Source organism: Paenibacillus sp. LC231 (assembly GCF_001860525.1).
Classification (GTDB): domain Bacteria; phylum Bacillota; class Bacilli; order Paenibacillales; family Paenibacillaceae; genus Paenibacillus_AQ.
On sequence record NZ_JFOM01000053.1, the window covers coordinates 346,029 to 387,356 of the forward strand.

Consider the following 41,328-nt stretch of genomic DNA (forward strand, 5'->3'; position numbering starts at 1 on the left):
TTTTAACGAAAATATGTATAGGCTGACTCTGGAGATATCCATAGGCAGCCCGCTAGTATTTATCATTCTCTTGTGGTTTGGTCTATGTTTAAATTACGTAACAAAATCCATCGGTTTGTTTCTCTCTCACCCCGAGTTCAAACGTATCTTGACGAAGACCCCGGCGCATCGTTTCAAGGGAAAGCACTTCGGTGGGTTGGATATTTCCCAAATGTACGTGAGATCCAAATTTGCGGAGAAGCATCGCTTGCTGCTGCTTAAGAGGTGCCTCCCAAATCAGCTTTCTTGCATCCGACACGTTGTCGATGATATTATTTATCATTTCTTCCTGACACTCGCCATGCTTATCGTAAATACCGATGCCTAGTCCAGACTCGCGCGCTTCAACAATGATAAACTCGGCGCCTACGTCTAAATCCGCTTCCATTGTATACGCTAGCATTTCGGCGTCGATGTGGGAACCGGATTGTTTTTTACCATACTCCGTATAAACCCGAAGTCCGCGTTGTTTACCTTCCCGGATGAGTTCCGTTCGTTTTTTTCGAGACATCTCAATCGTGCCGTCAGATACTTCTATAGCGTTAAATCCAAGACGGCAAACGGTATTAAAAAATGCGGGGACGACATCTTGCTGCACGGCTGTCTCAAGCAAGGTCCCGCCGGGCATGACCGTGATTCCATGTTGTTTGGCTAGATTGATCTTGTATAGCAGCATTTCCGTTTTATACAGCGGAGCCGTCCCAAAACCGAATTTGACACAATCGATGTAATCCGAGGCTGTTTCGATCACATCTGAGAACATGTTTCTACCCAGGCCTTTATCAATTACCATCGTCATCCCGCGTTCCATGACCCCGTAGGTGTCGTGGTCTTTTTTGCCGTGTTCGGGATTTTCGCGCAGCCCGCTCGGATCACATATCTCCATGGGCCAAACTGTTCGCAGGGAACTGTTCATTCTAGGATCTCCTCAATTCTTTTTGATTTAGTCGTTTAATCCAATGACATTGGCATAATATGCTCATACCCATTGACAGGTGCCCATCTTTTGTCATAGGGATTTGTCCGGTCATCCGATCTGCCGCGGCGGCTTAATCAAAAAGAACACCAAACCTAGAGTAACCAAAGATAGTGAAGACACGGTTATAAAAACAACCTGATCCGATTTATCCATCATCCATCCGAACAAGGGCGGCCCTGCTGCAACTCCCAAAAATCGCAAGCTATTATAAAGGGACGTAATCATCCCTCGCTCACTTTTCTCAACTGCACCGGTGATCATCGTATTCAAGCAAGGAAGAAGCATTCCGGTTCCGATACAGCTGACTGTCAGCAGCCCGATAAACACGTAAATGTTCTTAAAAAAGAAAAGTGTAGCTGCCAGAGACAGGGTCATGGCAATCAGCCCGATATTCATCAGCCAACGAATCAACAGGCCATTCTTCTTGATCAAGCTTCCCGTCGTATAGGAAGTGATAACCATCCCAAGCAATGGAATGGCCAAAATCAAGCCCTTCACAACCCCGTCAATGTTATAAGGCTTGTCTTCAAGAATGTTGGATAGATAAAACAGTATGCCAAACAAAATGAATAGCCCCAGCGAACCGGCAAAAAAAGCAGTGATGAGCCAGCGGCCTTTTTCTTTAAAGATGTCTCCGATTTTTCCGAGGTACTTCCTTAGTTCTTGCTTTGAATGTTGTTTTGATTCTTTGATCATAAAAATGACGGCCAGCAACGATAGTGCACAGAACACGGGAAATGCAAAGAAGGAAGCATACCATACGATCAGCATAAGCAAGGAGCCGATGATCGGGCTGAGTACCTTGCCGGCGCCATTGGAGGCTTCGATTAAGCCCAGTGCCTTGCTCTCTGTCCCGCCATCGTATAAATCGCCGACGAGCGCCATGGCAATCGGTGCTGTTCCGGCGGCCGCTAGCCCCTGAATCGCCCTCGCGGTAATAATCACCCCAAAAGAGTTCCAAATGGCACCGAATCCTGCCAGAATACCGGCACCTCCATATATGATCAGGGCGGGTATAATAATAACTTTGCGTCCAAATCGATCGGACAAATAACCAATAATCGGAATAAACAAGCCGGCTGCCAAGGAGAAAATCGTGATGATCAAGCTGCTTTGGAATTTACTGATACCCAGTTCCCTTTGCATTTCAGGAAGCCCCGGAACTAGCATGGAATTGCCAAAAACGAGCACGATCGGGATCGTTGCCAGTGCGATAAATTCCCACACTTGACCCTTTGAGCCGGTAGAAGTTTTTGATTTTCCGGTGGATTCGCTGTCTTGTGTCTCCTCGGAGTCGGTCTGCAGGTCGATATCGCTATGAAAGCTGATATTCAGTTTTCGCTTTTTGGTCTTCTCCATGGTATCGCTCCTCGGACTTGAAGTTCGTGTAGAACAGAACATTTTCTTTATTTCCACGCTTCCTAATTATCACCACATCCGGATTTAATATTCCATCACTGCTGCTGAATCCATTAGAGGATTTGAGCACTCCTTGGGTTTGGGCAAATATACTGTTACTAAAATAGCCCATTATGCCGGGTAAAAGGGGATACGACATGCCGATACAGATTATTCAAGGACACCATCACACCTTGGACGCATCACACATCAATATTGTAATTGATGTTATAAGGGCTTTTACCGTAGCGCACTACGCCTTTATCCATGGGGTTCAGGGTATCATTCTGGCAGGAACTCTGGACGATGCCTTGCGTCTAAAGAAAATCTATCCTGACTTTTTATTGGCGGGAGAGATACAGGGTCTGCCGATTCCGGGGTTTGAGCTGGATAATTCGCCTGCGCGTTTACATGACTTCGATCTTCGGGAGAAATTTCTGATCCAAAAGACAACCAATGGAGTTACAGCCACCCTAAACGCATTGAGCACCGAGCATCTATTCGTTACCGGGTTCACAAATGCAAGAACAACCGCAGAGTTTATAAAGAGGAACCTATTAAAAGACGATGACATGACGATTAATGTAATTGCTTCGCATCCGTCAGGGGATGATGATCTGGCCTGCGCACAATATGTATCGGAAATTCTCCAAGGCACTAATCGTATATCTGCCGAACAAACCATTGAGCGAATTCGAAAGTCAGAAGCGGCCGGGAAATTTTACGATATTGAAAGACCGGAATTTTTACAGGAGGATATTTCGTTTTGCATCCAAGAGATCCCTTCCGACTTTGTAATGAAAGTGAATCTGAACAAAAACCATCCGTTGATTGAAAGGTTCCAGGTGGGGGCTTCAATCACTGATTATGATGGGTACCGCCTGTGAGTTTCTGATTCGTCATCATAAGGGTATAATTTACATTGATAAAAGAACGAATGTTCGCATATAATACAAACAAACGTTCCCGTCAATGAGGTGGTTAATGATGTTGAGTATTGGGTTGAAACCAGATGAGACCCAACTGGTGAAGGATTATATTTTATTACCCCTTTTACTTGATGTGTTAGAGCATGACCGTTCGATTCTATGCAGAGCAGATTTAAAGACCCCGGAGCTAACGAATGCGATGATCGACCATTTGCAGGCAGCCGCATTATCCGATTTAGCCCAGGCTCGCAGAAAAATGCGCGAATACGCCATTAAGGTGTACGAGGATCGAAAAACAAAGCTTGGCATTGAGGTTGAATTCATCTGCAGAGGGTATCATCACAAGCTGTCCATACTGTGGGGGCTAATTGAGGCAGAGATCGAGCAGAGATCGTACACCTACCTGGGGCTAAAAATCGCAGATAAGGGGAGTACGCTGTGAAATCATCTAACCGAGTGATCATGTTAGGGGATTGCCAGTCCTTTTATGCATCTGTTGAGAAAGCAGACCACCCCGAGTATCAAAACCGCCCGTTGGTCGTTGCAGGGGATCCGGAAAGACGTTCAGGCATCGTGTTGGCTGCTTGTCCGCTCGCTAAAGCAAAAGGAATAACGACAGCAGAGCGATTAGGAGAGGCACTATCCAAGTGTCCCGACCTTGTCGTCATCAAACCCAGAATGCAGAAGTATATTGACGTCTCGATGCAAATCACGGAGATATACAAGAGTTATACCGATTTAGTTGAGCCTTACAGTATCGACGAGCAATTTTTAGACGTTACCGGTTCGCTGCATCTGTTCGGCACACCGGATGAGTTAGCCAGAACCATTCAGCGTCATATCATGGATGCCACGGGTGTGTACGCTCGCTTCGGCATCGGCGAAACCAAAATCCTGGCTAAAACCGCCTGTGATAACTACGCCAAGAAAAATCCGTCCGGCATCTACACGTTGTCCAAGGACTCGCTTCCGGATACCCTCTGGAAACTGCCCGTCAGCTGCATGTTTATGGCCGGCAGCAAGATGACCCGCCACTTTAACGTCATGGGGCTGCCCACGATCGGCAGCGTGGCTCAGACGCCTCTTGCTAAATTGAAGCAGATGATGCGCCGTAAATTCGGTAAAAATTCCGATATTTCAGCCGAGATGTACTGGCGAATTGCCAACGGAATCGATGATAGCCCGGTAAGGCCAGGCACGCACCAGGTTGACCCTAAATCGGTTGGACACATGATGACCCTCCCTCGCGATTATACCAAGCTGGAAGAAATCAAGGTCGTACTGCTGGAGCTGACGGAGTTGGTTTGCCAGCGATGCCGCGGTCTTGGTTTTATGGGGCATGTGGTGTCGGTCGGTTGTATGGGGGCAGACTTTGACCGCCCTACGGGATTTAGCCGACAGATGAAGATGGAGGATCCATCGAATATTACGAATCAGGTTTACCGCTGGGCATGCCGGCTGCTTGAAACGTATTGGGACGGCCTGCCGATTCGGCGGGTCGGTATTAGCTTGTCACAGTTTTCCCCGGATACGGAATACCAATTGTCATTGTTTGATACCGAACGGGAGCGGTCGATGGCACTGGAACGGGTGACCGATGCCCTGAAAAATAAATACGGGAATTCGATTGTGATCCGAGCCGTATCCAAAACGGACGCAGGCCAAGCGCTGGATCGATCAGCCAAGATAGGAGGACACTATAAATGACAACACGAAAAAAGCTTGAGGGCAATGGTCTGTGGGAATCCAGTCGGATGATGCTGCCGGAACACAAAGAAACCATCATTCGCAGGCAGCTGGAAGAAGGCCGGAAAGGCCGGCCGACGCTGGATCCGCAAGAAATGGAATTAATCGAGGGGGCGCTCGCCGAGTCATTTCATGAACACCGTATGATTACCGTAAGGCTATTCGATGAATATGAGGACACGGAATTGACAGGAATTGTCGTGCTGATCCATACGTTTAGACGGGAGATCAAACTGTCCGTTCCCGAAGGTGCATGGCATTGGATAAAAGTAGATAATATTACTTCCGCAATCACATTTTGAAAAAGAAACGCTTATCGGCATATAGAGCTGATAAGCGTTTTTTTTTTAATTCAAATATTTTCTGATTTTTTTAGGATTGTACCAACGGACTATTAGGCTTCGAGAAGTAATCGCTAAACCAATCACATCTGAGGGCTTACGTATATTTTCGATAAAATGTTGGTGAACCCCCTAAAGCCTTAAATAAATAATACTATAGTTTATGTTCGAAATTAAAACTCCATGAAGATCCTATGCCGTCATATATAGTGCATTTTAGATCAGCACCAAAGAATCTGTAAACAAGGCTGCTGACGTATATTGGTTTCCAAGAAGATGGCACTGCTTCTCCATTAGGTGTAGATACTGATCTGTCAGTAATTCCGTTTTTTGCTCGATCAAACAAAGCTTCTAATTCAGTAATTTCCGACTGGGTGCTTAGAGTGATTGGACCGTCATTAGCATGCACTAAGGAAGCGAATGAAGACATTAGGAAAATCATTAACACAACGAAAATCGATTTCCCTCTCATTTTCCCCACAATAATCCTCCTCAATTGGAATAATATACCTTCTATGTAAATACACATTTCCTAAAAGTGGTTATCAATTAGTAGGACAAATTTCTCTTAGGAGGGATCGTATGTGGTACAAAAAAAGGGCTGTTCATTTATTTATCAAATTTTTACTTCTTATCATAATATTATGTTTATTTAGAGGAATGACGGATGCAAGTGTATTAAAGGCTTCTGGAGAGTTTAAATTGTTTAACTGGTATGGACCACCCTGGTTCTTTTGGGCTTTGGGACTAGGTGTTGTATTAAGAGCACTTCATGTTGGAACAGGATTATTTAGGTCCAATAATTGGAAGTTGGATAAAAATCGATTGTTGTTTCTCTGTTTGCCGATGATCCTGGTTACAGTCTATTTATATATCCCCAACATTAAAAAGATTCCTCTACCTTCTGATTTCTATCTTCTAGCTTTTGATATTCATCATGGGCAGCTATTTCTAAATTTATTAGGTTATTTCTTATTGGCTTCATTTGTAAGAGAAAGGAACAAAGAAGACTAGAACACCACTTTTTTGGGGTTAAGCAAAGGCTTGGTACAACGAGCATCACTGTGTCCGTTCTGATATATGGATTAGAAAAATAAATCCTCTGTTTTGGGACAAGAGCTTACTTTAAGTGGCTCCTCTGCCGGAAGCAACGTAGCGAGGAAAGTGATTCAGGCCTGAAATCAATAATATTCTTGTTGAAGGTAAAGAATGGTCGTCACTTAAATAAATAAAACAAAAGGTATCTTCTAACCGAAGATGCCTTTTGTTTTTAGAATGTAGGAAAGAGACAAATTTGAAGTTGGAGAGCAGCCCCTTTGGTCGCAACGGATTTACTGATTTCATCTTTTTGCGAGCTATATGGGAGCGCCTTAAATTCTTGTTGTTCAGTTAAGCGAATCAATCCGATTATTATTCAAATCGCATTCCACCATCAATTATCAAATAGCTCAGGATACATTTTTACAATATCAGCATTTAAGGCTCGATCCTCTGTTTTTTTATTTTTAGTGATGGATATGGATTTTTTCTAGTCCTTCTTCATCCTGGAAGGTTTTATAAGTGCTTTTAACAGCAACTTCAAAGTACTGTTTTCTGAGTAATTTAATTTCGTTCTCAAGCATTTTAATCTGGTCTTCCTTTAAAGATAAGTTAGCGGCTAAGTCTTGATTTTGCAAAAGGATTTTATCTGACTCCTTCACTTTTTGATGCAAAGCATTTAGCATCTCATTGAAATGAGATAACGCGCTAATCAAGCCTGATTTATTATTCCAGTAGGTTTCCACAAGTTCCACAAATTTGGTAAGGGTAGTGGAGTTTCAGTTTCTGTATTTTCCTGCTGTACGGGCTCGTTAACCATTTGCGATTTGTTCGGACATTCTTCTTTTCCATATAAAACGGTTTACCCCAGTCTCTCTTTCCAGAATGGAGGGGGTTGATCTTCTTCCCTGGATTCTTTGATATATATTTTAACAAGATGTCTTTTAATTGCTTATCCGTATATTTTGGTGGTGCACCTCTTTTCATAATTCGTCCTCTAGTAAATAAGAATCAACTATCGCCTTTTGGTCCATTAATCTTTGCAGTTCATTACTCGCCGAGGATAGCCTTGCTTGGCAGTTTGTTGATATGTCAACGTTGCATAATCGTAATTCATAGATTTTGTGACATATCGTATGAGTTCTAATTGTTCCTTTAATCTGCTTTCTAGGGCATCAGAACAATCTTTCAACCAGGCTAATCCCTTTTGTTTGTCTTCTGGTGAGAAAAAAATAAAATTCACAAAACCGACAATCCCCGACCTGACAGCGAGTTGGGTGATCCGTACAATAGCTATGTTCCAGGGGAGTAAGCCGGCATCTCATGAGGAAGTAACGGTCAACAACAACGCCTCGAATATATCGGACAGAACTTTTGTTCTTCCACATAATCTCCCTCCCTCGTATTAGCTTGTCACAGTTTTCCCCGGGTACGTAATACCAAATGTCATTGTTTGATACAGGACGGGAACGGTCAATACTCTGTCAATCGAATCTTTCAAATCTAACGTTTGTTGACTATAGTATCAAGTTTGTTATCTGGAAGCACCGAATCCTTCTCTTATACAATGAAATTAACAAAAGCACGACAAGCGAGATTACACCGTAAGGAGTGACAGACATGAGCTCTCAAGCCGAACCCAAAGATAAACGAAAGCGCTTACGAATTCGCTGGCACAAGCAGGATACGGAACTAACCCTCTTGGCGCTGCCGACCACGATCTGGTACATCCTGTTTAGTTTCTTACCGATGTTCGGGATCATTATCGCCTTCAAAAATTTCAGGATTAGCGGCGGCTTCCTGAGCAATGTGTTTAACAGTCCATGGATTGGCCTCAAAAACTTCGAGTTCCTGTTCAAATCGAATGACGCCTGGATCATTATTCGAAACACGATTGGATACAACATGATCTTCATCGTGCTGGGCATCGTGCTGCCCGTTCTATTCGCCATTATGATCGGACTCCTTCACAGCCGCAAAGCCAGCAAAGTCTATCAGACGATGATGTTCCTGCCCTATTTCCTGTCCTGGGTTGTCGTATCCGCCGTAGGCTGGGCGTTCCTGAGCTTTGATAAAGGGATTGTTAATCAAATGCTCGTCACGATGGGCAGCGATCCTATCAACTGGTATATGGAGCCGAAATATTGGCCGTACTTTCTCATTCTCTTGAATGTTTGGAAAGGCTTGGGTTACGGCATGGTCATCTATTTGGCAACCATCACAAGCATTGACAGCACTTATTATGAGGCAGCTGTAATTGATGGCGCTTCCATTTGGCAGCAGACGAGATTCATTACATTGCCCATGCTCAAGCTGGTGATCGTCATGATGTTCATTCTGGCGGTCGGACGCATATTTTACACCGATTTTGGCTTGTTCTATCAGGTCACACGAGATTCCAATTCACTCTTCAACGTGGCGACCACCATCGATGTCATGGTGTATAAGCAACTGAAAACCGCCACGGTAGGCATGGCATCCGCAGCCGCTTTCGTTCAGTCTGTTCTGGGGTGCGCAACTATTCTGGCCGCTAACTGGATTGTTCGCCGAATCGATCCGGATAGCGCGATGATGTAAGGAGGCAACACGATGACATCGAAATCCACTTACGAGACAGGCCTAGAGAAGTTTAACCGTACAAACAAAGCCGTCAACGTTTTTTTTAACCTGATCTTTATCATCTTGGCTCTGCTCTGCGTCATGCCCGTAGTCGTTGTTCTATCCATTTCCTTCTCCAGCGAGGAGTCCATCCGCGAGACCGGATATCATCTGCTGCCGGCTGCTTTGTCGGCCGAGGCTTACGTCTATATCATCAAGCAGGGAACGATGATTCTGCGGGCGCTCGGCGTATCCGCTCTCGTTACGGTGGTCGGCACCGTGCTTGGGGTATTGCTGACCGCCTCCATGGGTTATGTTCTCTCTCGCCCAAACTACAAGCTGAGGGGCTTTCTGACCTGGGTAGTATTCATCCCTATGGTATTCAATGGCGGCCTGGTATCCAGCTACTTCATCAACACGAATTTGCTGGGGCTGAAAGACAGCATCTGGGCACTTATTCTGCCGCTCGCCGTTTCATCGTTCAACGTGATCATATGTAAAACCTTTTTCAAAAGCACGATTCCCGATGGGCTGATCGAATCTGCCGAAATCGATGGTGCGAGCCAGCTGCGAATCTTCTTCTCCATCATCATGCCGATCTCGCTGCCGGTCATCGCCACCATCGGACTGTTTCTCTGCTTTGCTTACTGGAACGACTGGTTCCAATCGATGCTGTATATCGACAACCAGAACCTGTATTCCCTGCAAGCGCTGCTCAACAGCTTAATGAGCAATGTGGATGCACTCGCGAAGAATGCAGCGAGTATGGGCGTAAGCTACGCTATGCTCGTCGCTACCATGCCGAAGGAATCCGCCCGCATGGCGGTCGCCATTCTCATCGTACTGCCTGTAGCATTCGCCTATCCTTTCTTCCAGAAGTATTTTATTTCCGGACTGACGGTCGGCGCCGTGAAAGGCTGACGACGAAATAAGCCAAGTAAACCTTGGTTTATGATAGATATCACTATACAACGCTCAGGTAATTTAACTACAAAAAAGGGGGAATTGAAATGAAACGAGCATTAAAGTTCATCTCTACACTATGCGTGCTGACGCTCATGTTGACCGCTTTGGCAGCTTGCGGCGGCTCGAAGCCTGCATCAACGACAGACGGATCCCAAGCGACACCGGGCACATCCAATGACACCGCAACAACAGATAAGGATATCCCGACGTTGACCTGGTGGACCATCGGCGGCCAAGTGCCTAATAATTTCAGCAAAGCGGTGGATGCCATGAATGCCTACACGGCCGAGAAGATTGGCGTGAAGGTCGACATCAAGGTAGCCAGCTGGGGGGAATGGGACACCAAAATGAACACCATCGTGAATACCGGCGAGCCGTTCGACATCATGTTCACGAACAGCGGTAAATACAGCAAGCAAGTGGCCATGGGCGCATTTGCCGACATTACGGATCTGGTTCAGAGCGAAACGCCCGACTTATACAAATCGATTCCCGGGAAGGTATGGGAAGGCACAAAAATCGGCGGCAAATATTATTCCGTTCCGACTTACAAGGATTCCGCGCTGACGCAGTACTGGGTATTCGACGATAAATATGTGCAAAAGTACAATATTGATATCAACAACATCAAAACATTGCAGGACCTGGATAAGCCCCTTCATGACATGAAGGCCGGCGAAGGCAAAAGCTTCTATCCGCTGCCCATGACGCAAGGCGAAGGCTTGAACGGATTCTTTAACCACTATGACGATTTAACCCTGGGCTTCCCTCCCATCGGCGTCAAAGCGGACGACGCATCGCGCACGGTTGTCTCCGTGCTGGAGCAGCCTGACGTTATGGCCAATCTGAAGCTGCTGCATCAATGGTACCAGGATGGCATCATCAACCCGGATGCGCCGACGAAGACGGAGAACGACAAAGGCAGACCGTTCTTTGCAGCCCAGGCATTCCCGGGAGCCGAGGTCAGCTGGCAGATCAATGACGCCATCGAGAAGTACGATATGGTTCAGCATTACGGGCCGATCTATACAACCAGTACGATTCAAGGCTCGCTGAACGCGATTTCGGCGAATTCCAAATATAAGAAGGAAGCATTGAAATACCTTGAGTTGGTGAATACGGATCCTAAACTTCGTAATATGCTGGCATTCGGCGAGTTGGGCGTTGATTACAACAACGTGGATGGCGAAAAGGTGATTGAGCGTACATCCGATACTTGGCCGCTGGCGGCTTACACGCAAGGCACGTTCTTTAATCTGGCGGTTACGAAAGGCGCTCCTGAAGATCAGTGGGAGCAGGTTAAAAAGCTGAACGATGCTGCGACCTCCTCCACCGTCCTCGGTTTTGCGCTGGACATCACCGATCTTCAGACCGAAGTGGCGAACTGCCAGGCCGTGTGGGATAAATACAAATATGAGCTCATTACGGGCGCTTCCGATCCGGAGAAAATGGTGCCGAAGATTACGGCCGAATTAAAGTCGGCCGGTATGGACACGATCATGCAAGCCGCCCAAGAGCAGATCAATAATTACTTCAAGTAAATTCCTGCGCATCCCTTATTAGGACACTCTTAAGGGATGCTTTTTCCATCCTATCTATGAAGCTTGGCGTGAATCGTGTTACATTGAGATAAAGCTGCGCATATTTAAAGCGACCTGCTGCAATTGAGGTGTCGTATGGGCTCTTTTTTACAAATCAAAATTTATCGCCACAAGTTTATTGCCTATGTCATCTTCGTCGTGGCCATCGGTCTCACGCTTGGCACGCTGACCAGTGCCATGCTGCTGAATCAATGGGTGGGCAATGCCCGGATCGAGGCGGCTAATGCCTTCTCGCGTGTTGAGAATGAGCTGCAGTATGATGCCGACCGAATTGAAGCTTACATGCAGCGTATTTACTCCAATCCCGGTCTTATGGACGATGCCCGCAGCTTTTTAAGCAGCAGTGCGGAAGGCTATTTAACCAGCAGGCTGCAGAACAGCCATTTCTCGCAGCCGCTCGTTTCCTTTCCCGAGGATGTGAAGACCTATCTGTACAGCTGGGCGCAAGGCGAAATCACGCAGATTAGTCTGCATACCGGCAAGTACGGCAATGTCGTACGTTTTAATGAGCACGGAATTGCAAGCTTTACCTTCGGGCTTCCGAATACGGACGAGGCGTTCCGCGATACCATCATGAAGGGCTTCGTCTATCGCAAGAAACTGTCGAATCCGACGCCGGGCGCTCAAGAATTCGGGGAAATGCGCTTCTTGGTCAGCAGCGATCAAATCTTTAAATCGATACGAAACTTTCGATTTGGTAATGCTGCCGCCGTTAGTGCTACTGGCGATACCTACCTCATCGGCAATGGACAGGACCAGGACTTGGAGGAAATATCCCGTCTGGCCGAGGCGGATGGCCGCAGCCATGGTTTTATTTCGAGAGGTGTATGGAAACATATAATGTTCGTCTCCTTTCCATCCACCAAATTTAATTTCAAATTCATTAGCATCATTGATTTATCCATGCTGATTCGGCAGCATGCCGGGATGTTGGTCACCATCTTTCTGATCGTATTGACGGCCATGGTCAGCGTCCTTCTTCTCATTGCATACAATATGCGGGACGACGCCCTCTTCCTGCGCCGCATCATTCAATCGATCGGACGGGTGAAAATGGCCAATTTCACCCCCAACCGCCCTGCCCGCTATCGTCGGAACGAATACGGCATGATCGCCCGGGAATTAGACGATATGATTCAGCAGCTGGACAAGCATATCCGCAATGAATATCTGCTCAAGATCAAACAGCAGGAAACCGAAATGAAAGCGCTTCAGCATCAAATCAACCCTCATTTTTTATACAATACGTTAGAGGTTATCCGCTCCACTGCCCTTGTGAATCAGGACCGGGACACCGCCGACGCCATTGCTACGTTAGGTACGCTCTATCGTGAAATCGTCAAAAAGGAAAATATTATTTCTATTGCGAGCGAGCTGGAATTGCTGCAGAAGTACTTGGAGATTATGGAGTTTAAGTATCCCGAGCGTTTTTATTATCAAGTGAATGTAGAGCCGGCGCTGCTGCACATCCCTACCGTAAAGTTCTGGATGCAGCCTTTGGCTGAAAATTTTTTTATCCACGGTTTTAACGCGAATCATGAGTTTAATTTGTATGTCGTTAACGGCTATGAAGCCGAAGATTGTTACGTACTGGAATTCGTGGACAATGGACGCGGGATTCCTCCGGAGCGTTTACGTAACGTCCGAAGCACAATGTCTAATCTTGATGAACCTTCTTCCCATAGTATCGGGCTGCGCAACGTATATACGCGCCTTCACTTTTTCTACGGGAGCGGCTTTTCGATCGAGATCGAGAATAACGAGGAAGCTGGAGTCAAGATTTCCGTGCGGATTTCAAAAGAGGTGATTGAACATGTACAAACTGATGATTGTGGATGACGAACCTCAGATTTTGGAGGGAATGAAGCGAATCCTGGATTGGAAGCAATACGGATTTGGCCGGATCGAAACCTGCGAATCCACGGAGGAAGCCATGTCCAAGGTGGTCGACCTGCTGCCGGATGTCGCCATATTCGATGTTTGCATTGGCAAGGAGCTTGGATATGAAGCGATCCGCAGGCTGAACGAATTTCAAATTCCTACGAAATATATCATTATGAGCGGCTATAGTGAATTTACATATGCCCAGGAAGCCATTCGGTGTGGCGTCAAAGACTATATGCTCAAGCCTGTGGAACGCACCAAGCTGCAGCAAGTGATTGAGAAGATCATCGTCGAGGATCTGGGCGGTTCGATAGGTAGCAGGAACGGTGAAAGCTTGAACCAGGATCCGGTGCTTGGTGTAAGCTATGACAGCTTATCCAAGCTGGTCAACCGCATCCTGCTGATGATCAGAACAGAGTATGCTCAGAATATCACGTTGAAATCCGTAGCGGAGCGTTTCCAGATGAACAGCACCTACCTTGGACAATTGTTTCTTAAAGAAACCAACATGAAGTTTTCCGAATACCTCATGGCTTACCGAATGCTTCTTGCACAAGAACGAATTCAATCAACAGATGAGAAGATTTCCTACATCGCCTTTTCCGTCGGCTACAACAATCTCAACTATTTCTATACGCATTTTCACAGCTTTTTCCGAAAATCTCCTTCAGAACTGCGAGGAAAAGGGTAACAGCGAACGCGGCGAAAAAAGGAGGATATCGATGATGTTAAAGCACCCAAGGCCCAAGCGCATCTTCATGATCATCAGTCTCATAATGCTGCTGACATCATTTACAACCGGCTGCTTCCGACAGCCCGGATACAATAGCGAAACCTATGATGGGGACACGGTAAATCTGGTCTATTATACGATCGGAGAGCCTGACAAGGATCTGCAGCTCGTCAATGATAAAATCAATGAAATCATGGCTCGTAAAATCGGTGTGACGATCACCTATGTCAAGGTAAGCTGGCAGGAGTATGAGGATCGGCTGAACACACTCATATCCGCCGGCAGCCCGTTTGATATTGCCTTTGCACCTGAGTATGCAACTACCGCTATGCGCGGCGCCTGGCTGAAGCTGGATGACTACCTTGCCGGCCTGGGCAAGGAAATGTACGATGCCATTGACCCAACCTTTTGGCAGGGGGTACGGATGAACGATGGCAGCATTTACGGTGTGCCGACCAATAAAGAGTTAGCCGTGCTTGATCACTGGATGTACCCCGCTTCCATCGTGAATAAATATAATATCGACATTACCAAATACAATACGCTGGAATCGCTTGAGCCGCTGCTTCGGATGATTCATCGGGAAGAGCCGGCCTACATCCCCATGGAACTGGATCGGGATTCCCACAATTTCTTCACTCTCCATGGATACGAATATATTATGAACCATAAATTGCCCTTGATGATCAAATCACTGGACCCGAGCGCTCAGGTGGTGAATATCTTCGAAACCAGGGAAGCGCGGCAGGTGCTGGATACGTTGCGGCGTTACTACAAGGAGGGCTTCATTAATGAGGATGCCGCGCTGCGAGAGCCCGGAGGACTTAAACGCGGGGCCAAAGTGTTCTGGAAGTCTTCAGGCGGCGGTCCGCTCTCGGAGACGACTTGGAGTAAGGATCGCGGCTACAAGATTGTAGCCCATCCCGTAACCCCAAGCACCGTCACGACGGAATCCGTTCGGGGAGGCATCATGGCCGTGAATGCCAACACCAAACATCCCGTAGAGTGTATTAAATTTTTGAATTTACTCAATACGGACCCCGAAATACGAAACTTATTCAACTATGGAATTGAAGGCGTGCACTACACGCTGGACGAACAGGGGCAAGTCGTTCCAAATACGGACAAGGACAGCCATGGCGACCCGCTCCCGGATGCGCCTGCAAGCCGCTATTCAGGTGTACAATACACGCAGGGAAATTGGTTTATCCTGAAAACCATGGGCGGCGATAACCCGGATCCCCTCGACAAGTGGGATCAATTCCGCAAGTACAACGCTGGCGTCGTCAAGTCCACCGTGCTCGGCTTTACGCCCGATCTATCCAAGCTGACCGCCCAAACCGATAACATCGAGATGGTCTGGCATAAATATTATCCGAGCCTCATGACAGGCTCCGTCGATGTGGATGCGATCCTCCCCAAGTTTAACGCGGAGCTGAAGCAGGCAGGCATAGACGACGTGCGGCAGGAAGTGCAGAAGCAGCTGGATGCTTGGCGGGAAATGAGATGAGTGCTGGCAGCTTTTGCTTCACTGAACGGAGGGAGAACAGCCATTGATATTCTGGACTACGGATTTGGAGGTGTGGGCACAGCGGGTTCTCTCTCGCGGCCAAGCCGCCGGCTTGCCGTTTCCCTGCGCCCCGTCGCGGGGACGTGGGCTCTGGCTTTGGCCAAACCGAACCTCGGCATGTTGTTGTACAGGCATTCATGCTGCCCTTCCTGGACAAGATAGGTTTCGTGGAAAATCCCTACGTCCCCTCCCGTTCCAACTTTGCGGTTGAAATCCCGCCATGCCTTCAGGTGATTGGCTCCGTGACGGGCATAATGCTCCAGGTGTTCAAAGCTTCTCCAATATTGAATAAGTGTAAGTCCCCGCCCTGAAAAATGGTAGGTACCGTCCATGAACCCGAGCTCCTCCTTGTTCCGGTACAGCTCCTGAAGCATCGGGGACATGGCGTTCATGACAGGCAGCCACTTATGCACCGCCCACCATTTGTTAATCCGAAACCCGATCACGAATACAACGAAGGAACCGTCCATGTGTGCGGTATATCGACCTGGAATCACTTTACCCATGCTTGCTCACTCCCCTTCCTTTACTTCAAGCAGACCCAGATGCGTTTCATAAAAGCGGCCAATATCCGTTGAATTGTACAATTGAGCCGTCAGAAACGCGCCATAAAAAATGGTGAAACAGATCTGCACGGCTTGCTCCAAGGTAATATCTTTGTTGAGCCTTCCGACTTGCTCTTCTTCCTTCATCAACTGCTGGAACAACGCATACATGTTAGGCGATTGGCTTCCCGCTTCCTCGTGACGGGGAAAAAGCAGCGATACTTCCGCAGGGCTAAGCTCCGGCATGCAGGGCTGCATGTTTTGCTCCGCAAGAAAGGAGATCAGGCTCGGCATCATGCCCGGTCTTACGTGATGCTCCTGGGCTACTTGGGACAACAGATGCCGAAAAGCCTGAAACCCTTTCTTCCCTTCTGCGTCGATCTCGATGATCCGCTCGGTCAGCCATACCCGCATAAAATAAATCAGCAGATCCTCTTTGCGTTGATAGAACTTAAAAAAAGTAACCTTGGATATTTCTGCGCGCTTGCAAATGTCCTCCACCATGACCTGGCTGAACATCCGGTCCCTCATCAGGGATATTCCCGCTTCATACAATGCGATTTTGTTCTTGGCTTTCTTTAACTCCCGTAATGAGATATCCGAATCCATCGTGATTGTACCTCCGTTAAATTAACTCATGTAAATAAATTAACACAAGTTAATTTATTTTGTCAATACCGCCAAACAGACAGACAAAACACCCCTAACATCAGCGACACTGATGCAGGGGTACGGCATACTTTCAAGGCCCGGATAAAATATCAACGGTGACAGGGAGGAAATACATTTGAGGTAACTAGCTACTCCCATTTATCGTAGGCTGCGTGCAAATTGACTTCGGACAGGAGCCCTTTTTGCAGCTGTGGATTCGGAACCATTCGGTTGTACTTTATAATTTTTTGATTAATGGCCTCTAACTCTGTCTCTGGAATCGCAGTCGACTCCGGACGCTCCAAAAGCCGCTTGATGTCGGCAGCGATTTCTTTTCTCAGCTCGACCCATGCGGGCTGGTAATTCGCGTTCTTCATAATCCCGGTTAGAACATCCCCGTCTTCGATCTTAATCGGCTTTCCCTTCAACGGCGAATCGTCAAAGCCGCCTTCCCTGGCAAATTTGTCGATGGCCGATTCCAGAAGCCCGCTGCTGGTCGACATGGGGCGTCGTTCCTTTTCTTCGCTATGATCTTCTTCAGAAGCAAGAGCTGAATTTTTTGGATCATCATTCCGTTCCATTTTGGTCACCTCCGTCTTACATATCAGGGAAATACATTCTCTCCTTCGATGAAATGTCGAAGATCCCCCCTTGAATTATCCAAAATATAACATACCATTTCTAAAATTAACAGTTCGTTTCAGCGTATACCGCAGATCATTTTGGATTGTCATGGTTCTTCATGATATCAACCTGTCCGCTCGTTATGCGGATCATATTGCGCTTCATAGCGGATTGCTTGTGGCTGAGGGGGCTCCCTCGCAAGTCATTACGAGCACCATGATCAAAGACATATTCGGGCTTGATTGCTCGGTAATCGAAGACCCCGTGTCAGGCTCACCCCATGTGATACCCAAAGGACGATATCATGTTCTATGATGTAGTGGATTCATTTTCTAGAAACTAGGTCTTTTACTGCACCTATGAAAGCAGCCGGGAGTAATGTAACGGTAAAAATGGCAGTGAATAAGTTATGTTCTTGGGTTTTATAAGGTGTGAACCATTCCGTAAATAACTTCGATTCAGAAAAATCGGCAAATAATGACTCTTCTTTAACTTTAAATGGGGTCCACAAGGCATTATCAAACGCGATAAACAGTATTTGTAATACAATGAGTCCCCCTAAGAAATACATCCAGCTTTTTATCCGGGAAGAACCAGCTTTATGTTGTGTATCTTTCAATGGATGCGCTCTCCTTTTTTATCATTTATTACTTCATCATGCATCCGCGGGGACTCTTATAAGTCTTTCCTCTTAAACAGGCTTATCGTTAAGAAATAGGAAGCAATGAATACAACGACGATACCGATTAGAATCAGAAGTAATGTTTGATCGTTTATGAGGCCTTTCTCGCTCACCCTATTCATCAGCACCGCTGCAGGTTGTGCCAGGATAATTAAGGAGATCATAAATACGGCATTGATAATTCCGGCTCCTTTTTTGCTAAGTGCGTAAAAAAGAGGCATATAGATAGAGATGAGAACAAGCAGCATTCCTACGGAAACCAATAAGGACATCACCGTATAGTCCGGCTTGTCAAGCTGTGGGAATGAAAGATCAATGACCCAGTGAATCCCGTATGAAGCAATGACTCCAAACAGTGTATACACGATGGCTGTTATGTATTTGGCCAGCACGATATGTTTGCGACTAATCGGCAGCGTGACCAGAAATTTATGGTTATGGTTCTTGATATCGATCATCGTAGCTAGAATAATGGAGCCGAAAGCCGTATAGATTCCTACAAAATAGATAGACATTTCACTTTTTGGTATAAAAGCGATGCTGAATACAGCGAGATAGAGAAGAATCGTCCACAGTGAGCTTTTTAAAGCGATGAAATCTTTACGAAGCAAATTAAGCATGGACTCTTCCTCCCTTGGCAGTGAAATACATGATGTCTTCTAAGGTTGGTTTTTCTAAAATAGCATTATTGCTAAACAGCTGCGCGGCCTTGCGTCGATTATCTACCAAGCCTTCAAAACCAAGCGTCGTCTCACGAATCCCGATAAATTCCTTTCGAATATCCGAATCAATCAGTTGCATATCGCCCTTCACGATCGCGTATCTCTCAAGCACATCATCTTTCGCTTCATTGAATACAAGTTTTCCGTCATTGACGAAAGTAATGTAGTCAGCAATACGGTCCAAATCCGTCGTAATATGTGTCGAGAAGATAATCGTGTTTTTTTCGTCCTGCATCATATCCGCAAGCAGATCGAGCATTTCCCTTCTGAACACAGGATCAAGTCCCGAAGTCGGCTCATCCATGACCAGGAGCTCAGCCTCATGGGATAAGGCAACGGCAAGGGCGAGTTTAATCTTCATTCCCTTGGATAAATCTTCAACCTTCTTCTTAGGGGACAATTCGAATTGTTCGAGGTAGCGGTTAAATTTCTTTTCATTCCAATGGCTGTAAAAAGGTGCGATCATTCTCTTCGTATCACGAATCGTAAGATGCTCATAATAGAAGCAATCATCCGAGACGATGCCGATGCGCTGTTTAATGTCGACTTCATGTTGAGGCATATCCAGACCGAGTATTTTTACACTGCCGGAATCGGGACGTACCATACCGAGCATCATCTTGATCAAGGTGCTTTTACCAACACCATTCGGACCAATGAGTCCGGTAATGTAGCCTTGTTTCACATCCAGAGATACATGATCGACTTTGAAAAGAGGGTATGTTTTCGTTAAATTTCGTAATTCGATTGCATTCATGGTGTTTGTTCCTCCTCGAACAGTAAAGTCAGATGATCGATTACATCTTGTTGACTCATGTTTAATTCCTTGCTTTCTCGAATGATATGGATCATTTTCTCTTCTAATCGCTTCATGCGCTGCTCCCTGATAAAATCTTTATTTGCCCCTGATACGAAGCAACCCTTGCCTACGACCGAGTCGATTAGCTTTTCGTTCTCCAATTCTTCATAGGCACGCTTAGTCGTAATAACACTAACCTGCAAATCCTTAGCGAGCTGCCTTATAGAAGGGAGACTGTCGCCTGCGCGCAATTCTCCACTCAGGATACTCTGTCTAATCTGGTTCATAATCTGTATGTAAATCGGATCGTTCGATGCGTTGGATAATATGATTTTTATGCCGTTCACCTCACTGCTGTTAATTAAGTGCATACCGTATATATATAATATATACACTATACCCTCTTGTGTCAATTCATCCATCTGGGCAGTGATTCTCGTCCTCTACGATTGTTAACATAAAAAAGCCGCGGGTTACGCGACTTCATATGGGGATATATGCTTGTCTTCGACAGGGCCATTATTGGATATGACTAAAGCAGCCGCCCCTTGTGTCAGGAGCGGCTGCTTTAAGTTTAAACTGTATTAACACTAGGGATGATATTGGGGTCTCGGCGTTACGATCAAATTTTGATCGGTTATTTTTGTTTTCGGTCCTCATTCATTTTTACTGTAACTCTTGTAACATCTTCTGCATTTATTTTTCCGTCCTGGTTCACGTCCAGCTTCTGCAAATCGCCTACCGGTTCTTTTCCTATATGCCTTGCCACCAGCCTGATATCATGATGATCTACGGTTCCGTTTCCGTCCACGTCTTCGGGGATCGTTACTTTCGTTCCAATATGGATTCGGGACAAGTAGGTGCGGTCCGTGCCGTCCGAATAATACAGATATCCGTCATCGCCTATCGTAAAGCTGTAAGCACTTGTTACCTCTCGATACTCCAGGGTAACCGGATCAATCGCAATGAGCTTGGAGCCGAAGAGCGCATACAGTATACCGTCGGCATCCCATTTCAGCGGAACGGAAGACCATGCACCGTAATTGAACGATCCCGTGTGAACCTGCTTGCTCTTTACAATTTCCTTACCATCCGGGTCCATCGCGAAAATGGTACCGTTAACGGCTCCCCAAATCAGCCCATCATGGGGTCCTACTGTCAGTCGGCCGATAAATTCAGGTTTATCTATGCCTTCGATCTGTGGTGACCATTCCGCTAATTTCTCTCCAGTCAAGGCATTCATGGTAAACATTTTGGCTTCCTCTGCCGTCGGGTTGCTTCCGAGGCCGTTGTTAATATTCGTTGAACCGAAGATTATACCGTCTTTATAAGCAAGACCTACCACACTTTGATCTTGAACAACGTTTCGTATAACCTTCACGCCTGTCTTGTTCTCGGCATATGCGCTTGGATCAATGATCGTAACGGCTCCTCCATTAACCCCATATGCGGATACACTCCCAAAATAGATACGTCCGCCGCCGGATGTCGCTTCAATTAAACGATCCTGATGGGCCTCAGGGTCCACCTGCAGGAATTGGGAGGGATTGCCGTTACCCGGCACTCTGGTTTGGTCATATTTATGAATATAGGCTTTGGGATACACTCCCATATACATGGCATTGTCATGATACACCATGCTGTCGGCCTGACCCAGGGAAATCGAAGTCACCTGATTCCGGTCCGGATCATAAACAGCCCCTGTACCTGCGCCCAATGTGCTCATAAACAACTGGTTATCCGAGCCTTTTTCAATGACGTGAATATTCAGCGGCGTCCCTTCAACGACCGGACGCGTAGCCGTCATCCTGTTCTGCGTAACGTTGAAATAAACGATTCCCCCGCCAAATTGCATGGTAACCAGATTCATGCCGATCAGATCCGGATTCTCATGCTGATCGATTTCGACCCAATCGGCGCCTCTAAGCCCGCTGCCATAGGCCATGCCGGTGGAGCCGATCTCACCCGTTGCCAAGTTGAAATATTTTAACGTGTTATCCGCAATGAAGTAGACTTTGTTTTCATAAGAGTCCGTAACATGCAGACCGGTCACATTGGATAACACAACGTCCAGCCAGCTGGAAGACTGGAGATCATAGACATACATATTTTTGGATTCGGAATATCGGGCGAATATATAGCGGTTGTCAACCAGATTCATATCGTACACAAAGCCGGTTTCCTGTTGATCCATCAGCGGCTGCGCTATATTCGTTTTGCTTCCGGTCGCTAAATCCAGTTTGATGATTTGACCGTGCGCCGTACCGGCATATATATGTCCTCCTGCTTCATCCAGTGCGATTGATCTTACGTATTCTTGCGGCTGGTTTCCTAGCATTCTGCCGTAATCTTCCGTAACGGTTCCCAGAACGAGATCGTATTTAAATACCTTTCCGCCGGGATAAGTACCGATATAGGCATTCCCCTTGCTATCGGTAACAAGTGACCACGGGCCTTCGTCAACAAAGTCGTGAACCAGGTTGATCTCTTTGGTCTCGGTTGAATACAGCCAGAGCGTTCTATGTGATGTCACATACACATGCTTTCCGTCCGGTGTGACTTCATGGTGCCAGGCATCTCCGCCGCCGCCCTGCAAGATCGATCTATAGATCACCTTATTCGTGGTCATGTCTACGACATTGAATTGGGCAGGAGAGCCTTTTACCGTTGTAAACATAACCCTTCTGCCATCCTGTTCCCCGACGGCCCCGTCATAGATGCTGATTCCCCGAATGGGTTGGGCCAATCGTTCCGGCTCCCCATACACTTTATCCTCCAACCGTACGGGATTCGATAAACCTGCATCCATCCATGCTTGTGCATTTATCGGTTTAGCCGGGAGGATGGTTGTCATGCAAGCACACGATAGCATCATCAATAAACCCATCTTCACTTGGATACGCTTCAAATTTCCGCACCTTCCTTTTCAATAGAAGATATTTCAACCGTATAACCCTAACTTGATAGATGTTACTGAAGTGCCGATGCATCCCGAATCAAATAGGCTGCAGCTTCAGATGAAATATGCTTCCCCGTTTGGGCGTGGACTTGATTGATAAATGCTGCGATGTTCCCTTTGGTGGCCTTCGCAGCAAGGCTGTTCGCAATACCAGGATTATCGATCCATCCCTGTTCAGCGAATCGATACACAAGCTTTTCCAGACTCTCGAAACTAGTGACGATATGGAAATTCATCTCTTGAACGGATTCGTTTCCTGCCAAATCGGCTGCCCGTATCGTAAGCGTGTGCTCGCCCAGAGGGAGTCTGAATAACGGGAGGGCTGATTGATGATCTACCCGCTCTCCGTCCAGAGTGATGACGGTTCCGTCCGTATCCATACCCGACCATTCGTCCTGAAGTTCGAAATCCAGCTTCAAATCATCCGCAGTGCTGATTTCTTCGGGTATGTCCGATTTCCAGCGGATTACGGGTCCCTCGCGGTCCACATGCAGCTGAAGCTTACCCGGTGCCTCCTCGTTGCCAGCTTTGTCAATGGACCGATAAGTAAGCACGTGACGTCCATCCTCCTGCACATGCAATGGCGAACCATCGTAGCTGGTCCAGCTTTCTCCTTCATCCCAGGAGTATAAAGTGGATTCAATCCCGGCTCCTTCATCATAAGCCGACAGCGTAACCGTTACAGGGCTAACGAACCATCCATCCTTTCCATCAGGCTTCTCCGGATTGGTCGCAGGTTCTGTCGTTGGGGCCTGGGTATCCTCTTCTTCAGCATCGGAGACGGGAATCATGTACATTCGTGTTTCTTGCGCATAATAGATGTTTCCGTCATCTCCCAAGGTAAAGAGTGCCGATTTGATTCCCAGTTCTTTATGCTCCAGCGTGTCGGGATTCAATATGGTCAGCTGACCGTAGAGGTCAGTATAGAGCAGGCCATCGTTCCCCCATCTGAGATGGATCGGCCTCCACATCCCGTAGTCCGTGACACCCGGATAAATGACCTTGCTTTTAACGACCTCCTGCGTAGCAGGGTCCACCGCAAACAAAATGCCGTCTGCTGCTGCCCAGAGGAGTCCGTCTTGATCGAAGGTCAGCCCGCTGATCATGATCGGGGATTTAACGGCGCCCGGAATATCAGGCGTGAATTCGCTAAGCTTTTCGCCGCTAACAGCATCCCACACAAACATTTTTGCTTCCGACTCGGTTGGATCGATGCCCAGACCGCCTCTTATGCTGGTCGAGCCGTAAATTTTGCCGTCCCGATAAGTCAGCCCTACGATGCTCTGGTTGTGCACGACATGGCGATGAACATCAAACGTTTCGGAGGCCGGGTCGTATGCCACAAGAGCTCCGCCCAATTCTCCGTAATACGGGATCGTCCCGAAGTAGATTTTGCCTCCGCCCGTAGTCTGGACATAAGGACGATCTTGGTCTTCCTCCATGTAGAATAAGGATTCCGGATTGAGGTTCGGCTTGTTCGGATCCGTTTGAACGGGAAGCGTTGTATCCAGCTTGCGAATCTCCGCTTTGGGATAAATGCCAAAGTATACGTCATTCCCAAGCGAGCCGATGCTTTCGGCTTGGCCCATCGGATACGTCGAATGAGTGCGCGTAACGGGATCGAACACGCCTCCCAATGCGGAGGTCATGCCGCTTGTATAGATTTTGCCGCCCGGTCCTTTCTCCAGAGCCTGAATAAGTGTGGGTTGCCCTTCGGCAACTGCAGGCAGCGTCTTATGAATGCCGGACTCGAAGTTGAACAGTGCCGTCTTCCCTCCGAATTGGATCGTCACTAAAGTCTCACCGGGAAGCTCCGAATCATCCGGAAAACGGACCCAGCCGGTAGAGCGGAAACCCGTTCCATAAGCAATCCCCGTATCCGTGACCTGCCGCGTCGTCATGTCAAAAGCTTGAACCTTCCGATTTTGGACGAAATACACTTTTCCTTCGCGTTCGGGCGACACATCAAGGCCGCCGTATCCGCTGTATACCTCATCCAGCCAGACGCCCCTCGCCATATCGTATATAATCAATGCGGTTGTTCCATTGCCGTTTAAGTAAGCGAAAAGGTAATCCCCCCTGGCATCCAGGCCATACACAAACGGGAGACTACTTACGCCCGGTACGTCCCGAATCGGCAGTTCTGTCTTGTCCCCGGTAACCGGATCGAGCTTGACGATATGGCCTACCGTGCCGATACCTGCATATACAATACCATCCGCATAGGCAATAGAACGAACATACCCTTGGCCTTCTACCATGGTTCCGTAATTCGTGAACGAATTCGTTTTGGGATCGAATTTAAACACCTTGGCGTTGGGATACGTCCCGCCGTATACATTCCCTTGCTCATCCGTGACTAATCCCCAGATAGAGGTTTCGCCTGGTATCGCGGGTCCCAAATCATCAAGTTCTTTGGTCTGGGGCGAATATCGGTAAACTTTGGATTGACCTGCTATATATAGCGTTCCGTCTGGAGCAATGGTCTTAGCCCAGGAGCTGTCGGCATCCGGAAGCGGGATCGTCCGGAGCAGTTTGTTGTCCACGAGGTCAATAACGTTTAACATGGCCGGCTTTCCATTCACCGTGGTATACATGACGTCACGACCATCCTCTTGACCATAAGCGCTTTCAAAAATGGCAATCTGCTGAATAGGAGCTCCCACGGAAACAGGGTCCCCGAATTGTTTGTTGATTGACGATTGAGCTTCTACAGGCACTGGTTGCAGCGAAGACAATCCTAATAGGGTTATCGTAAGTATGATCAACTGGGTTTTGAACGGCACGATATTTAATTTCATCAAACTTCCCCTTTCGAATATGATTTAGCCTAGCGTTTGGAACAAACGATTGCCCCTCCCCTCAATTAACCTACAGGACGAAACAAGTATGGACTCCATTTCGTACTTGCTCATCATTGTAAAAATACTCAAGGGTTCCGTAAATGTCTCATTTTCAGAGATTTTGATTTTCTCCAAGTAGATTTGATGAATCCTTAAACATCCCTCAGGCACGGAGGATTCAAAAGTGGTGGAAAATACAAATGAAGTGGAGAAATCAAAAAAACCGAAACCCTTAAATAAGGATTTCGGCAATATTGTGGCAACGGTTATCGAAGCTCACATTAAGCTCTGCGAATCGTAAATTCAAAGGACATGTCCATCGAAGGATCGATTTGATACTCCTCATGAACCGGAGCCCCCCAGCTGTCGTCACCCCCAACCCCCATTTGCCGGCCGGCGATGGTAACAACGGTATGGTGAACGTTCGGCAGCTCATAATGATGCGTCGCGTTCTCCAGCTCAAATGCGGTATACGGCGATATATTGGCTTCTACCGGTGCTACCGATGGTGCCTCAATCGTGATGCCATGACCTTGATCGCTGGTTATGGATACCTCCCGCACGCCTGTACGATTGCCCGATTCCTGCGGTACCAAGTATGCTGAAACTTGATCCGCCGCACGATTCCGGAAGCGACACAATTTAGCTCCAAATGCACGGTCGATATAATTCTCTTCCGGCCCGTTCGCATACCAATCCAGGTTGTTGTAGTCCGCCGGAACTTTGAAGGTAAGAGCAAAGATCGGCAGCTTCGGCAATTCCGGTGCACCTTGGTACCCCGACTTTACTTGAATGCTTCCATCGGTGAACACCGTATAAGATACGCGGACCCTTACTTCCTCGGACACGCTCAGTTTATACATATAGGTCACGGTCGCGTGATCCGAGTCTTCCGTAAGCTCGCAGCTTAACATTCTCCGAGTCAGGCTAGCAGCATACCAAAGCGCAGAATCAAACGGCAGTCCGGCCCCTTTATCGTTATCCGTCATCGCTCTCCAGAAGAGCGGAGCGGGCGGCGAAGAGATCATCTCCCGTCCCGCATACTTGATGGATATGAGGGTCCCTGCCTGCTTCGAGAACATGACGGAGAAATCACGCCCATGAACGCCGATGTTTACATCCCCTTCAACTACACGGAAATCATTCGCAGCCTTATCAGGCGAAACATCTGAACCTGGTTGCAGGCGTTCCCTCACTTGAGTAGTGCTAGACTTATCAACAGCCAACGGATTCTCCTCTCGGAAAACAAACTGTCCAAAAGCCATTTCATAACCGGCTTTCGCCCACAACGAATCCTTCTTGAGCACGAGTGAAACGTCTAACGCATACTCACCAATCGGAAGCCCTACCTCAGGCAATTCCAGCTTTACATATCTCTCTTCACCGGGTCCAACCTGGGTGCATACCGCTCCGCTGTAGATTTTCCTGCCTTCATTATTCAGGCAATATATAACATCATAAGCATCCAACGAAGCGAACAAGTTCTCATTTCTGATCGTGACGCCATAACGATCCGGGGTCAGCTTGACGTTCTGATACAGGAACTTCACTTCCTGCATTTTGGGGGTCCATGTCCGATTCGCATAAACGATGCCGTTGCCGGAGAAGTTGTAATCGGTTGAACGATCATCAAAGTCCCCTCCATAAGCCATAAAAGGCTTGCCGTAACGATCATGTTTCACGATGACCTGATCCATGAAGTCCCAGATGAAGCCGCCTTGATACATCGGATATTTCTGCTCGAGCTCCGTGTATTTATGCAATCCGCCGACGGAATTGCCCATGGCATGCATGTACTCGCAGCTAATATAGGGCTTGGAAGGATCGTTTTGCAGATACTGCTCAATATCCGCCGGTTTTGCATACATGCGGCTCTCCATATCGCTCGCATCGTCATATTTCCGATTATGGAACACTCCTTCGTAATGGACCAGCCGGCTAGGGTCCCTCTCCCGGAACAAGTTCGCAACGTTCCGAATGACTTCTCCGGCGTAAGACTCATTGCCGCAAGACCAGATCAAAATCGATGGGTGATTCTTGTCCCTCTCGATCATGGAAATGGCACGGTCCAACACGATATCCTGCCATTCCGGCCTGCTGCCCGGTATGTTCCAGGATGGCTCAACGGCCCCCATTTTCTGCCATGAACCATGCGTCTCCAGATTCATCTCGTCGATGACGTACACGCCGTACTCATCACACAGCTCGTACCACATCGTCTGATTCGGATAATGCGACGTCCGTACGGCGTTGATATTCGCCTGCTTCAATGTCTTGATATCCCACAGCATATCCTCTTTCGTAATGCTGCGTCCGCGGCGGGAATTGAATTCGTGCCGGTTGACGCCTTTGAACACAATTCGCTTGCCGTTTAAATGCATCACCTTATCAATCATCTCGAATTTGCGAAAACCTATCTTTTGCGGCACGACCTCCACAAGGTTTCCGGATGCGTCATAGACGGATACGTACAATGTATATAAATTAGGCTCTTCTGCGCTCCACCGCTTGACCTTACCTGCAGCTAACGCAATCGATGCCGTTTCCCCGGAAGCATCGGTCTCCCCCCGGACCACTGAATTTCCTGCTGCATCCTTGAGCTCTAGGGCTAATCTCGAAGCCGGCTTTCCCCTCAACTGCATGGTAACCCTCAGCGTTCCACGTTCATACGTTTCATCCAAATCGGTTTGAACATGCAGATCCTGCACATGAACGTCAGGTACCGTGTACAGATACACATCGCGAAAAATACCGGAAAAGCGCCAAAAATCCTGATCCTCCAGCCAGCTTCCGGTGCTGCGTTGATAGACCTCGACAGCCAGCTTATTCTCGCCTTCCGTCAAGTACGGCGTGAGGTCGAAATCGCTCGGCGTAAAGCTGTCTTCGCTGTAACCGACAAACTCCCCGTTCAACCATACATAGAAAGCCGATTCAACTCCCTGAAAAGAGATATACAGCGGACGCTGCTGCCAGCCGGCAGGAACGTTGAAAACCTTCACATAGCTGCCCACGGGATTGTGGTCCTCTGAGATCATCGGGGGTCTAAGAAACTCCTGACCGTCCCATGGATACATCGTGTTCACGTACTGCGGCTGCCCATAACCTTGAAGCTGGATATGTCCGGGAACCTCAATATCATCCCATCCTCTGCAGGATTCTTCCGTTTTATAAAAATCCGCTTGGCGTTCCTTGGCATTACGGGCGTAACTAAACTTCCAGCTCCCATTCAGACTGCGGCGCCAAGGCATCTCTCCAAGCTGTTCGGCTTCCAGCATCGATTCGTAATACCGATGATCGGAGTGCGCGGGCATCCGGCCTACCGCAAATACACCGGGGTCGGACAACCATGCAAGACTTGGCGCGACTCCTCGTTCAACCTGCTGTTTCATCTGTTTTCCTCCATTTTCAACTTTATTTCACTGAACCTGTCATCCCAGCAACAAATTGCTTCTGCATCATAAAGAACACAAGCGCCGTCGGCAGCGTCGTAATGACGATGGCGGACATGATCAAACCGTAGTCTGGAGCATAGCCTGATCCCAGGTTCGATATCAGCAGCGGCACGGTCATATTCTCCGGCGACTGCAGCACGATCAGCGGCCACAGATAGTTGTTCCAGCTGTTCAAGAAAGTAATAATCGCTGCGGCTGCATAGGTCGATTTCATCGTCGGCATATAGATGCGGAAGAATAGGCCCAGCTCCGACAGACCATCGATGCGACCGGCTTCCATCATATCCTTGGGAAACATTTTGGTGCTTTGACGGAAGAAAAAGATGAGGAACGCCGTCGTGAATGTCGGCAGAATGACAGCCCCTGCCGTATCAATGCCTAGAAAGGGTACAACCCCCGATACTTTGGCAAACATCTGAAATAAAGGCACCATGATCGCCGCGAACGGAATCATCATCGAGGCTAGCAGAATATTAAATACGATATCTTTGCCGCGGCTGCGGTACATCTCAAAGCCATAACCAGCGGCTGATGCAACCAGCAGTGAAAGCACGGTAGTCACCACCGAGATTTTTGCGGAATTCCAGAGAGCTTGCCACATGTCCACGGAGCTGAACAGATTGTTGATATTCTTGACCAGGTGCGAACCCGGCAGCAGCGTCCCTTTCGTTACGTCCACGGACGGATTGGTGGCACTGACAACCATCCAGATAAACGGAAAGATGGAGATCAGGGCAGCGATAATTAGAAACAGGTAAGTCAACACGCGTTTGGTTTTCATGATCTCTTGTCACCTCCAACTTTGTTCTGGATCATCGTCAATATGACCACCATGAGTACGATCGAGTAGGAAACGGTAGCAGCGTATCCAAAGTCAGGCGTGTATTCGAAGGAAAGATTGTAAATATATTGCGATATCGACATGGTTGCGTTTCCGGGGCCGCCCTTGGTGATGTTAACCACCTCGTCAAACAACTGGAGCGTTCCAATAGTCGATGTTATGGACGTAAACAAAATGATCGGCTTCAATAGCGGAATCGTAATTTTGAAGAACTGCATGAAGGCATTTGCACCATCGATGCGTGCAGCTTCATACACGGATTTATCGATATTTTGAAGTGATGATAAATAGAAAATCATATTATAGCCTGTAAAACGCCAGGTGATCGCGATGATAATCGTAACTTTCGCCCAGAAAGGGTCGGTAATCCATTGAATCGGTTCCTGGATCAGATGAAGATTCACCAGAAATTTATTGACGATGCCGTCGGCGCCGAACATGTACTTAAAGACGACGGAGTACGCGACAAGCGAGGTTACCGTTGGCAGGAAAATAGCCGTTCTGAAAAAACCTTTAAACTTCAGTCTATCGTCATTGAGCAGCACAGCGATAAAGAGCGCCAGCACCAGCATGACCGGAACCTGAATGAGTAGGTAAATAAATGTGTTCTTGACGGCCGTAAGGAAGGTGGTATCGCTGAACAGGCGAATATAGTTGTCTATACCGACAAACTGCAGATTGCTGCCCCTGCCTGATTTGAAGGATAGGATTAATGCTTGAACCATCGGATAGAAATAAAAAATACTAATCATGACGACCGGCACAAGGACAAAGAACCAACCCGTCAAACGTATCCGCCTTTGACTGTTGAGACCCTTGTGAATATGCGGGCTCAGCCTGGCTTTTTCAGTATTCATACCACTCCACACCCTTCTGTTGATCACATTTCTTATGGATAGAAATAATAAAACCCTCGCTCCCCTTCCTTCAGCAGATGTCCACTTTACAGGAGAAGAAGGAGCAAGGGCATTTGTTATACTGCCTGAGTGTGTTTAACGGATTTGCGTATCGGCTTGCGTCTGCGCATCTTTCAGAACGGTTTCCACATCTTTACCGCCGAGATACGCCTGCATGGCAACGACCATAATGTCCTCGATGGCGTAGGTGTTCATGCCGTAGTTCACGTTAGGAATTTGTTCGGTCCAAGCGGCAAAGTCTGATACGACTTTTTGGCCCTGGAAATACTCGTCCGCTGCCGCGTAAGCTTCCCCGCTTGCCGCGGCTTTCAGGGTGCCGATGACTCCAACTTTTGTGTTCAACGTCTGATACAGCTCAGCATCGGAAGCAAACGTCTTCGCGAGGAACTCCGCAGCTGCTTCTTTGCCATCAACATTCATGACATACCAGGAGCTGCCCCCTAGATTCGATGCATGGACGGACCTCTCGGTAGCCGCAAGCTTAGGAAGCGGAGCTACCGCCCATTTACCGGATTGGGAAGCTTCGGCTTTGATCGAAGGGGTAATCCAGTTTCCGGTCGGCACGGTAGCCACTTCACCGCTGTTGAATGCTCCGACAAATTGGCTCCAGTCCGAGTTCACCTTCACGATGCCGGAATCCATCATTTCTTTGTACAATTCAAAGGCTTCTTTCAACGCAGCATTGTCTGCAATCGTCGGAGTCTGGCCATCTTCCGCCGTATACCATGCCCCCGCCGATTGGATCATCATGCGGATGAGTCCCAGATCGTTAGGATCGAGCGTAATCATGCTTTTGCCGGTTTTCTCTTTGACGGCTTTGCCAATCTCGATGTACTGCTTCCAGTCGATGTCCTGCAGGTCATCCAGACTGTAGCCTGCTTGCTCGAGATAATCCGTTCGCACGTACATTCCCGTCACGCCGGAATCAAATGGAACGCCGTACTGCTTGCCTTCTACGCTGGTCGGGCCTATCTTATAGTCCGCGAAGTCATCCACTTTCACGATGTCCGTCAATTCGTAGAAGGAATCCGGATACGCTTGCAAGAAGCTCTGCGCACGGTAATCCTCAATGAGTACGATGTTAGGCAAGCCTTTCGTGGAACCGGAGTTCAACCCGGTGTTCAGCTTTTGAACGATATCGGCCTGCGCATTCTCTACAACATGAATCGTGACGTCCGGATTCACTTGGGCATAGGCTTCTTTAGCAACATTCATGGCGGCAATGTTAAATGCCGGGTCCCAAGCCCATACCGTAATTTCTTTTGGAGCGGCACTGCCTTCACCGCTAGAGCTGCCGTTACTGCCCGACCCGCCTTCCGTACCGCCGCCCGAGGAACATGCCGACAAGAGGACAACTCCGGCCAGCAGTAAGCTCATTAATTTTTTCAATGTGTAAACCCCCTTTTTAGTCTGAAAAACAATAAAAGATGGAAGCGTTTTCTCTGCTACGCATCCATCTTATCACCTTGTATTCGTTTTCATTGGCACTATCTTTGTTAGCTTTGGTGCTATTATTGGATCCTGTTTTCGCTTTCATACCGGCTCTGGTACTATCTTTAGGTTCTTGTAATATCTTTAGCTTTTGGTCAATGGAAGCGTAATGATGATTTTTGTTCCTTCATTGCGTTTGCTTGTAATAATGACCCCGTATTGCTCCCCGTACATCAATTTAATTCGATCATCGACATTGCGTATCCCAATGCCGGAGAACAATTGGCGTTTACTCATCGGTGCAGGCAGCGATTGTTCCTCCGCCGGGTTCTGCTCCAGATTCATACCGTCCCCGTCATCTACAACTTCACATACAAGCTGGTCTTCCTGAACGGCAATCATGATCAGAATCCTTCCCTCTCCCTTGACGTTGAACGCGTGGAAAAATGCATTCTCTATAAAAGGCTGAAGAATGAGCTTGGGCATATGATAATCCAGGCTATCCGGCTCCACAAAGTAATGAACGCGGATTTTCTCACCGTAACGCACGTGATTAATATACACATAATGCTTCAGTGTCTCCAGCTCCTGCCGCACAGGTATGGTGGAATGAATATCGCTGACTGTATTTTGCAGGAGCGATATAAGCGCGTTGATCGTACCCGCAGCTTTTTCCTTGTTGCCCTGCTGCACCAGAAATTTGACCGAAGCCAGCGTATTGTATAAAAAATGTGGATTGATCTGCATTTGGAGTGCGGCCAGCTCCGCATTTCGCTGCTGCTTCTGGGTTTCCATCAATCGATCCACATAATCGTGCAGCTCATCAAGCATATAATTATAGGCGTTCCCTAATTCCTTGACTTCATAACTGCTATTGGCAACATCTACATGATGATCGAATCCGCTTGTCGGAATATTCGACATCTGTTCGACGAGCACACGGAGCGACTGCGTCATTCGCCGGGTGATCAGAAAAACAATGACAAGTGATATCGCAACGATGGACATGATTGTCAAGGTGACTGCTTTAGCGTTCACCATCTGTCCGGTCACGGCTTTCTTGTCGATCATATTGACCAAATAAAACTCGAATTCCGGCAAGTATTCCGAGAACACAATTCGTTCGTTCCCCATCACATAGGCAGATGGATCGTCCTCTCCCTCGCCCTGATCCGTTACGACTTCTTGAAGCAGCCCCTCATCCGACATCCCGATCAACTCGGTCCTGTTGCTGGATACAATGACCCCTTTCTCGTTCAATAGCACAACGTCATTGCCTTCGCTTGTAAAATTCGCATAGAAGGGTTTAAAATTCCGGTCACGAATGACCACGTACAGGGTGCCATAAATTCTGCCGGTAGGCTGATCAAAGAGAGCTTTGGAAGCCACTAGCATGGGCTCCTTTGCGTCTGCGCTATGATCCTCGCCGCGATAGAGCTGGTATAAGATTTGCGCAGGGTGAGCCTTAGTCGCTTTTGTAATCGGGTGATCCTTCAATTCCTTGGCTGAGACAGACCAATACCAAGGATCTGTGGAATAACTTCTCCCATTCGCTCCAACGATCATGATGCCAACGTCATAAGCACTAAAGTTAGACTGGATCGACTTCATGCCCTCTGTCATCTGGTACGTTTTTATAGCAAGCGCCACGGCCTCCGTCTCTCCGCCTGATAAATAGCTGCGGATTGCCGCATTCTGGGCCATCATGGTGGCACCGGTTGCTATGGCGTTATTATAGGACTCCAGGTTTGACTTCATCTGGTTTAACAGCTTGCCGTTCGTGATGCTGAAGGTCTGCAGAAATAATTTTTCCGACATGCTGATGGTAATGGACAGCGTCAGGAGGGATACGGTAACGATGCTGATGAGGGTCACGAGAAACAGCTTGAGGAATAACCCCTGTTTTCTAAGCTTGTCTATGGCTTGTCCAATCATGATTCCCGTATCTCCCGCGCGTCTTGCCTCCGAAACTGGCTCGGAGAGATGCCTGTCTGCTTCTTGAACACCTTGGTGAAGTAGCTCTGATCCGAGTATCCCACGCTGGCGCTGATTTCGGAAATCGTATGTTCCGTGGTAATAAGCAGCTCCATGGCTTTTTCCAAGCGGATTTTGTTGAGGTATTCACTGAAACCTTCTCCATTATACGCAGCAAAATAACTCGACAGATAAGATGCATTGAAGTGGAACTGCCTGGCCACTCCGGTGAGTGTGATGGGGTCGGCATAATGGTCCTGAATATATTCAAGCAGCCGGTCCATATTGGGATTAACGGATGTATTCGTCTCGCCTATCGCACGTTCCGCTTCGCGGATGAACGCTTCGACAACGGCGATAGCTTCGCCGGCATACCTGGCTTCGTCTATTTTTCGGAAATAGTCGTATTTGGCATTCTCCAGGCTTCCGGTCTCGACCTTCATTTTTCCAAGGGTAGTCGCCACGTTAAAAATGAAATTCCCCAACGACGATTTGAATTCGAAAATATCGGTACGATAATCCATCGAGCGCAGATGGACGTATTCCAAAAAGCCGGTGAATGCCTTCCGGTACTGCTTGCGTTTCAACAGTTCCATGAGCTCGCCCATGTCATATTCGAGATGCGCATCCGGAAGGCCCGGCAAATGATCATGTTCAATCAGGGTCCGATCCTTCAGGAAGAAACCATACCGCATGAGTTTCAGATAATTATCATTATAAATCTCGCCAAGACTCTTAAAGTCTGCGAAGCACTGGCTGATAACAAAATGCGTCTCCTTCGCGTCATGTGCCATTCTCGAGATCAGATGCCGGAGTTCAATAACAAGCTCGTCCCAGAGCGCAGGATCCACATTGAGCAGAAAAAGTGCCGTATCGTTGATAAACTTCAACCGTATATACACGATCTCGGACAAAATAAGCTTCTGAAGTCCTCGTTCCATTTCGTTTTCGAAACTCCATTTGTCACCGGAATCTTTCATGTGCTTCATATCTGCTCCAAAAAACAAATACTGTCCATAAGGGAATTTAGAATCCAGCAACACGGGATCCAGCGCAGGCTCATACCCAGTCATAAGCTTCTCGATGGCTTGCAGGATCTGCCCCTCCTCTCGATCCGCGCTTGGATCATCCTCCGGCTTCATAGCGACCATTTTGGCCGTAGTCTTATTTAGGATGGATAATAGATAATCAGCTTCCAGCTTCGGCTTCAGGATATAGTCCGCTACACCACTCTGAAAAGTAGACCGGACGTAATCGTATTCACTGAAACTGCTGAGCACGATGACTTCGATGTGAGGATGCTTCTCCTTCACGACCTTGACCAGTTTCTCCCCGCCCATGACAGGCATTACGATATCTGTAAGAATGACGTGGGGATTCACCTCATCCATCAAATTCAGTGCTTCCAGACCGTTAGAAGCCTCACCGACGATTTGGTATCCCTCCTGCTCCCAATTGAGCAGGTGCTTAATCCCCTGCCTGACAAGTATTTCGTCATCCACAATCATGATCTTGAATAATGGTTTCATACCTGCCCCCCTTGCAGCCTTGTAACCGTTTACGATTTGCCGGATATGTCTTAGCCAACCTTCATTTCAACGGCATGATCTAATTAACTCAAAGATTATGGCATACAAATATCATACACTGCAACGTACGATACGGCATACCAAAAAGTCGACCCATTTAGGTCGACTTTCTGTTTTAAGTATTTAACTACGCCCAGATTTGATATTCGACTTGCGTTACTGGGAGGCAGCAGCTTTATTGACGCCGCTGATCTGTCCACCATGCTGAACGACCAGCACGTTTTGGCCGATAAGCGTCGGCAATGGAGTGCCTTTGTATTGAACGGAGGCCAGCGTACGTCCGCTGTTTGTATCGAGCGTTAACAGCTTACCGTTTTCCAGTCTTACATAGGCGATGCCCGCATCCCCGAGGGACCATTCGGCCACTCCCGCTTCAAATGCATAGGTCTGATCCGGCTCGGCTTTGGAACGGCTAGCCGCCGGGAATCGGGAGACTACAGCTTTCTTTTGAGTGTCATCATACTTTTCAATGACATAGAAATATTCCCCATCGGATACGACATCGGATGCACTTTGATCTTCCACGAAATCCACCGGTATATAGGATCGGGTAGCCATAATTTTCCCATTGGTCAGATTAATTTCATCGATGTTCGCTGCATATCCGGCATCGATGCCTTCGGTTACGTCACGCGTATAGAACGAATTGTCATTCGAGAAGAGAATGTCCTGATGATCACCATCGGTCTGTGTCCATTTTACTTTACCGTTCTGAGCATCGATTCCCTGTAACCCGGTCGTGGTCAATGCGCCGTCGATAATCGTGGTTGCGACAAGGATTTTTCCCGTTTGGAGCACTTTGTACCCATGGGCGCTGCCCTTCAATTTCCACTTAACCTTCCCGCTTGATGCGTTGTACGCCGTCAGCCCATAAGCATCCCCGACATAGATCACACCATCGGCTGCATGCAAGCTATGGTTCACATAGCTTTCTTTCTTTCCTGGCTGGGATTGTGTTTTAACCTTCCATTGCAGCTTGCCGGTTGCGGCATTGAGCTTGATCAATCGGCCTGTCGCATCCGTAAACCATACCGATTGGCCATCCGTTACGGTCTGTGAGACGGCAGCGGCGGGATACGTCCAGCGGGTTTTGCCTGCCAACGCGTCAAAAGCAATATATTTCTTCCCAACGGTATAGTATAAGTTGTTCTTAATTAATGTGGTTTGGGGGCTAATCTTGCTCGGATCTCCCAACGTCTTCGTCCATATCGGCTTTAGGTTGTGGGAAGACTTGTCCACAGCAGACGCAGCTGCTGCGACATGCCCCGGCCCTGGCAGCATGGAAGAGATTGGCGATGCGAGAAGAGCTACGGCCATGCCTGCTGTGACGAGTCGAGCGACGCTTTTCTTTTGAATCGTATACATGGATGTTATTCCTCCTATGACTGAATATACATATCAGACGTTAAGATTAAGATAAAGTTGCATAAAAATACTAAAAAACCCAAAAAATATATGAATATATTAAAATAATCCAAATCGGATCCATAACATGTTGAGAGTCCGTGTGAAAACGGAATAATGCCTTCTCTTTCTGACTGGGATCAAATGTTATTGTAGTATGACTAATTAGTTTTTTCAAGAACTATTTAGTTTTACGCGGATATAAGAAATGACGCATTCGTTGGATAGCTAGGACCCATTAAATGCATCATCGTAGTTTAGTCGAATATAAACAGCTCCTCAATGGGCGCTCCCACCACCCGCGAAATATCGATTGCCAGCTTTAGCGAGGGATTATATTTCCCCGCCTCCAGACGGATGATGGTCTCTCTGCGAACCCCGACCTTTCCCGCCAACTCGTCCTGGGTCATCTCCGCTAACTGCCTGTACTTTTTTAAATTGCATTTGAATGGTTCCATGGGCATCCACCTAACAATATTTATCCAGATAATAAAAAGTTATGGAATACGTCAGAAACGTAGCTGCCCAACCCGCTGCACTCACGATGATCATGAATTCTCTTGTTCCGAAGGGAAGCATGCTGCCGATTCCGATGATAAACAAACATACGGCAGGCACCCACATGGTGATGGACCGCGCCTTCTGAGCATTCATGTAATACCGCTCATCCGGCATTTCCTCCGCCAGCTTCCCATGGAAATAGAAACTGAAAAAGCCGAAAAAACTAAAGTAAAACAAAAATGAAGGATCATGGGTCTTGAAATACTGAAGGCCGTTAAACCCCAACAAACCAAGCAGCCATCCGTGCTTACCGATTCGTACGTAACGCTTCTTCTGTCCCTTATACATTCCTGATTCCTCTCCTGCGGTTAAAAATCAAAACCATCTCTGTCCCTACCAGCAGAGCGATCATATACACAGCCGACTCCATGCTTATCACCGTGACCGCCAATAAACACATGATGAGCGGAACGGCATATTTGCGGGGATGATGCCATAAGTCGCTCTCCACCTTCCAACGGAAAACGGGATGTTTCCATTCGAGCCAAACGGTCGAAATGGCGCATTGGGCGGCAAATAACACACTAAGTACATAATACATGATTTCCAACGATCCATGAAACAGTTGCCAGCATGCTAAGTAGATCGCATATATGAATAAGTTTACTGCCAGTATAAACAGCCCATACGGAACGACTATACGTTCAAGCTGGCCGGGCAGCATTTGGATTTTCCGGTGAAGCCCGCGATTACTCGACAGCAGGATACCGATCGGCGTGTTAAAGGATAGAACCGCGAATCCAAGCGGCAGGTACGAGTCAAGATGCATCTGCTCCAGCATATACGCCATGAAACCCGCAAAGATACATAATGCGAACGTATTGTATAAATAGCTTTTATGGGATAACAGGTAGCGCACAATATACCGCAAGAACGAAGAACTTCGAACCGGAGTTGAATGACTATCCTTCATCCTCGAGTCCTTATAGAATCGGTAAGAATCCGTCCGATGCAGCACGAACCCTTGGAGGATGGTGCTGATCAGCAGTCCTGTCAAACGAAAGAAGGGCTCAGGGAGCAGATAGAGTGCCGCTTGGAGGAGCATCAAGAGACAGGCCGGAACCCTGTTCCCCCTGTTCAGCAGGGCAAATACCACGAAGGCGGTCACCCCCGCATTCAGGAAGCTCAGCAGAAATGCCGGTACATGCATAGCCGTAAATGACGAAAATGCCATGTAGAATACGAGGATGTACGAAGTCTTGGTGACCAAGGTATATAGTGCTACCGCAAGAAAATAAGCTGCGTTGAACTTGCTTGGCCTGAATGGAAGCATGAACGCCCCCTTCAGCTTTCTCCGGTTATCGTCCGACGATAAGGTTCTCAGCACCATGCCGAACGTAAATACGGAGATGGCCGTCATGAATAAATTCAAGGATACCTGATAATGGATATCCAGGCTTCTCATGGCCATAAAGATAGCAGCTACGGCTGCGGCATGCTTCCACAAACGGTCGTAGCTTGAGCCCAGGAATTTTTTGGCGAATCCATGAAATGTCAAGATCACTTGTTCAGTACCCCTCTAATAAACTCGGGATCCATGTCTCCCTGCAAAAAGGTATGACGGATCGATCCGGCTTCCAAAATGATGATGCTGTCTGATGTTAGACATAAACTCTCCAGAACGTGAGAAGAAAACAAGATCGTCCCATGTTTCCTGTACTCGTTCATCTTTTGATACAGAAATTCCGTGCTTTCGAAATCCAATCCGTTGACCGGCTCATCCAACAGCAGCAGCTCCGGGCGCAATGCAAATCCCGTGATCAGGTAGGCTTTCCTCCTGCTGCCCATCGATAATTGGCCCAAGTATGCGTTCCGGTAATTCTGAAAATGGAATCCTGCAACGAGCTCGTCCAAGATATCGTGACGGACCTCTTGTCCGTAGGATTGAAACACATGCCTTACATACTCCTCGAACGTGAAATACTCAAACGACTCGTCCTCCGAGAACACGGTATATCGATTACGTTTAAATGCAGGGCTTGTCAGCGAAGTTTCCTCGTTCTTCCACTGCAGCCGCTCCAGCGAATAATGCCGGTGAATGCCGCTCAGGACATGGAGCAGCGTGCTCTTGCCGGCCCCGTTCAATCCCACCAAACCTATGATCTGATTAGGGCCAATCTCCAAATTAAGATTGGAGATGACGGCGTCTGTTTCCGCACGGTACCAAGCAGCTAATCCCTTCATGCTTAATAAATGCCGCCGCTCCACCCCCTCATTGTTTACCGACATTCCAACGTTTCCAGCCTGCATAAACAAAAAGAACGCCTCCTGCCAAAAATAATAGAGCCAGCGGGTACGACTGTTGGACAAGTCTCTGAATGCCAATGCCGATCCAGAGCAGTCCCATCGCGAATCGGAGAATGATTTTCATCGCAAACGCCTCTTTCAATAGTGATATATTTGTAACTTTACGTGATAAATATATCACCTTATGATCCAAGGGTCAAATGCGATCACGAATTGACATGCGTCAGGTAAACTTTTACAATACGGGACGTATATCCGTGACTAAACTTTATAAACTGGAGTGAATACGATGCAAATTCGATTGATGACCGACAAAGATATGGACAGCCTCATTGACATTTGGCTGGCCGCCTCGAAGGAGGCCCACCATTTCATTTCACCCGAATACTGGGAATCCAAGCAAAAGGACATGCGAAACGTGTATTTGCCAATGGCCGATACCTATGTCCTAGAGGAAGCGGGGGCCACGGTAGGCTTTATATCGACCGTTCAGCATGCCTTGGCCGCTTTGTTCGTTCACCCTCGCGATCAGGGCAAGGGTTATGGCCGGGCTCTTCTTCAATTCGTGAAGGATCGCAGCCCCAAACTCGAGCTCAAGGTATATAAAGAGAACGGGAACGCATTTCGTTTTTATTCCCGGAACGGCTTTGCCGCCGTTGAAGAAACCATCGACGAGGATACCGGTCAGGCGGAATTCGTCATGGCCTGGGAAGCACGATAAATGGCAATATGCGCCTTCATATTCAAACAGGCAGAAGCTCACTTCCCAACAGCATCAGGATCGCAATCGTTGATATCTATACAGGTGACTTGGGGTTCATGTTGATGAAGACCTCTCTTTCAAAAATGTTTTAGCCTTAAATTCATAAATGCCCTGAATGACCGATAGCTTTTCTTTTCCCCTCTTCGGGACAAGAAATTGCATCATTCAAACAAAAAAAGCCGCGATTCTGAACTGCACCCCAATTGTTAGACACATCTAACAGGTGGAGGTGCAGTTTTTTTATGACTAAATTTACTAAGGATAGCAAATTGGCATTAATTCAAGGGTATGACTCTGATCTTCTATCTCAGACAGAATACGCAAATCAAATGGGCGTAACCAAGTCTCAATTCCAATATTGGTTGAAGCTCTATGAGATGCATGGTGAGACTGCCTTTACTAACGGCTATACAAATTATCCGGCAAGCTTTAAACTGGACGTACTCAATCATATGGCTCAATCAGACGCTTCTCTCATGGATACCGCTGCTTTGTTTAAGCT

The 41,328-nt window shown here is 47.5% G+C and carries 38 protein-coding genes and 1 pseudogene; 14 read left to right on the top strand and 25 right to left on the bottom strand.

Annotated features, from left to right (window positions below; genetic code table 11):
- Positions 1-88 precede the first annotated feature (88 nt).
- Together comA and AK95_RS28800 are read right to left on the bottom strand one after the other, a co-directional pair.
- Positions 89-955: a phosphosulfolactate synthase gene (gene comA / locus AK95_RS28795; RefSeq protein WP_071223336.1), complete on the bottom strand. Its 867-nt coding sequence runs from the start codon at positions 953-955 to the stop codon at positions 89-91.
- A gap of 111 nt (positions 956-1,066) precedes the next feature.
- Complete coding sequence (locus AK95_RS28800) at positions 1,067-2,377, bottom strand: MFS transporter (protein WP_071223337.1); 1,311 nt, start codon at positions 2,375-2,377, stop codon at positions 1,067-1,069.
- A gap of 197 nt (positions 2,378-2,574) precedes the next feature.
- On the opposite strand from AK95_RS28800, the gene AK95_RS28805 reads away from it, so the two are divergent.
- The 4 genes from AK95_RS28805 (at position 2,575) to AK95_RS28820 (ending at position 5,393) form a co-directional block, all read left to right on the top strand.
- Positions 2,575-3,303 carry a 2-phosphosulfolactate phosphatase gene (locus AK95_RS28805; protein WP_071223338.1) on the top strand — a complete coding sequence of 243 codons (729 nt, stop codon included), beginning with the start codon at positions 2,575-2,577 and terminating at the stop codon, positions 3,301-3,303.
- 97 nt (positions 3,304-3,400) lie between these two features.
- Entirely contained in the window at positions 3,401-3,787 is a 387-nt protein-coding gene (locus tag AK95_RS28810; protein WP_235613244.1) for a YhjD family protein, read from the top strand.
- On the top strand, positions 3,784-5,052 hold the full coding sequence (locus tag AK95_RS28815) for a DNA polymerase IV (RefSeq protein ID WP_083397752.1): 1,269 nt from the start codon (positions 3,784-3,786) through the stop codon (positions 5,050-5,052). The genes AK95_RS28810 and AK95_RS28815 overlap by 4 nt, the downstream gene beginning before the upstream one ends.
- Positions 5,049-5,393 carry a YolD-like family protein gene (locus AK95_RS28820; protein ID WP_071223340.1) on the top strand — a complete coding sequence of 115 codons (345 nt, stop codon included), beginning with the start codon at positions 5,049-5,051 and terminating at the stop codon, positions 5,391-5,393. The genes AK95_RS28815 and AK95_RS28820 overlap by 4 nt, the downstream gene beginning before the upstream one ends.
- A gap of 193 nt (positions 5,394-5,586) precedes the next feature.
- Here the strand turns inward: AK95_RS28820 and AK95_RS28825 are convergent, their stop codons facing one another.
- Positions 5,587-5,913 (bottom strand): hypothetical protein, encoded by a 327-nt coding sequence (locus tag AK95_RS28825; RefSeq protein WP_071223341.1) that lies wholly within the window; start codon positions 5,911-5,913, stop codon positions 5,587-5,589.
- Between the two features lie 101 nt (positions 5,914-6,014).
- Between AK95_RS28825 and AK95_RS28830 the strand changes: the two genes are divergently transcribed.
- A complete protein-coding gene (locus AK95_RS28830) occupies positions 6,015-6,446 on the top strand; it encodes a hypothetical protein (protein ID WP_071223342.1) in 432 nt (143 codons plus the stop codon).
- 491 nt (positions 6,447-6,937) lie between these two features.
- Here the strand turns inward: AK95_RS28830 and AK95_RS35005 are convergent, their stop codons facing one another.
- Complete coding sequence (locus tag AK95_RS35005) at positions 6,938-7,216, bottom strand: hypothetical protein (RefSeq protein WP_235613245.1); 279 nt, start codon at positions 7,214-7,216, stop codon at positions 6,938-6,940.
- Between the two features lie 874 nt (positions 7,217-8,090).
- On the opposite strand from AK95_RS35005, the gene AK95_RS28845 reads away from it, so the two are divergent.
- The 6 genes from AK95_RS28845 (at position 8,091) to AK95_RS28870 (ending at position 15,762) form a co-directional block, all read left to right on the top strand.
- Positions 8,091-9,047 (top strand): ABC transporter permease, encoded by a 957-nt coding sequence (locus tag AK95_RS28845; RefSeq protein ID WP_071223345.1) that lies wholly within the window; start codon positions 8,091-8,093, stop codon positions 9,045-9,047.
- A 12-nt stretch (positions 9,048-9,059) separates the two neighbouring features.
- Positions 9,060-9,989: a carbohydrate ABC transporter permease gene (locus AK95_RS28850; RefSeq protein WP_071223346.1), complete on the top strand. Its 930-nt coding sequence runs from the start codon at positions 9,060-9,062 to the stop codon at positions 9,987-9,989.
- Positions 9,990-10,078: 89 nt separating this feature from the next.
- Positions 10,079-11,575 carry an ABC transporter substrate-binding protein gene (locus tag AK95_RS28855; protein ID WP_071223347.1) on the top strand — a complete coding sequence of 499 codons (1,497 nt, stop codon included), beginning with the start codon at positions 10,079-10,081 and terminating at the stop codon, positions 11,573-11,575.
- 135 nt (positions 11,576-11,710) lie between these two features.
- On the top strand, positions 11,711-13,474 hold the full coding sequence (locus tag AK95_RS28860; protein ID WP_071223348.1) for a sensor histidine kinase: 1,764 nt from the start codon (positions 11,711-11,713) through the stop codon (positions 13,472-13,474).
- Positions 13,449-14,210 carry a response regulator transcription factor gene (locus AK95_RS28865; RefSeq protein ID WP_071223349.1) on the top strand — a complete coding sequence of 254 codons (762 nt, stop codon included), beginning with the start codon at positions 13,449-13,451 and terminating at the stop codon, positions 14,208-14,210. The genes AK95_RS28860 and AK95_RS28865 overlap by 26 nt, the downstream gene beginning before the upstream one ends.
- Positions 14,211-14,241: 31 nt before the next feature.
- Positions 14,242-15,762 (top strand): ABC transporter substrate-binding protein, encoded by a 1,521-nt coding sequence (locus tag AK95_RS28870; RefSeq protein ID WP_235613246.1) that lies wholly within the window; start codon positions 14,242-14,244, stop codon positions 15,760-15,762.
- A 56-nt stretch (positions 15,763-15,818) separates the two neighbouring features.
- On the opposite strand, the gene AK95_RS28875 is transcribed toward AK95_RS28870, so the two are convergent.
- From AK95_RS28875 to AK95_RS28885, 3 genes are all read right to left on the bottom strand, one after another.
- The gene (locus AK95_RS28875) at positions 15,819-16,328 is read right to left on the bottom strand and encodes a DUF4188 domain-containing protein (protein WP_071223350.1); all 510 of its coding nucleotides are present in this window, start codon (positions 16,326-16,328) and stop codon (positions 15,819-15,821) included.
- A 6-nt stretch (positions 16,329-16,334) separates the two neighbouring features.
- The gene (locus tag AK95_RS28880) at positions 16,335-16,976 is read right to left on the bottom strand and encodes a TetR/AcrR family transcriptional regulator (protein ID WP_071223351.1); all 642 of its coding nucleotides are present in this window, start codon (positions 16,974-16,976) and stop codon (positions 16,335-16,337) included.
- Positions 16,977-17,167: 191 nt separating this feature from the next.
- Complete coding sequence (locus AK95_RS28885) at positions 17,168-17,599, bottom strand: DnaJ family domain-containing protein (RefSeq protein ID WP_071223352.1); 432 nt, start codon at positions 17,597-17,599, stop codon at positions 17,168-17,170.
- Positions 17,600-17,744: 145 nt separating this feature from the next.
- Here AK95_RS28885 and AK95_RS35010 point away from each other — a divergent pair.
- Positions 17,745-17,957: pseudogene (locus AK95_RS35010) on the top strand (ABC transporter ATP-binding protein); the annotation flags it as partial.
- Between the two features lie 10 nt (positions 17,958-17,967).
- Here AK95_RS35010 and AK95_RS28890 read toward each other — a convergent pair.
- The 18 genes from AK95_RS28890 to AK95_RS34335 form a co-directional block, all read right to left on the bottom strand.
- Positions 17,968-18,261 (bottom strand): YfzA family protein, encoded by a 294-nt coding sequence (locus tag AK95_RS28890; protein WP_074961970.1) that lies wholly within the window; start codon positions 18,259-18,261, stop codon positions 17,968-17,970.
- 56 nt (positions 18,262-18,317) lie between these two features.
- A complete protein-coding gene (locus tag AK95_RS28895) occupies positions 18,318-18,944 on the bottom strand; it encodes an ABC-2 transporter permease (RefSeq protein ID WP_071223353.1) in 627 nt (208 codons plus the stop codon).
- Positions 18,937-19,803, bottom strand: a complete 867-nt coding sequence (locus AK95_RS28900) for an ABC transporter ATP-binding protein (protein ID WP_071223354.1) — start codon at positions 19,801-19,803, stop codon at positions 18,937-18,939. Before AK95_RS28900 ends, AK95_RS28895 begins: the two co-directional genes overlap by 8 nt.
- Complete coding sequence (locus AK95_RS28905) at positions 19,800-20,183, bottom strand: GntR family transcriptional regulator (protein WP_071223391.1); 384 nt, start codon at positions 20,181-20,183, stop codon at positions 19,800-19,802. The genes AK95_RS28900 and AK95_RS28905 overlap by 4 nt, the downstream gene beginning before the upstream one ends.
- A gap of 299 nt (positions 20,184-20,482) precedes the next feature.
- Positions 20,483-22,753: a dockerin type I domain-containing protein gene (locus AK95_RS28910; protein ID WP_071223355.1), complete on the bottom strand. Its 2,271-nt coding sequence runs from the start codon at positions 22,751-22,753 to the stop codon at positions 20,483-20,485.
- A 62-nt stretch (positions 22,754-22,815) separates the two neighbouring features.
- Complete coding sequence (locus AK95_RS28915) at positions 22,816-25,605, bottom strand: OmpL47-type beta-barrel domain-containing protein (RefSeq protein WP_071223356.1); 2,790 nt, start codon at positions 25,603-25,605, stop codon at positions 22,816-22,818.
- 323 nt (positions 25,606-25,928) lie between these two features.
- The gene (lacZ, locus tag AK95_RS28920) at positions 25,929-29,036 is read right to left on the bottom strand and encodes a beta-galactosidase, LacZ type (protein WP_071223357.1); all 3,108 of its coding nucleotides are present in this window, start codon (positions 29,034-29,036) and stop codon (positions 25,929-25,931) included.
- A 22-nt stretch (positions 29,037-29,058) separates the two neighbouring features.
- Positions 29,059-29,880, bottom strand: coding sequence for a carbohydrate ABC transporter permease (locus tag AK95_RS28925; protein WP_071223358.1), 822 nt, complete (start codon positions 29,878-29,880; stop codon positions 29,059-29,061).
- Complete coding sequence (locus AK95_RS28930; RefSeq protein WP_481855868.1) at positions 29,877-30,692, bottom strand: carbohydrate ABC transporter permease; 816 nt, start codon at positions 30,690-30,692, stop codon at positions 29,877-29,879. Before AK95_RS28930 ends, AK95_RS28925 begins: the two co-directional genes overlap by 4 nt.
- A 240-nt stretch (positions 30,693-30,932) precedes the next feature.
- Positions 30,933-32,246, bottom strand: a complete 1,314-nt coding sequence (locus AK95_RS28935; RefSeq protein ID WP_071223360.1) for an ABC transporter substrate-binding protein — start codon at positions 32,244-32,246, stop codon at positions 30,933-30,935.
- A gap of 186 nt (positions 32,247-32,432) precedes the next feature.
- The gene (locus tag AK95_RS28940; RefSeq protein WP_083397753.1) at positions 32,433-34,223 is read right to left on the bottom strand and encodes a sensor histidine kinase; all 1,791 of its coding nucleotides are present in this window, start codon (positions 34,221-34,223) and stop codon (positions 32,433-32,435) included.
- Entirely contained in the window at positions 34,220-35,791 is a 1,572-nt protein-coding gene (locus AK95_RS28945) for a response regulator (RefSeq protein WP_071223361.1), read from the bottom strand. Before AK95_RS28945 ends, AK95_RS28940 begins: the two co-directional genes overlap by 4 nt.
- 216 nt (positions 35,792-36,007) lie before the next feature.
- Positions 36,008-37,216, bottom strand: a complete 1,209-nt coding sequence (locus tag AK95_RS28950) for an outer membrane protein assembly factor BamB family protein (RefSeq protein WP_071223362.1) — start codon at positions 37,214-37,216, stop codon at positions 36,008-36,010.
- 296 nt (positions 37,217-37,512) lie between these two features.
- Positions 37,513-37,713: a helix-turn-helix transcriptional regulator gene (locus tag AK95_RS28955; protein ID WP_071223363.1), complete on the bottom strand. Its 201-nt coding sequence runs from the start codon at positions 37,711-37,713 to the stop codon at positions 37,513-37,515.
- Between the two features lie 10 nt (positions 37,714-37,723).
- Positions 37,724-38,104: a DUF2178 domain-containing protein gene (locus tag AK95_RS28960; RefSeq protein WP_071223364.1), complete on the bottom strand. Its 381-nt coding sequence runs from the start codon at positions 38,102-38,104 to the stop codon at positions 37,724-37,726.
- Entirely contained in the window at positions 38,097-39,320 is a 1,224-nt protein-coding gene (locus AK95_RS28965; protein WP_071223365.1) for a hypothetical protein, read from the bottom strand. The genes AK95_RS28960 and AK95_RS28965 overlap by 8 nt, the downstream gene beginning before the upstream one ends.
- Positions 39,317-40,066 (bottom strand): ATP-binding cassette domain-containing protein, encoded by a 750-nt coding sequence (locus tag AK95_RS28970; protein WP_235613247.1) that lies wholly within the window; start codon positions 40,064-40,066, stop codon positions 39,317-39,319. Before AK95_RS28970 ends, AK95_RS28965 begins: the two co-directional genes overlap by 4 nt.
- Positions 40,029-40,187 (bottom strand): hypothetical protein, encoded by a 159-nt coding sequence (locus tag AK95_RS34335; protein WP_162487664.1) that lies wholly within the window; start codon positions 40,185-40,187, stop codon positions 40,029-40,031. The genes AK95_RS28970 and AK95_RS34335 overlap by 38 nt, the downstream gene beginning before the upstream one ends.
- A gap of 165 nt (positions 40,188-40,352) precedes the next feature.
- Between AK95_RS34335 and AK95_RS28975 the strand changes: the two genes are divergently transcribed.
- Positions 40,353-40,784 (top strand): N-acetyltransferase, encoded by a 432-nt coding sequence (locus tag AK95_RS28975; protein ID WP_071223367.1) that lies wholly within the window; start codon positions 40,353-40,355, stop codon positions 40,782-40,784.
- A gap of 284 nt (positions 40,785-41,068) precedes the next feature.
- Positions 41,069-41,328 (top strand): transposase (locus AK95_RS28980; protein WP_162487665.1); only part of this gene is annotated, 260 nt, incomplete at its 3' end.

What these genes read in the sequence shown, in the direction of transcription:
- AK95_RS28975 (WP_071223367.1), top strand. Translation starts at nt 40,353, where the DNA reads ATGCAAATTCGATTGATGACCGACAAAGATATGGACAGCCTCATTGAC.
- AK95_RS28865 (WP_071223349.1), top strand. Translation starts at nt 13,449, where the DNA reads ATGTACAAACTGATGATTGTGGATGACGAACCTCAGATTTTGGAGGGA.
- AK95_RS28810 (WP_235613244.1), top strand. Translation starts at nt 3,401, where the DNA reads ATGATGTTGAGTATTGGGTTGAAACCAGATGAGACCCAACTGGTGAAG.
- AK95_RS28845 (WP_071223345.1), top strand. Translation starts at nt 8,091, where the DNA reads ATGAGCTCTCAAGCCGAACCCAAAGATAAACGAAAGCGCTTACGAATT.
- AK95_RS28830 (WP_071223342.1), top strand. Translation starts at nt 6,015, where the DNA reads ATGTGGTACAAAAAAAGGGCTGTTCATTTATTTATCAAATTTTTACTT.
- comA (WP_071223336.1), bottom strand. Translation starts at nt 955, where the DNA reads ATGAACAGTTCCCTGCGAACAGTTTGGCCCATGGAGATATGTGATCCG.
- AK95_RS28875 (WP_071223350.1), bottom strand. Translation starts at nt 16,328, where the DNA reads ATGGGTAAAGTGATTCCAGGTCGATATACCGCACACATGGACGGTTCC.
- AK95_RS28805 (WP_071223338.1), top strand. Translation starts at nt 2,575, where the DNA reads ATGCCGATACAGATTATTCAAGGACACCATCACACCTTGGACGCATCA.
- AK95_RS28950 (WP_071223362.1), bottom strand. Translation starts at nt 37,216, where the DNA reads ATGTATACGATTCAAAAGAAAAGCGTCGCTCGACTCGTCACAGCAGGC.
- lacZ (WP_071223357.1), bottom strand. Translation starts at nt 29,036, where the DNA reads ATGAAACAGCAGGTTGAACGAGGAGTCGCGCCAAGTCTTGCATGGTTG.
- AK95_RS28800 (WP_071223337.1), bottom strand. Translation starts at nt 2,377, where the DNA reads ATGGAGAAGACCAAAAAGCGAAAACTGAATATCAGCTTTCATAGCGAT.
- AK95_RS28820 (WP_071223340.1), top strand. Translation starts at nt 5,049, where the DNA reads ATGACAACACGAAAAAAGCTTGAGGGCAATGGTCTGTGGGAATCCAGT.
- AK95_RS28925 (WP_071223358.1), bottom strand. Translation starts at nt 29,880, where the DNA reads ATGAAAACCAAACGCGTGTTGACTTACCTGTTTCTAATTATCGCTGCC.
- AK95_RS34335 (WP_162487664.1), bottom strand. Translation starts at nt 40,187, where the DNA reads ATGAAAATCATTCTCCGATTCGCGATGGGACTGCTCTGGATCGGCATT.
- AK95_RS28940 (WP_083397753.1), bottom strand. Translation starts at nt 34,223, where the DNA reads ATGATTGGACAAGCCATAGACAAGCTTAGAAAACAGGGGTTATTCCTC.
- AK95_RS28880 (WP_071223351.1), bottom strand. Translation starts at nt 16,976, where the DNA reads ATGGATTCGGATATCTCATTACGGGAGTTAAAGAAAGCCAAGAACAAA.
- AK95_RS28930 (WP_481855868.1), bottom strand. Translation starts at nt 30,692, where the DNA reads ATGATTAGTATTTTTTATTTCTATCCGATGGTTCAAGCATTAATCCTA.
- AK95_RS28870 (WP_235613246.1), top strand. Translation starts at nt 14,242, where the DNA reads ATGATGTTAAAGCACCCAAGGCCCAAGCGCATCTTCATGATCATCAGT.
- AK95_RS28855 (WP_071223347.1), top strand. Translation starts at nt 10,079, where the DNA reads ATGAAACGAGCATTAAAGTTCATCTCTACACTATGCGTGCTGACGCTC.
- AK95_RS28860 (WP_071223348.1), top strand. Translation starts at nt 11,711, where the DNA reads ATGGGCTCTTTTTTACAAATCAAAATTTATCGCCACAAGTTTATTGCC.
- AK95_RS28970 (WP_235613247.1), bottom strand. Translation starts at nt 40,066, where the DNA reads ATGCAGGCTGGAAACGTTGGAATGTCGGTAAACAATGAGGGGGTGGAG.
- AK95_RS28960 (WP_071223364.1), bottom strand. Translation starts at nt 38,104, where the DNA reads ATGTATAAGGGACAGAAGAAGCGTTACGTACGAATCGGTAAGCACGGA.
- AK95_RS28945 (WP_071223361.1), bottom strand. Translation starts at nt 35,791, where the DNA reads ATGAAACCATTATTCAAGATCATGATTGTGGATGACGAAATACTTGTC.
- AK95_RS28900 (WP_071223354.1), bottom strand. Translation starts at nt 19,803, where the DNA reads ATGAATGCAATCGAATTACGAAATTTAACGAAAACATACCCTCTTTTC.
- AK95_RS28955 (WP_071223363.1), bottom strand. Translation starts at nt 37,713, where the DNA reads ATGGAACCATTCAAATGCAATTTAAAAAAGTACAGGCAGTTAGCGGAG.
- AK95_RS28885 (WP_071223352.1), bottom strand. Translation starts at nt 17,599, where the DNA reads ATGGAACGGAATGATGATCCAAAAAATTCAGCTCTTGCTTCTGAAGAA.
- AK95_RS28850 (WP_071223346.1), top strand. Translation starts at nt 9,060, where the DNA reads ATGACATCGAAATCCACTTACGAGACAGGCCTAGAGAAGTTTAACCGT.
- AK95_RS28895 (WP_071223353.1), bottom strand. Translation starts at nt 18,944, where the DNA reads ATGCTTAATTTGCTTCGTAAAGATTTCATCGCTTTAAAAAGCTCACTG.
- AK95_RS28915 (WP_071223356.1), bottom strand. Translation starts at nt 25,605, where the DNA reads ATGAAATTAAATATCGTGCCGTTCAAAACCCAGTTGATCATACTTACG.